This is a genomic window from Reichenbachiella sp. (genome assembly GCF_965233835.1).
Lineage (GTDB): Bacteria > Bacteroidota > Bacteroidia > Cytophagales > Cyclobacteriaceae > Reichenbachiella.
In genome coordinates, this window is the sequence record NZ_OZ247585.1 from 4,768,570 (window position 1) to 4,825,385 (window position 56,816).

Annotated in this window: 59 protein-coding genes (1 of these 59 running past the window's edge); 28 read left to right on the top strand and 31 right to left on the bottom strand. The window is 39.7% G+C overall.

Features of this window, described 5'->3' with window-relative positions:
• A protein-coding gene (locus tag ACO6S2_RS20220) for a DUF6962 family protein (RefSeq protein ID WP_422360374.1) crosses the window boundary here: on the bottom strand, positions 1 to 154 show its beginning. Its footprint begins 521 nt before the window's first position; 154 of the gene's 675 nt are visible here — the first part of the coding sequence; the start codon lies at positions 152 to 154; its stop codon lies beyond the left edge, outside the window.
• Positions 155 to 253: 99 nt separating this feature from the next.
• Between ACO6S2_RS20220 and ACO6S2_RS20225 the strand changes: the two genes are divergently transcribed.
• The 4 genes from ACO6S2_RS20225 to ACO6S2_RS20240 all read left to right on the top strand — a co-directional run bounded on the left by ACO6S2_RS20225 (position 254) and on the right by ACO6S2_RS20240 (position 3,316).
• Positions 254 to 487 carry a 4a-hydroxytetrahydrobiopterin dehydratase gene (locus tag ACO6S2_RS20225; protein ID WP_422360375.1) on the top strand — a complete coding sequence of 78 codons (234 nt, stop codon included), beginning with the start codon at positions 254 to 256 and terminating at the stop codon, positions 485 to 487.
• Complete coding sequence (rsmI, locus tag ACO6S2_RS20230; protein WP_422360376.1) at positions 487 to 1,164, top strand: 16S rRNA (cytidine(1402)-2'-O)-methyltransferase; 678 nt, start codon at positions 487 to 489, stop codon at positions 1,162 to 1,164. The genes ACO6S2_RS20225 and rsmI overlap by 1 nt, the downstream gene beginning before the upstream one ends.
• On the top strand, positions 1,161 to 1,946 hold the full coding sequence (locus ACO6S2_RS20235) for an inositol monophosphatase family protein (RefSeq protein ID WP_422360377.1): 786 nt from the start codon (positions 1,161 to 1,163) through the stop codon (positions 1,944 to 1,946). Before rsmI ends, ACO6S2_RS20235 begins: the two co-directional genes overlap by 4 nt.
• 272 nt (positions 1,947 to 2,218) lie before the next feature.
• A complete protein-coding gene (locus ACO6S2_RS20240) occupies positions 2,219 to 3,316 on the top strand; it encodes a 2Fe-2S iron-sulfur cluster-binding protein (protein WP_422360378.1) in 1,098 nt (365 codons plus the stop codon).
• On the opposite strand, the gene ACO6S2_RS20245 is transcribed toward ACO6S2_RS20240, so the two are convergent.
• Entirely contained in the window at positions 3,313 to 4,323 is a 1,011-nt protein-coding gene (locus tag ACO6S2_RS20245) for a tetratricopeptide repeat protein (RefSeq protein WP_422360379.1), read from the bottom strand. The genes ACO6S2_RS20240 and ACO6S2_RS20245 overlap by 4 nt on opposite strands.
• 391 nt (positions 4,324 to 4,714) lie before the next feature.
• On the opposite strand from ACO6S2_RS20245, the gene ACO6S2_RS20250 reads away from it, so the two are divergent.
• A complete protein-coding gene (locus ACO6S2_RS20250) occupies positions 4,715 to 5,641 on the top strand; it encodes a hypothetical protein (RefSeq protein WP_422360380.1) in 927 nt (308 codons plus the stop codon).
• A 14-nt stretch (positions 5,642 to 5,655) separates the two neighbouring features.
• Positions 5,656 to 6,501, top strand: coding sequence for a dienelactone hydrolase family protein (locus tag ACO6S2_RS20255; RefSeq protein ID WP_422360381.1), 846 nt, complete (start codon positions 5,656 to 5,658; stop codon positions 6,499 to 6,501).
• 92 nt (positions 6,502 to 6,593) lie between these two features.
• Here ACO6S2_RS20255 and rpmA read toward each other — a convergent pair whose 3' ends face one another.
• A complete protein-coding gene (gene rpmA / locus ACO6S2_RS20260) occupies positions 6,594 to 6,860 on the bottom strand; it encodes a 50S ribosomal protein L27 (RefSeq protein ID WP_422360382.1) in 267 nt (88 codons plus the stop codon).
• Between the two features lie 9 nt (positions 6,861 to 6,869).
• Positions 6,870 to 7,178, bottom strand: coding sequence for a 50S ribosomal protein L21 (gene rplU, locus ACO6S2_RS20265; protein ID WP_422360383.1), 309 nt, complete (start codon positions 7,176 to 7,178; stop codon positions 6,870 to 6,872).
• A gap of 466 nt (positions 7,179 to 7,644) precedes the next feature.
• On the opposite strand from rplU, the gene ACO6S2_RS20270 reads away from it, so the two are divergent.
• Positions 7,645 to 8,622 (top strand): ribonucleoside-diphosphate reductase small subunit, encoded by a 978-nt coding sequence (locus ACO6S2_RS20270; protein ID WP_422362459.1) that lies wholly within the window; start codon positions 7,645 to 7,647, stop codon positions 8,620 to 8,622.
• 47 nt (positions 8,623 to 8,669) lie between these two features.
• Positions 8,670 to 11,015, top strand: a complete 2,346-nt coding sequence (locus ACO6S2_RS20275) for a ribonucleoside-diphosphate reductase subunit alpha (protein ID WP_422360384.1) — start codon at positions 8,670 to 8,672, stop codon at positions 11,013 to 11,015.
• Positions 11,016 to 11,071: 56 nt separating this feature from the next.
• Here ACO6S2_RS20275 and ribD read toward each other — a convergent pair whose 3' ends face one another.
• Complete coding sequence (gene ribD, locus ACO6S2_RS20280; protein WP_422360385.1) at positions 11,072 to 12,103, bottom strand: bifunctional diaminohydroxyphosphoribosylaminopyrimidine deaminase/5-amino-6-(5-phosphoribosylamino)uracil reductase RibD; 1,032 nt, start codon at positions 12,101 to 12,103, stop codon at positions 11,072 to 11,074.
• A gap of 98 nt (positions 12,104 to 12,201) precedes the next feature.
• On the opposite strand from ribD, the gene prmC reads away from it, so the two are divergent.
• On the top strand, positions 12,202 to 13,056 hold the full coding sequence (gene prmC / locus ACO6S2_RS20285; protein WP_422360386.1) for a peptide chain release factor N(5)-glutamine methyltransferase: 855 nt from the start codon (positions 12,202 to 12,204) through the stop codon (positions 13,054 to 13,056).
• On the opposite strand, the gene ACO6S2_RS20290 is transcribed toward prmC, so the two are convergent.
• Both ACO6S2_RS20290 and ACO6S2_RS20295 read right to left on the bottom strand, forming a co-directional pair.
• Positions 13,039 to 14,280 carry a lysophospholipid acyltransferase family protein gene (locus tag ACO6S2_RS20290; protein WP_422360387.1) on the bottom strand — a complete coding sequence of 414 codons (1,242 nt, stop codon included), beginning with the start codon at positions 14,278 to 14,280 and terminating at the stop codon, positions 13,039 to 13,041. The two genes, prmC and ACO6S2_RS20290, sit on opposite strands and share 18 nt — an antisense overlap.
• Positions 14,281 to 15,300, bottom strand: a complete 1,020-nt coding sequence (locus tag ACO6S2_RS20295; protein WP_422360388.1) for an RluA family pseudouridine synthase — start codon at positions 15,298 to 15,300, stop codon at positions 14,281 to 14,283. It abuts the gene before it with no gap.
• Positions 15,301 to 15,381: 81 nt separating this feature from the next.
• Here ACO6S2_RS20295 and ACO6S2_RS20300 point away from each other — a divergent pair, with 81 nt between their 5' ends.
• The 3 genes from ACO6S2_RS20300 to ACO6S2_RS20310 are packed head-to-tail and all read left to right on the top strand — an operon-like array spanning position 15,382 to position 17,357.
• Positions 15,382 to 15,924, top strand: coding sequence for a TerB family tellurite resistance protein (locus ACO6S2_RS20300; RefSeq protein ID WP_422360389.1), 543 nt, complete (start codon positions 15,382 to 15,384; stop codon positions 15,922 to 15,924).
• A 35-nt stretch (positions 15,925 to 15,959) separates the two neighbouring features.
• Complete coding sequence (locus ACO6S2_RS20305) at positions 15,960 to 16,904, top strand: sensor histidine kinase (RefSeq protein WP_422360390.1); 945 nt, start codon at positions 15,960 to 15,962, stop codon at positions 16,902 to 16,904.
• 6 nt (positions 16,905 to 16,910) lie between these two features.
• A complete protein-coding gene (locus ACO6S2_RS20310; RefSeq protein ID WP_422360391.1) occupies positions 16,911 to 17,357 on the top strand; it encodes a response regulator in 447 nt (148 codons plus the stop codon).
• Here the strand turns inward: ACO6S2_RS20310 and ACO6S2_RS20315 are convergent, their stop codons facing one another.
• Positions 17,358 to 18,284 (bottom strand): TerB family tellurite resistance protein, encoded by a 927-nt coding sequence (locus ACO6S2_RS20315; RefSeq protein ID WP_422360392.1) that lies wholly within the window; start codon positions 18,282 to 18,284, stop codon positions 17,358 to 17,360.
• Between the two features lie 151 nt (positions 18,285 to 18,435).
• On the opposite strand from ACO6S2_RS20315, the gene ACO6S2_RS20320 reads away from it, so the two are divergent.
• Both ACO6S2_RS20320 and ACO6S2_RS20325 read left to right on the top strand, forming a co-directional pair.
• The gene (locus ACO6S2_RS20320) at positions 18,436 to 19,341 is read left to right on the top strand and encodes a 1-aminocyclopropane-1-carboxylate deaminase/D-cysteine desulfhydrase (protein WP_422360393.1); all 906 of its coding nucleotides are present in this window, start codon (positions 18,436 to 18,438) and stop codon (positions 19,339 to 19,341) included.
• Complete coding sequence (locus ACO6S2_RS20325) at positions 19,338 to 20,441, top strand: adenylate/guanylate cyclase domain-containing protein (protein WP_422360394.1); 1,104 nt, start codon at positions 19,338 to 19,340, stop codon at positions 20,439 to 20,441. The genes ACO6S2_RS20320 and ACO6S2_RS20325 overlap by 4 nt, the downstream gene beginning before the upstream one ends.
• A gap of 54 nt (positions 20,442 to 20,495) precedes the next feature.
• Here the strand turns inward: ACO6S2_RS20325 and ACO6S2_RS20330 are convergent, their stop codons facing one another.
• The 5 genes from ACO6S2_RS20330 to ACO6S2_RS20350 form a co-directional block, all read right to left on the bottom strand.
• On the bottom strand, positions 20,496 to 21,386 hold the full coding sequence (locus tag ACO6S2_RS20330; RefSeq protein ID WP_422360395.1) for an anti-sigma factor domain-containing protein: 891 nt from the start codon (positions 21,384 to 21,386) through the stop codon (positions 20,496 to 20,498).
• A gap of 99 nt (positions 21,387 to 21,485) precedes the next feature.
• The gene (locus tag ACO6S2_RS20335) at positions 21,486 to 22,964 is read right to left on the bottom strand and encodes an ATP-binding protein (protein ID WP_422360396.1); all 1,479 of its coding nucleotides are present in this window, start codon (positions 22,962 to 22,964) and stop codon (positions 21,486 to 21,488) included.
• Positions 22,965 to 22,967: 3 nt separating this feature from the next.
• Positions 22,968 to 23,672, bottom strand: a complete 705-nt coding sequence (locus ACO6S2_RS20340) for a response regulator transcription factor (protein ID WP_422360397.1) — start codon at positions 23,670 to 23,672, stop codon at positions 22,968 to 22,970.
• 120 nt (positions 23,673 to 23,792) lie between these two features.
• Positions 23,793 to 26,024 (bottom strand): M1 family metallopeptidase, encoded by a 2,232-nt coding sequence (locus ACO6S2_RS20345; protein WP_422360398.1) that lies wholly within the window; start codon positions 26,022 to 26,024, stop codon positions 23,793 to 23,795.
• A gap of 17 nt (positions 26,025 to 26,041) precedes the next feature.
• On the bottom strand, positions 26,042 to 26,626 hold the full coding sequence (locus ACO6S2_RS20350) for a HupE/UreJ family protein (protein WP_422360399.1): 585 nt from the start codon (positions 26,624 to 26,626) through the stop codon (positions 26,042 to 26,044).
• A 115-nt stretch (positions 26,627 to 26,741) separates the two neighbouring features.
• Here ACO6S2_RS20350 and ACO6S2_RS20355 point away from each other — a divergent pair, with 115 nt between their 5' ends.
• A complete protein-coding gene (locus ACO6S2_RS20355) occupies positions 26,742 to 27,233 on the top strand; it encodes a DUF6702 family protein (RefSeq protein WP_422360400.1) in 492 nt (163 codons plus the stop codon).
• On the opposite strand, the gene ACO6S2_RS20360 is transcribed toward ACO6S2_RS20355, so the two are convergent.
• Together ACO6S2_RS20360 and ACO6S2_RS20365 are read right to left on the bottom strand one after the other, a co-directional pair.
• A complete protein-coding gene (locus ACO6S2_RS20360; protein WP_422360401.1) occupies positions 27,230 to 27,775 on the bottom strand; it encodes a 2'-5' RNA ligase family protein in 546 nt (181 codons plus the stop codon). The genes ACO6S2_RS20355 and ACO6S2_RS20360 overlap by 4 nt on opposite strands.
• A complete protein-coding gene (locus ACO6S2_RS20365) occupies positions 27,768 to 28,793 on the bottom strand; it encodes an SPASM domain-containing protein (protein ID WP_422360402.1) in 1,026 nt (341 codons plus the stop codon). Before ACO6S2_RS20365 ends, ACO6S2_RS20360 begins: the two co-directional genes overlap by 8 nt.
• Before the next feature lie 99 nt (positions 28,794 to 28,892).
• Between ACO6S2_RS20365 and ACO6S2_RS20370 the strand changes: the two genes are divergently transcribed.
• Complete coding sequence (locus ACO6S2_RS20370; RefSeq protein WP_422360403.1) at positions 28,893 to 30,083, top strand: DUF4105 domain-containing protein; 1,191 nt, start codon at positions 28,893 to 28,895, stop codon at positions 30,081 to 30,083.
• A 48-nt stretch (positions 30,084 to 30,131) separates the two neighbouring features.
• Complete coding sequence (locus ACO6S2_RS20375) at positions 30,132 to 30,443, top strand: hypothetical protein (protein WP_422360404.1); 312 nt, start codon at positions 30,132 to 30,134, stop codon at positions 30,441 to 30,443.
• Here ACO6S2_RS20375 and ACO6S2_RS20380 read toward each other — a convergent pair.
• Genes ACO6S2_RS20380 through ACO6S2_RS20390 form a run of 3 tightly spaced genes read right to left on the bottom strand, consistent with a single transcriptional unit; the run spans position 30,440 to position 34,174 of the window.
• Positions 30,440 to 31,198, bottom strand: a complete 759-nt coding sequence (locus ACO6S2_RS20380; protein WP_422360405.1) for a DUF5995 family protein — start codon at positions 31,196 to 31,198, stop codon at positions 30,440 to 30,442. The two genes, ACO6S2_RS20375 and ACO6S2_RS20380, sit on opposite strands and share 4 nt — an antisense overlap.
• Positions 31,199 to 31,238: 40 nt before the next feature.
• Positions 31,239 to 33,878, bottom strand: coding sequence for an ABC transporter permease (locus ACO6S2_RS20385; RefSeq protein WP_422360406.1), 2,640 nt, complete (start codon positions 33,876 to 33,878; stop codon positions 31,239 to 31,241).
• Positions 33,875 to 34,174: a PadR family transcriptional regulator gene (locus ACO6S2_RS20390; protein WP_422360407.1), complete on the bottom strand. Its 300-nt coding sequence runs from the start codon at positions 34,172 to 34,174 to the stop codon at positions 33,875 to 33,877. Before ACO6S2_RS20390 ends, ACO6S2_RS20385 begins: the two co-directional genes overlap by 4 nt.
• A gap of 209 nt (positions 34,175 to 34,383) precedes the next feature.
• On the opposite strand from ACO6S2_RS20390, the gene ACO6S2_RS20395 reads away from it, so the two are divergent.
• Together ACO6S2_RS20395 and ACO6S2_RS20400 are read left to right on the top strand one after the other, a co-directional pair.
• On the top strand, positions 34,384 to 34,713 hold the full coding sequence (locus tag ACO6S2_RS20395; RefSeq protein WP_422360408.1) for a PadR family transcriptional regulator: 330 nt from the start codon (positions 34,384 to 34,386) through the stop codon (positions 34,711 to 34,713).
• Positions 34,710 to 35,327: a hypothetical protein gene (locus tag ACO6S2_RS20400; protein ID WP_422360409.1), complete on the top strand. Its 618-nt coding sequence runs from the start codon at positions 34,710 to 34,712 to the stop codon at positions 35,325 to 35,327. The genes ACO6S2_RS20395 and ACO6S2_RS20400 overlap by 4 nt, the downstream gene beginning before the upstream one ends.
• A gap of 65 nt (positions 35,328 to 35,392) precedes the next feature.
• On the opposite strand, the gene ACO6S2_RS20405 is transcribed toward ACO6S2_RS20400, so the two are convergent.
• The 6 genes from ACO6S2_RS20405 to nadC all read right to left on the bottom strand — a co-directional run bounded on the left by ACO6S2_RS20405 (position 35,393) and on the right by nadC (position 39,901).
• Positions 35,393 to 35,992, bottom strand: coding sequence for a LysE family transporter (locus tag ACO6S2_RS20405; RefSeq protein ID WP_422360410.1), 600 nt, complete (start codon positions 35,990 to 35,992; stop codon positions 35,393 to 35,395).
• Complete coding sequence (locus tag ACO6S2_RS20410) at positions 35,989 to 37,098, bottom strand: hypothetical protein (protein WP_422360411.1); 1,110 nt, start codon at positions 37,096 to 37,098, stop codon at positions 35,989 to 35,991. The genes ACO6S2_RS20405 and ACO6S2_RS20410 overlap by 4 nt, the downstream gene beginning before the upstream one ends.
• Position 37,099: 1 nt before the next feature.
• Positions 37,100 to 37,621 (bottom strand): hypothetical protein, encoded by a 522-nt coding sequence (locus ACO6S2_RS20415; protein ID WP_422360412.1) that lies wholly within the window; start codon positions 37,619 to 37,621, stop codon positions 37,100 to 37,102.
• A gap of 95 nt (positions 37,622 to 37,716) precedes the next feature.
• On the bottom strand, positions 37,717 to 38,337 hold the full coding sequence (locus ACO6S2_RS20420) for a regulatory protein RecX (RefSeq protein WP_422360413.1): 621 nt from the start codon (positions 38,335 to 38,337) through the stop codon (positions 37,717 to 37,719).
• Positions 38,338 to 38,561: 224 nt separating this feature from the next.
• Positions 38,562 to 39,038: a YcxB family protein gene (locus ACO6S2_RS20425; RefSeq protein WP_422360414.1), complete on the bottom strand. Its 477-nt coding sequence runs from the start codon at positions 39,036 to 39,038 to the stop codon at positions 38,562 to 38,564.
• A gap of 2 nt (positions 39,039 to 39,040) precedes the next feature.
• Positions 39,041 to 39,901, bottom strand: coding sequence for a carboxylating nicotinate-nucleotide diphosphorylase (gene nadC, locus ACO6S2_RS20430; protein WP_422360415.1), 861 nt, complete (start codon positions 39,899 to 39,901; stop codon positions 39,041 to 39,043).
• Between the two features lie 135 nt (positions 39,902 to 40,036).
• On the opposite strand from nadC, the gene ade reads away from it, so the two are divergent.
• The 3 genes from ade to ACO6S2_RS20445 are packed head-to-tail and all read left to right on the top strand — an operon-like array spanning position 40,037 to position 44,414.
• Positions 40,037 to 41,662 carry an adenine deaminase gene (ade, locus tag ACO6S2_RS20435; RefSeq protein ID WP_422360416.1) on the top strand — a complete coding sequence of 542 codons (1,626 nt, stop codon included), beginning with the start codon at positions 40,037 to 40,039 and terminating at the stop codon, positions 41,660 to 41,662.
• Between the two features lie 15 nt (positions 41,663 to 41,677).
• Positions 41,678 to 43,810, top strand: coding sequence for a cation:dicarboxylate symporter family transporter (locus ACO6S2_RS20440; RefSeq protein ID WP_422360417.1), 2,133 nt, complete (start codon positions 41,678 to 41,680; stop codon positions 43,808 to 43,810).
• A 1-nt stretch (position 43,811) separates the two neighbouring features.
• A complete protein-coding gene (locus tag ACO6S2_RS20445; RefSeq protein ID WP_422360418.1) occupies positions 43,812 to 44,414 on the top strand; it encodes a trimeric intracellular cation channel family protein in 603 nt (200 codons plus the stop codon).
• On the opposite strand, the gene ACO6S2_RS20450 is transcribed toward ACO6S2_RS20445, so the two are convergent.
• Positions 44,407 to 44,916 (bottom strand): hypothetical protein, encoded by a 510-nt coding sequence (locus ACO6S2_RS20450; RefSeq protein ID WP_422360419.1) that lies wholly within the window; start codon positions 44,914 to 44,916, stop codon positions 44,407 to 44,409. The two genes, ACO6S2_RS20445 and ACO6S2_RS20450, sit on opposite strands and share 8 nt — an antisense overlap.
• 66 nt (positions 44,917 to 44,982) lie before the next feature.
• Between ACO6S2_RS20450 and ACO6S2_RS20455 the strand changes: the two genes are divergently transcribed.
• From ACO6S2_RS20455 to ACO6S2_RS20465, 3 genes are all read left to right on the top strand, one after another.
• Entirely contained in the window at positions 44,983 to 45,906 is a 924-nt protein-coding gene (locus ACO6S2_RS20455) for a helix-turn-helix transcriptional regulator (RefSeq protein ID WP_422360420.1), read from the top strand.
• Between the two features lie 64 nt (positions 45,907 to 45,970).
• A complete protein-coding gene (locus ACO6S2_RS20460) occupies positions 45,971 to 46,684 on the top strand; it encodes a hypothetical protein (protein WP_422360421.1) in 714 nt (237 codons plus the stop codon).
• Between the two features lie 98 nt (positions 46,685 to 46,782).
• The gene (locus ACO6S2_RS20465) at positions 46,783 to 47,217 is read left to right on the top strand and encodes a DinB family protein (protein WP_422360422.1); all 435 of its coding nucleotides are present in this window, start codon (positions 46,783 to 46,785) and stop codon (positions 47,215 to 47,217) included.
• Here the strand turns inward: ACO6S2_RS20465 and ACO6S2_RS20470 are convergent.
• Positions 47,214 to 47,972 carry a LytR/AlgR family response regulator transcription factor gene (locus tag ACO6S2_RS20470; RefSeq protein WP_422360423.1) on the bottom strand — a complete coding sequence of 253 codons (759 nt, stop codon included), beginning with the start codon at positions 47,970 to 47,972 and terminating at the stop codon, positions 47,214 to 47,216. The two genes, ACO6S2_RS20465 and ACO6S2_RS20470, sit on opposite strands and share 4 nt — an antisense overlap.
• Before the next feature lie 148 nt (positions 47,973 to 48,120).
• On the opposite strand from ACO6S2_RS20470, the gene ACO6S2_RS20475 reads away from it, so the two are divergent.
• Together ACO6S2_RS20475 and ACO6S2_RS20480 are read left to right on the top strand one after the other, a co-directional pair.
• The gene (locus tag ACO6S2_RS20475; protein WP_422360424.1) at positions 48,121 to 48,471 is read left to right on the top strand and encodes a MotA/TolQ/ExbB proton channel family protein; all 351 of its coding nucleotides are present in this window, start codon (positions 48,121 to 48,123) and stop codon (positions 48,469 to 48,471) included.
• 62 nt (positions 48,472 to 48,533) lie between these two features.
• On the top strand, positions 48,534 to 48,914 hold the full coding sequence (locus tag ACO6S2_RS20480) for a group III truncated hemoglobin (protein WP_422360425.1): 381 nt from the start codon (positions 48,534 to 48,536) through the stop codon (positions 48,912 to 48,914).
• Here ACO6S2_RS20480 and ACO6S2_RS20485 read toward each other — a convergent pair.
• From ACO6S2_RS20485 to ACO6S2_RS20505, 5 genes are all read right to left on the bottom strand, one after another.
• The gene (locus ACO6S2_RS20485) at positions 48,892 to 50,160 is read right to left on the bottom strand and encodes a toxin-antitoxin system YwqK family antitoxin (protein ID WP_422360426.1); all 1,269 of its coding nucleotides are present in this window, start codon (positions 50,158 to 50,160) and stop codon (positions 48,892 to 48,894) included. The two genes, ACO6S2_RS20480 and ACO6S2_RS20485, sit on opposite strands and share 23 nt — an antisense overlap.
• 69 nt (positions 50,161 to 50,229) lie before the next feature.
• Positions 50,230 to 51,240 carry a 3-oxoacyl-ACP synthase III family protein gene (locus ACO6S2_RS20490; protein ID WP_422360427.1) on the bottom strand — a complete coding sequence of 337 codons (1,011 nt, stop codon included), beginning with the start codon at positions 51,238 to 51,240 and terminating at the stop codon, positions 50,230 to 50,232.
• Positions 51,241 to 51,271: 31 nt separating this feature from the next.
• Positions 51,272 to 53,212: an OmpA family protein gene (locus ACO6S2_RS20495; RefSeq protein WP_422360428.1), complete on the bottom strand. Its 1,941-nt coding sequence runs from the start codon at positions 53,210 to 53,212 to the stop codon at positions 51,272 to 51,274.
• A 79-nt stretch (positions 53,213 to 53,291) separates the two neighbouring features.
• Entirely contained in the window at positions 53,292 to 53,993 is a 702-nt protein-coding gene (locus ACO6S2_RS20500) for an SOS response-associated peptidase (protein ID WP_422360429.1), read from the bottom strand.
• An 11-nt stretch (positions 53,994 to 54,004) separates the two neighbouring features.
• The gene (locus tag ACO6S2_RS20505) at positions 54,005 to 54,964 is read right to left on the bottom strand and encodes a YheT family hydrolase (protein ID WP_422360430.1); all 960 of its coding nucleotides are present in this window, start codon (positions 54,962 to 54,964) and stop codon (positions 54,005 to 54,007) included.
• A gap of 184 nt (positions 54,965 to 55,148) precedes the next feature.
• On the opposite strand from ACO6S2_RS20505, the gene ACO6S2_RS20510 reads away from it, so the two are divergent.
• Complete coding sequence (locus ACO6S2_RS20510) at positions 55,149 to 56,762, top strand: 2-oxo acid dehydrogenase subunit E2 (RefSeq protein WP_422360431.1); 1,614 nt, start codon at positions 55,149 to 55,151, stop codon at positions 56,760 to 56,762.
• The last annotated feature ends 54 nt before the right edge of the window (positions 56,763 to 56,816 follow it).

The following is a 56,816-nucleotide window of genomic DNA, read 5'->3' on the forward strand; positions in this document are numbered from 1 at the left end:
GTGCCCAAAACTTCTGTGAGAGGTCTGCACGATCGTCATAAAACAGCCTATGGCCAAAAACAAAACAGGCAAAAGCTACCATCCAATTGGTAATCCATGTCATGGGCTCAGTTACCTGTAGACCGAGCAGTTCTATAGTAGGGACTTCTTGCATCTCGCAATGATAACAAAGCCGGAAAGACTTCAGGCTTCATTCCCATGAACTTTCTCAAAGTTTATAACTTTAGGCTAGTATCTACCTATTTTTACGACTATGTGGCAAGAAGAAAACGACACCCTAACAAGAACTTTTAAGTTCAAGAATTTTACTGAGGCCTTTGGCTTTATGACCAAAGTGGCAATTGAAGCAGAAAAAATGAATCATCATCCCAACTGGTCTAATGTTTACAATCAAGTAACTATCACACTATCGACCCATGATGCAGGAAATATTGTGACTGAAAAAGATCGAAAACTAGCGCAAACTATAGACTCCTTGCTCAACTAATGGAATTTAACGCTTCTCTATATCTTGTCCCCACACCCATCGGAAATTTGGCAGACATCACTTTACGCGCTTTAGAGGTATTAAAAACTGTGGACATCATTCTAGCCGAAGATACTCGAACCACAGGCACATTACTCAAGCACTACGACATTAAAAGCCAACTCAAAAGCTATCACATCCATAATGAACACAAACTGATCGACAAGCTAGTCGAGGAGCTGAAGACAGGAAAAACTATGGCTCTGGTCTCAGATGCGGGTACTCCTGCTATCAGTGACCCAGGCTTTCTATTAGTACGTGAGTGCCTAAAAGCTGATGTCAAATTGGAATGCCTACCTGGAGCTACCGCATTTGTTCCTGCATTGGTTGCCTCTGGCTTGCCAAGTGACCGATTCGTATTCGAAGGTTTTTTGCCACAAAAAAAGGGAAGACACACTCGCCTGCAAGCTTTGGTTGAAGAAACGAGGACGATGATCTTTTACGAGTCACCTCACCGTCTGGTAAAAGCACTCAAGCAATTTGGTGAGACCCTCGGTTTTGAACGACAGGCCTCAGTGTCTAGAGAATTGACTAAATTATATGAAGAAACCGTGAATGGTACTATTCAGGAAATCATCGACCACTTTGGAGAACAAAAAATAAAAGGAGAAATAGTAGTGATAATTGCAGGAAAATGAATCTGAAAAACATTACCAAACAAGTCGTAGACCTATCCCTAGAATGTGGAGCATTTATAAAAAAAGAAGCGGAAAGTTTTGACTACGAAGACGTAGAGCTCAAAGGCAAAAACGACTTGGTCTCTTATGTAGATAAGGAAGCCGAGAAAAAAATGGTAGCGCAGCTCAAACAGATTCTGCCTGAAGCCGGGTTCATCACAGAGGAGGGTACCGAAAAGGAATCAGAAACTGAATATAAGTGGATTATCGACCCATTGGACGGTACCACAAATTTTATCCATGGGCTACCAATTTATTCTACTAGTATCGCCTTATCCAAAGGAAAAGAAATTGTATCGGGCGTGGTATATGACATTGGCCGAGACGACTGCTTCCATGCTTACAAAAATGGAGGTGCCTCGTGTAATGATAAATCAATACAGGTCTCTAAACTACCGACGCTCGGAGACAGTTTGCTTGCCACAGGATTTCCCTACTACGACTTTGATAGAATGCCGGAATACCAATCTATCTTAAATGAACTAATGCAAAATGCACACGGATTGAGAAGGCTAGGCAGTGCGGCCATTGATTTGGTATACGTGGGACTTGGTCGATACGAAGGCTATTTTGAGTACAATCTAAACCCATGGGATATAGCAGCAGGGGCTTTGATTGTAGAAGAAGCAGGGGGTAAGGTAACTGATTTTTCTGGTGGTGACAATTACCTCTTCGGTCGAGAAATTCTGGCTGCTAATACGATACATGCAGAAATGCTAGCGATTATCAAAAAGCACTGGTAATTTTGCCATCAAATGGTACAGGAATTATTGATTTGGATGCTTTTCGGCCTGGCAACTTTTTTTGTTGTTAGAAAAATTTACCAGGAGTTTACCGCAAAAGTCGGTTGTGCAAAAGGCTGCGGAGCCTGTGAGATTTCCAAGTCAGAAACTATTCAAATGAACTCATCAATTAAGTCTATCAAATGATTTTGGCAACAGCCAAATAGCACTTAATTTTGCCCCACAAAATTACGATTACAAACACAGGGCGTTGACCCTTAAAAATATATAAAATGGCTTTTGGTTTTTTTAAGAAAAAAAAGAAGAAGGAAAATACTGATTCAAGATACATCAACTTGACAGTAAAGGAAGTGGTTAAGGAAACCAATGACGCGGTTACTTTGGTATTCGAACAGCCTGAAAATGGTGATCTTAGCTATCAACCTGGTCAATTCATCACTTTGATTCTGACCATTAACGGAAAAAAAGTGAGAAGAGCTTACTCATTGTGCAGCGCACCATCTCTTGGAGAACTGCCAGCGGTAACGGTAAAAGCTGTAGATGGTGGCATCATGTCCAATTATATCAATACCGAAGTAAAAACGGGGGATGTAATTCAAATCATGGAACCTATGGGTTCATTCGTTTTGGATATCGCTCCTTCTAACAAAAAACAAGTATTCCTTTTTGGGGGAGGTAGTGGAGTTACACCATTGATGTCTATTGCTAAGTCATTGCTGAAAAATGAAACAGAAAGTAGAGTTTCGCTTGTATATGCCAATCGGGATATTGATTCAATCATTTTCAAAAGTGTTATAGAATCTCTTCAGGAAGAATACAAGGAAAGATTGGATGTTGTTCATTTTTTAGAAACTCCTCCTGCTGAATGGTCGGGACATGTGGGGTACATGACTAAAGAAAAGATCTCTGAAATTATTACTGAATTGAAAGGTGAGGAGTATTCAGATTTCTCTTTCATGACCTGTGGACCAGAGCCTCTGATGAACATTGTATGGGAAACACTGGAAGAACTTAAAATACCAGAAGACAAAAAATTTAAGGAGAGCTTCGTTGCTGGCAATACTTCTCCTAGTGCCATCATCGCTGATGCCAACGGAGCCAAAGAAGTAACCATCTTATTAGAAGGTGAGGAATACACCTACGAAGTACCTGCGAATAAAACCATCCTCGAAGCTGGCTTGGATCGCAACATAGATATGCCTTACTCCTGTCAAAGTGGGCTCTGCACAGCCTGTAGAGGTAAGTGCCTGCAAGGAACCATCAAAATGGACGAAGACGACGGACTGTCTGATGAGGAAAAATCAGAAGGATACGTGCTTCTTTGTGTTGGTCACCCAGAAAGTGATGATGTAAAAGTGGAAATCGGTTAAGAACCAGTATTTAAGTTAGAGAGCTCTACTTCTGCTGCGATGTAACCAAAGGCCATCCAATAAGGACTGTCCATAATTTGGTTAAAAATGCCCACAGCACGTTCAGCATCACCATTATAATAGTACCAGTTGCCAACTCCATAGCCTAGAGTAATATCATCGATGGATACATCTTTGTCAGCTTTCACATCAAACAACTGCTCTGGCTCTTTTAAGCCCTTATACAATAGGAGTCTATTGTGATATGCGTAATTTTCAATCACATTCATTTTGGCTTTTATGGGTTCTAACAAAGCTTGAGCAGCCTCAGTATTGCCCAACTTTCTATAAGTCATAAATAACCAGTCCGTTGCTGACACAAGCATATCATCATTATCTGCGATTGAAATGCACTTTTTATAAGCAGATACAGATTTGTCATAGTTTCCTTTCATGTAATAAGCCAACCCCAAATGATACCAAATATTGAATTGAACAGAATTTCTTGGAATGTTTCTTCTATTAGGCAACCCATCAGCTTCCATTTCAATTGGGACATTCCTTGAATAAAAAACGGCCCGTTCTAAATCTTGAATTGCCTTATCAAACTGTCTAATGGACAGATACCGATGTCCTCTGTGTCTATATAGCTTGTAGGACTCGGGAAACTTATTCAAGCCTAAAGTGTAAATCTGAATGGCATATTTATACTGATAGAGGTAAGACAGCCTTCTTCCGTACCAAATGATATCATCAAGACTATCAGGGTTGTTACTAAAATTCTCTTCCGCTGTAACTAATAGCGCTTGCCGCTTCTTCTCAACGCTTTCTGGAAGATCCGGTGGATACAGCTTTTGACCAAGGAGTGAAACCGTCTCATGCTCTGTTTCTTCTACTACCTCGGCTCCCAAATTCGACACATCAGATACAATAGATTTTTTGACCTGTGTATCTTTTGTGTTTTCTATTTGAATACAACTACCCAAACAGCATAGTAATAGAACAATACCTATGATTTTTTGCTTCACCGTTTTAATCACTTAACATTCTTGAAATAATACAAACAAAACCAACAAGAATTCTATACTTGTCCAGTTCGATTATTTCACAATCAAATCTAACCTAACAATCTTATAATGCTAAAAATAACATTATGGATTTGACTAATTGAAAAAAATTAATTTCTTATTTCTTCAATTAATCCTCTTCTTTTAAAACAACTCAAAACAATTATTCCATCATTAAACCAAATAATTTATTGAACTTATAAAGGTTCACACCTTCTATGATGTTAAAATCAAGCAAACAGAATATTAACGGCATATAATTTTTTCTATCTTTAGATGTATAGCCTGTGCAACATTAATTCTACAGAGAACAAAGACTTAACTATTTAAATCAACTAACACTAAATCAATAATGAGTGAATCAATTGTAAATTTTTTATCTACATGGGGAACGGCCATGTATATTCTTTCACCAGTCTTTCTTGGTATTGGAATTATCATATTTACCTATTACAAAATAAAGCTTGCAAGTACCAAAACATTCAAGGACAAGTACGACTTGGTGAGTAAAAAAGAATATGGTTTTTTGCTAAGCGCACACTTTTCTATAGCTGCTGCTATATTTTTCATCTGCAATACCTATGAAGCCGAAGGCCTGAATCATTCTTTCTTATGGTTTTGGATTCGATTATTCATCTCTTTATGTATCGGTGTACTTTATGGATATGTGGCTTTACTTATGCTAAAATTTTATTACCCGACTCAACAAGCCAAGAGGCTAAAAGTTTATAGGTACGAACCCAGAGTGAATCCCAAAACAGGTAACACCATGAAGCTGTTGAGCGAAGAGGAAGAAGATGCTTATTTGGATGAAGGCATGCAAGCTGAAGAAGATGTATTTTCTGTAGACTATGATGTTTGGATTGATGTGGAAACCGGCGATACCCATATTGAAAAATACGAAGGCCGACTGCATGCTATGGAGTGTGATCGCTGTGGGTTCCAAACTTTGAGGCTCGAAAAAGAAGAGATCACTCAAGAAGTTACTGAAAACCAAGAAGGTGAATTAATTAAGCATTACAAATGCTCCTACTGCAAGCGCATTAAAAGAAGAACCGTAAAACTTTCAAAACAAAAATCAGCCAGCGACTTCAAACTGACGGAAACAACTCAGTTTGTAGAAGATCCGCTGAACGACGGTCCCAGAGTAGTACTTGTAAAAGTAGATATACACACATCCGGCGGTGAGATCAAAAATTTTGAATTTCAAAATGTGAATGAAGCGCAAAAGTTCCTGAAGGAATTTGACTTGAGTAAATTAGAGGAAGATGTCGTTTAGTTTGTTTTAAAATCATGATACTCCAATACGGACTTATTTTCTTGCTAATGCTCTTATGGGCGTGCGACGACGAAGATTCTTTACTTCCTCAAAAGCATGAATCGCAACAAGCCACTACTCTAACTCCATTTGTAGCAGAACCAGGAAAACAGGTAGCATTTCTAAATCAATCTACTGCTGCCCCATTTGGGTTTTATTTATATACACCTGATGTATATGATAGTACGGCGTCTGAAATATACCCATTACTTATTCATTTGCATGGAGGAGGTGCGCGAGGCAATAGTGCAACTAACCCTGAAGTACTAAAACAATTATTATATGATGGACCTCCGCATTTGATTGATAAAGGGCTGTGGGCACCCTCTCAACCGATATTAGTTGCGTCACCCCAATCTTCCACGCCCTGGGATACCGATCTCCTTCACGAGTTTATTGGTTATCTCATCGACAAACTGCAAATTGATACCAAGCGTATTTATATGACAGGCTTTAGCATGGGAGCTAATGGTTGCTTCAATTACATTGGAGACAAAGCAGAAGCTAGTTATGCGGTTGCAATAGTTCCAATTGCAGGATGGGGAAATCAGTCGGATGCCGATAAGTTCAAAAATATCGGTGTATGGGCATTTCACGGCAAAGCGGATGCCATAATTTCTCACACCTCGTCAATTCAAATGATTAATGCAATCAATTCAGCCAATCCTTCTACTGAAGCTAAACTTTCAATATACCCACATGTTGGACACAATTCTTGGGCTAGGACATATAATGGAAGTGGGCAAGGCACAACCGACCCAGCATACGATCCATTTGATGAAAGTATCTATGATTGGCTCTATTCATTTGAAAAGCCATAAACCAAAGGTGCACTATTTGAAAACAAGAAAAGCCATCCCGTCCTCGATAACTATCGGGACAGGATGGCTTTTTTATATTCTAAACAGACTAATTAAGCCTTCGCGTCAGGAGTAACTACTGATACGAAAGATCTGTTTTGTCTTCCTTTTTTGAACTCAACTACACCGTCGGTCAATGCGAACAAAGTGTGGTCTTTTCCCATTCCAACATTTTCTCCTGGATGGTGTTGCGTTCCTCTTTGTCTTACGATGATATTTCCAGCAACAATGTCTTGTCCACCAAATATCTTCACACCCAATCGTTTACTATGGGATTCTCTTCCGTTTTTCGAACTACCTGCTCCTTTCTTATGTGCCATGGTATTATATTATTTAATATTTTCGATTAAAACTTTAGTTAATGACTGTCTGTGGCCATTTTTCACCTTGTATCCTTTTCTTCTCTTTTTCTTGAAGACAAGTACTTTGTCATCTTTCTCCTGAGCAAGGATTTTTCCTGAAACCTTAGCGCCCTTCACTGTTGGGGCACCTACTTTGACCTTACCATTGTTGTCAATCAACAATACACGGTCAAACTCTACGGAAGCGCCAGCTTCACCCTCCAAACGAGGAGTGTAAACATACTGATCTTGCGTTACTTTGAACTGCTTACCGGCTATATCAACTATTGCGTACATAATTTGTAATAAATCCAGTTTTAAAAATTGGTTTGCAAAAGTAAAATTTATCTAAGAGAAATCAAACCCTTTCAATAGCATTTTAGTCGATATAAAAAAATAAAAAAAAATTCATCTTTTTTGCATCCCCGATTCAAGCGCAAATGAATAGAAGTTATGGTTTAAAATCAAGGCTTTCAACACGCTATATTTCAATCATTTAAATGTTTTTTTTATCGCGTCAAGAATCATGTTTTGAGGGCCATTTCGGCCTTGTCTTTTTACCTTCTTTTTTTCATATTTGTACTGCTTGTTCAAAGGACTCGACACACTAACGAACAAGTAATCCAATAGAGAAATGAACACCACCGTCCTACCTCGTGTAGGACACGAAAAAGGCGAATAATGACTGGCTTCAGTATCATTAGTCACGACTATTATTTGTCCTTTTCAAAAAGAAATGAAGTAAAGAAAAATGGCAAAAGACATCTCACAGGACGAACCTATACTTAGAGAGAATAAGGACAGGTTTGTACTATTTCCCATCGAAAAAGATGACATCTGGCAATTCTATAAAAAGGCGGAAGCAAGCTTTTGGACTGCTGAAGAAATTGATCTCAGTCAAGACCTAAAAGATTGGGAGAACTTAAATGACGGCGAGCGTCATTTTATTACTCATGTATTAGCCTTCTTTGCTGCGAGTGATGGCATAGTAAATGAAAACCTAGCAGAGAACTTCGTTGCAGAGGTTCAATACACAGAAGCTAAATTCTTCTACGGCTTCCAAATTGCCATCGAAAACATTCACTCAGAAACCTATTCCTTATTGATTGATACTTATGTAAAGGACAATAAAGAGAAAGATAAATTATTCCACGCGGTAGAAACAATTCCATGCGTTAAAAAGAAAGCAGACTGGGCTTTGAGATGGATCGACAATGGATCTTTTGCCGAAAGACTGATTGCATTCGCTGCAGTAGAGGGAATCTTCTTCTCAGGCAGCTTCTGCTCTATCTTCTGGTTGAAGAAGCGAGGCTTGATGCCAGGACTTACCTTCTCTAACGAATTAATTTCAAGAGACGAAGGCCTGCACTGTGATTTTGCATGTTTATTATATAACGATCACTTAGTGAATAAGCTCTCTACAGAGACAGTGGAGAAGATCATTATAGACGCAGTAGAAATAGAAAAAGAATTTGTAACAGACGCTATTCCAGTGAAGCTGATTGGAATGAATGCAGAGTTGATGTGTCAGTATATTGAGTTTGTAGCTGATAGACTATTGCTTGAGCTTGGCTGCTCTAAGCAATATAATGCGACAAACCCATTTGACTTTATGGAAATGATTTCCCTGCAAGGGAAAACCAACTTCTTTGAAAAGAGAGTAGCTGAGTATCAAAAGGCGGGAGTCATGAAAGATGCAAATGACGACTCAGTTAAATTTAGTTTAGACGAAGATTTTTAAAATATTATATACGTATATATCCCTAATACTTATAACCTGTTTGCCTTATGTTAGTACTTAAAAGAGACGGAAGGAGAGAATCCGTCAAATTCGACAAAGTCACCGCCAGAATAGAAAAACTCTGCTACGGACTAAATACCAACTTCATTGAGCCAGTCGATATCGCCAAAAAGGTGATTTCTGGAATTTATGATGGAGTAACTACTGTAGAGTTGGACAACCTTGCTGCTGAAACTGCTGCTTCGTTGACCACTGTTCACCCTGACTTTGCTAAACTCGCAGCTAGAATTGCTATTTCTAACCTGCACAAGACAACGAGTAAGTCTTTCTCTAACACGATGAAAAGGCTTTACACATACATCGATCCAAAGACAGGAGAGAATGCTTCGCTCCTAGCCACTGATGTATATGGTATTATCAAGAAAAATGCGGCGCTACTAGATTCTTCTATCATTTATGACAGAGACTTTAGCTACGATTACTTCGGGTTCAAAACCTTGGAGCGTTCGTATTTGATGAAATTGGATGGGCAAATTGTGGAAAGACCACAACACATGTTGATGCGTGTGGCTATTGGTATTCACAAAGAAGACATTGAGGCAGCAATCGAAACGTACAACCTACTCTCAGAAAAATGGTTTACGCATGCAACTCCAACACTATTTAACGCAGGGACTCCAAAACCACAGTTATCTTCATGTTTCCTTCTGACTATGAAGGATGATAGTATCGATGGGATATACGATACATTGAAGCAAACAGCTAAAATCTCTCAATCAGCTGGCGGTATTGGACTAAGCATCCACAATGTAAGAGCTACAGGATCTTACATCAAAGGAACTAACGGCGTATCAAATGGTATCGTACCGATGTTGAGAAACTTCGATATGACTGCTCGATATGTAGATCAGGGCGGTGGAAAAAGAAAAGGTAGCTTTGCTATCTATCTTGAGCCTTGGCATGCGGATATCTTCGAATTCCTTGATTTGAAAAAGAATCATGGTAAGGAAGAAATGAGAGCAAGAGACTTGTTCTATGCACTATGGGTGCCTGACTTATTCATGAAACGAGTAAAAGAAAACGGCGACTGGACATTAATGTGTCCAAACGAATGTCCGGGATTGGCTGATGCCTACGGAGACGAATTCGAGAAGCTGTACGAAAGATACGAATCTGAAGGAAAAGGCAGAAAAACTATCAAGGCACAAGACTTGTGGTTTGAAGTGCTCGAATCTCAGATAGAAACTGGCACACCTTACATGCTTTTCAAGGATTCGGCCAACAAGAAATCGAATCAGAAAAACTTAGGTACGATTAAGTCATCCAACTTATGTACGGAAATCATGGAGTACACTTCTCCTGATGAAGTAGCAGTTTGTAACTTGGCTTCTATTGCCTTGCCAATGTACATTACAGAAGATGGCATGTTCGATCACCAAAAGCTTTACGATATCACTTATGTGATCACAAAGAACTTGAATAAAGTAATTGATGTCAATTACTACCCAGTTCCGGAGGCTAAAAACTCGAACATGAGACACCGTCCTATCGGTATCGGAGTTCAGGGATTGGCAGATACTTTCATTCAAATGAAAATGCCCTTTGACTCACCGGAAGCCAGACAGTTGAACAGTGAAATTTTTGAGACTATCTATTTCGCTTCGATGACTGCTTCAAAAGATATAGCTAAAGTTGATGGTGCTTATGAGACGTTCAAAGGATCTCCGGTATCAAAAGGTATCTTCCAATATGACATGTGGAATGTTACTCCTTCCGAAAGATGGGATTGGACAAGCCTGAAGAAAGAAGTGAAAAAACATGGCGTAAGAAATTCATTGCTTTTGGCTCCAATGCCAACTGCTTCTACTTCTCAGATCTTGGGCAACAACGAATGCTTCGAACCATACACTTCTAACATCTATACCAGAAGAGTACTTTCAGGTGAGTTCATCGTGGTAAACAAGCACTTGATGAACGATTTGATTGCTTTGAACCTTTGGGATGACAGCATGAAAAATAGAATCATGACTGCAAATGGATCTATCCAAAACATTCCTGAGATTCCGCAAAACATTAAAGATCTCTACAAAACAGTTTGGGAAATTTCTCAAAAGTCGATCATCGACATGTCAGCGGACAGAGGCGCTTACATCTGCCAAAGCCAGAGCTTAAACATCCACTTGCAAGAGCCTAACTTCGGTAAGATGACCTCGATGCACTTCTACGCATGGGAGAAAGGATTGAAAACTGGCATGTACTACTTGAGAACTAAAGCCGCTGCTGATGCGATCAAGTTTACCGTATCGAAAGAGGAAAACACAAACTTCATTCCTGCTAACGACAAAGAAGGTGAAGCTAACTCACAATTCGAGTGCGTAGGATGCGGTAGTTGATCGAATAAAAAACAACTAATCAAAAGCCTTTCTGAAATTGATCAGAAAGGCTTTTTTTATTTGTTATAAAAAGTCTCTAATCGATCATTTTCAATTTGAAGCGTTTCTTGGGCAACATGCCTCAAATCAGGAGCTGGAATGCCATTTTCAAACCGTGTCTTACTCGAGAAGATCCTAGCCTCATCCCACAATCCCTGATCTATGATTGATTGAAGCAAATGTGCTCCCCCTTCCACAAATACAGATTGGATGCCACGCTGTCTCATATCAAAGAAGATGTCGTCGAGCAGCTTCTCATTTCTAACTTTCACCCACTCCAAATTCTCGTCTTTTCCTTCTTTTTTAAGATTGTAACAAATGGTGGGAATCTCCTGATCAAATAAATGCAAATTCTGGCTCAGGACTAAGTTTTTATCAATAACCAACCTGATAGGGTCATCTCCTTCCCAATCTCTTACATTTAATTTAGGATTATCATGTTTGGCCGTATTGGTGCCAACCCATATGGCATCCTCCTCAGCACGCCATTTGTGCACCAGTTTTCTTGATTGCTCCCCGCTAATCCATTTAGAATCGTAGTTTTCTCTGGCGACAAAGCCATCAGCTGTTTGGGCCCATTTCAGTATTACATAAGGCCTTTGTTTTTCCACTTTTGTGAAAAACCGTTTGTTGAGTTTTCTTCCCTCTTCGGAAAGCACACCTACTTCTACTTGAATCCCTGCCTCCATCAACTTAGCAATTCCTCCACCATTCACCAATGGAAAACTATCCTGATTACAAATGACAACTCGCTTAATTTGATGCTTGATAAGCAAATCTGCACATGGTGGCGTTTTTCCAAAATGGGCACAAGGCTCCAACGTAACGTATGCAGTTGATTCCTTCAGCAGCCTTTTATTTTTAACCTTGTTGATCGCATTGACCTCTGCATGAGCCTCTCCATATCTTTCATGCCAACCTTCTCCTATTATGGCATCATCATGTACAATTACACAGCCTACCATGGGGTTTGGGCTCACTGCGCCCAGCCCCTGTTCGGCTAATTCCAATGCTCGCTGCATGTATATCTCGTCTTGCGATTTACTCATTCTTATCTGGTATTAAAATTTCAAAATTAGTCATGAAGCAGGCTTCCTTTCTCTAATTAAGCACGACCAAATTTACACCGTTTAATTATTTTTGTTTGATGGAGGAATACTTTCCTAAACACACTTTTCAAAACACTATTACTCTTCTCAATCCGATATTTGGACTTCAGGAAAGTCAGGCTTTGTCATATATCATTTTAGAAAAAATATTCAATATTTCGAAGACCAGTATCATCGTGAATGATCCGTATTATCCTGATGCTCTTCAACTAAAAAACTTTGAGTTAATCGTTCAAAGATTACTCAAAAATGAACCTATCCAACATATTTTTAAGGAAGCAGAATTTTACGGCAATACTTTTTACGTCGACAAAAATGTTTTAATTCCTCGTCAGGAAACAGAGTTACTTATCCAAATCATCGGTAATTACAAGAACTGGGAAAAACCTAAAATGGCTGATATAGGAACTGGCTCAGGCTGTATTGCCTGCTCACTAGCGTTATCCATAGAAGGTTCTCAAATTGTAGGGTATGATATCAGTCCGGAAGCCCTCCAAATAGCTCAGCACAATGCTTCGAAGCTAAATGCGAATGCCGTTTTCTCTCCACTTGATATTCTCGAAGATGAAATTCCACATAAAGAATTGGATTTGATAGTAAGCAACCCGCCGTATGTGATGGACCAGGAAAAGCAGCAAATGAAAAAGAATGTATTGGACTTTGAGCCTGCTCTGGCACTATTTGTTCCAGACGAAAACCCTTTGATTTTTTATAAGACCATTATAGAGAAAGCCAAAAAAGCACTAAAAAGAGGTGGCGTTCTGTTTTTCGAAATCAATGAGCAATTTGGTAAGGAAACGCTATTGCTCTTTCAACACCACAGCTATAATGAACCAAAGATTTACAAAGACTTGCATGGCAAGCAAAGATTTGCCTCAGCGATTTGGGAATAATCCATTTCTTATTTCATCCACCTTTTCAACAAAAGACAAATACATACTTTTTACTTCTTCATCGGATGAAAGCAAACGAGTTAATTGGAACCTTTTCCATTTTCTAATGAACCCATTGAGAGAAACTAAACTGATGAAAGAGACTCCTATACTCAACACAGCAACTGGCCATTGAGAAGTATAATCATAAGCCCAGCCCGATAAGTGCCACCACCAAATGCAGAACCCTAGTAGGGAAAATCCAAATTTTAGAGAAGCCACAAATTCAGCTTCTTTTACCCTAGTTTTCACAAAAAGATACACAGGTAATAGCACCGGAAGATTGACTAACAATCCAATCAACGCCAAAGGAGCCAAAAGCAACATCGCTAATTTTTCACCCGGGGTTACTGGCCTAAATGGAAAGGACATTCCCTTCTCTTCCAGATCATTTTTTTGCTCAGCAATTTCATGAATATCATCAGTTTTGCCAGATAGTTTTCGAGCAGCTTCATTGATTCTCTCCGGATTGATCAATTCATGGGCTTTTTGATCATGGAAGAAAATCGCATCCAGTCCAACATATTCCTTTCTATCCAATGAGACGTGCACCTGACTCAAAGCTTCGGCAAATTGGGCTGTTAGCTTATTATAATTTTCTGCATTTTCCTCTTGCTTCTTTACTATAATGGGTTTTCCAAAAACGATATGGACAGTAGACCTAAACCCTAAGTGGTCCGAATAATTAACACCCACAGGCACAACTGATACCTCCTGAGCTCCTCCTTCAAAATTTACAGCACCCAGAGCAATTCGACTAATTCCTTTTTTTAGCACTCTTCTATGCCTTCTCAAATTATGCTCCCCTTCCGGAAAAAGCATAACCGCATACTTCTTGGCTAATGCTTCAAAACAAGCTTTAAAAATCTGCTTGTTGGCTTCCAATGGATTAACGCCATCTTGTGCTCTATACACTGGCATCAGGTTCAAAGAATTGAAAAACGCTTTGGCTATGGGGTTATTGAACACTCCAGCTCGTACTAAGTAGTGATCAAACCTTGTGTTACTTGTAGTGATCAGTAGGGCATCAATGAAAGCATTTTCATGATTAGAGCCAAAGATGATTGGCGTGTTTTTAGGAATGTTTTCTAAACCAGTTACTTTCACCTTGCTGTAATACAGACGTAAACCGATTCTTACAATAAACCAAAAAGAATAATACCAGAGATACTTAATTACAATCATTTAATCTATGTGATTGACATAGTGCTCCCACTTCGCGATCACCTCCTGGAGATCTTGGGGCAACTCAGAGTCGAATTGAACAAATTTATTGGTGGTCGGGTGGACGAATCCTAATGACTTCGCATGCAGGGCTTGTCTTGGAATAATTTTAAAACAGTTTTCAACAAACTGCTTGTATTTACTAAATGTAGTGCCCTTTAATATTTTATCTCCTCCATAAGTAACATCATTAAAAAGTGGATGACCTATGTGCTTCATGTGGGCACGAATCTGATGCGTTCGGCCTGTTTCCAAATTACATTTAATCAAAGATACATATCGTAGTCTTTTGATGACTTCATAGTGTGTAATGGCCTTTCGCCCATGGTCATTTTCAGGAAAAGCGGCCGTTACTCTTCGGTCTTTTAAACTTCTACCCAAGTTAACATCAATGGTACCCTTGTCTTCTACAGGTTCTCCCCAAACCAAGGAGTAATAGGTTCTTTCAATACTATGGTCAAAAAACTGTTTAGCCAGACTGGTCATGGCTTTTTCACTTTTTGCGATAACCAAAAGACCTGAAGTATCCTTGTCTATGCGATGAACAAGGCCTGGTCTACCATCATTGTTCGGCATGGTGGGCAAATTCTTAAAGTGATAAGCTAAAGCATTCACTAAAGTTCCAGACCAATTTTGATAAGCTGGGTGTACCACCATCCCTGGCTCTTTGTTTACCACAAGCAAATCATCATCTTCAAATATGATATTGATATCAATATCTTCTGGAACGATATCCGTATCCTTAGGAGGTTCCGGTAAGGCTACAACTATCACGTCTCCTGGGTGCACTTTGTAGTTTGGTTTGATTTCTTTGTCATTGACTTTGATAAAACCATCCTTTATACCGGCTTGTAGTTTATTTCGGGTCACATTCGGCAAACGATCCATTAGAAATTTATCCAATCGCAAAATTTCTTGCCCTGGATCGGCTACTATTCTATGATGTTCGTATAAATCTTCTTCTAATGATTCCTCTTGCATAGTCGGCAAAGGTAAGTATTAGTTTTAGATATTTTGATTATCTTAAAGCAGCAAAGGCAGCAACATTAAAATGTAATTCAAATGACAAATCAATCAGATTTCGCCAAACTTCTCCTTAAGACAGTTTTCTCATTTATGACCTGTGATGGTCATATTTCTCCAAAAGAGGTTGAATTTCTTAAGCAATTAGCCAAAGAGAAGGTTGATCTTACCGGTATCGATATTGACCAGGAACTCAATCAGATGATAGAGCTTATCAACCTAAAAGGTTTGGACTTTTTTGATGACTACTTCAAAAAATTGAACAATTCCACTTTGACTGAAGAACAAGAATTGCTGCTTCTTGAATCTGCTATCCAGACAATCACCGCAGATGACAAAGTGAAAAGAGAGGAAATCAATTTTCTTAAAATTCTTAGAACAGCCCTAAAATCCCCAGATCAAAAAATTCTGGACAAATTTCCAAAAATAGGAAAGAACTTTATCCATAAAGATGCTTTCACTGATATCTACATCAAGGAACTCTATAGCAACTACTTCAAAGAAAGCACACTTCCAATGTTTGACTTGTCGCAGGTCAATGATATTTCTGATTCAGTAGATTTTGGAGATAAGGACGCATAGTAAGCTTCCTATCCAGCATACTTATCAATGGAGCGATGGAAAAGAAAGCCCTCTCTGTGCATGCAAAATACACGATCGGTGGAGTCTTATTTGGACTTTCCTTTCCTGTATTTTCTCAGTTTATAGATGCGTGGTTAAATAATATAGACTTTTCATTATCTAATATTTTGCTACTCCATCAGCAGAATGTTATTCACTATGTAGTCGATACGGCTCCATTGGTATTAGGAGTTGCTGGATACCTGTTGGGTGCTACACACCAAAAAAAGAACAATATCAATAGTCGCCTTAGAAAGATAAATGAATCTCTGGATACACTTACCTATAAAATAACCCATGACCTAAGAGGCCCAGCACTCAATATTAAAAATCTTTCTGAAATCTTGAGAACAAGCCAACTGCCTGAAGATAAGAAGACTGAAATCATGAGCAGAATTCACGGATCCATAGATACGTGGCTTCTTACTTTCGAAGACTTTATGACTCTTTTGAAACATGAAAAGTCTGGTGAGCTGGAGAAAAAGGAATGTGATCTCGAGCAAATAGTAAACAATGTGAGACAAGAACTGGCCAATGAAATTGAAAAATCTGAGGCCAAAATAAACGCAATATTTCTCGAGGCACCTCAGGTCTACGGCTCTGAAGCATATATCAACAGTATTTTGAAAAACCTGATGTCCAACGCCATAAAATATGCGCACCCTGATCGAGCCCCTGAGGTAAACATTACTTCAAAACAGAATCTCGATCAAGTCGAAATAACTTTCGAGGATAATGGTTCTGGTATTGATTTAGAGATTCATGGGGACAAAATGTTCACTCTATTTGAGCGATTTAGTGATAATTCTAAAGTTCAAGGGTCAGGAATTGGGCTTTACCTAGTAAAAGAACAAATTGAAAAAAATAATGGTAACATAGAAGTTAAAAGTATTCCTAACGAAGGCACTATATTTACTATCCACTTACCGATTACCACTTAATAAATAATGATTGACATCAACGTAATATCGAATATTCTATTAGTAGACGACGATCCTACTTCCCTTTTTCTTCAGCAGCACCTGCTCACCGATGTATGTAATTTCAAGGGGCAAATTCATGAGTGCCATAATGGGAAAATGGCCTTGGATTACATAGAAAATAAAGGAGAGTTTGCTTCCAATGGCACCACCTACCCCAAACCTGAATTGATTCTTTTGGATATCAATATGCCTGTAATGAATGGATTTGAGTTCTTGGATGCCTACAAAGTACTGCCAAAAGATTTGAGAGGTGGAATCGTCATCTCCATGCTAACCAGCTCGCTCAACAAATTGGATAAAGATAAGGCTGAGAAATATCATGATGTATCGGACTTTATCACCAAACCTATCACGAAAGAACACCTTTTGGATATCGTAGAAAAGCACTTTGGTGAACAGATGAAGTCTTAATTAATCCTTATATTTTTCTGGATCGACATAGGCAGTCCTCTTTTGCTCCGATAACTTCTCAAAAGTAGGAATCTCTGCCTTTTCAAAGTAATCATCAAACAGTTGACCAAGATAAGAGTGGCTAAATATGTCACTCTCTATAAACTCGTCTGGTAAATTTGGGTTTAATTCAGTGATTTGCTTGTCTGTTACACTTAGTAATGACCTGAAGATTCTAAAAAATTTAACTTCATTGTAATCCACCTTACCGTCCGCATAGAGTGTATTAACAGCCATATCGACAAGCTTGAGTTCCTGTTCTTGTTTCAGCTGAGCATTTTTTAACACCTTGAAATAATCTTTTAGGAAGCCCATACCCATAGTGTTGATTACCTCGATCAGGAAGTCCAACTCAGTATCAATATCAATATCGCCAAAAGCATGATCCTCTTCAGCCATTTTTCTGATCAATGCTACTTCGTTAGGTGCAATATGACCATCACAGGTCATAAAAGAGAAGGCTGTTTTCAATAAAATTTTATTGAAGTCATATATGTTATTCTGGCTATCTCTTAGTGCCTGATTGCTTACCCAATCACCTATTCCTTCAATGTTATCTTGAATTCGTTTCTGGATCTGGGTATCCGTAGAAATTTCCTTGGCACTATTTAGAATTTCTAATGAGCTGGCTTCAGAAAAATCTGAGTTATCCTTCATCGCCTTGAAATAATCAATGCCACATTGCAACACCTCGGCGGCCAACAAATTAGCAATAGACTGGTATCGGACATCCTCCGCTCCAATCATATCCTTTAGTTCATCCAGGTCTTTTTTAGATTTGAACAGAAGTTCGGTACCTAACTCATAGGCATTTAATCTGTTTTTTCTTCGCTCACTTTTGGTGTGCTCTATTTGAGATTCAATCGATCTGGTCAGTGTCTCAGCCATATAAGAATTACAATGCGTTTAAAACTCGGTTAGTTTGCTGGTTTTCCAATCTCCAAAAGACTCATTTGAATTGGTTCTACAAATTAATAAAAAATATCATCCGTTGTTCATTCAAATACTGCCTTTCCTTAATGCATATTACATTTGAGTCATGTTTGAATTAGATAGCCCTACACCTCTAGAGCAAATCCACCTGCCTATTTTTTCTGAGAAAAAAGTGGATGTCTTCATAAAGCGAGAGGACCTAATTGATACCCAAATTTCGGGTAACAAATGGCGCAAACTCAAATACAATCTTTTAGAAGCTAATTCTCAAGGATATGGTACGATACTTACATTCGGCGGGGCCTATTCTAATCACATTGCTGCCACTGCCGCTGCCTGTAGAAGATTCGGCTTTAAGTCTATTGGGATCATTAGGGGGGACGAATTAAATGCCAATTCAAATACCACCCTACAGCAAGCAGCCACCAACGGGATGGATCTTCAATTTATATCTAGAAAGACCTATCAGAATCGAAATGATGAAACCTGGGTGCGGGCATTAGGGGAAAAGTATCAAGCCTTTGTTATTCCAGAAGGAGGAACTAATCCCTTAGCTCTAAAAGGTGTACAAGAACTGATCGATGAAATTACTGATGACTTTGATGCAATCCTGTGTCCAGTAGGTACAGGAGGCACTTTGTCCGGAATTATTAATGGTCTCCAAGGCCATCAACGAGCCATAGGAATTAGTAGTCTAAAAGGTGAATCATACCTAAACGATATGATTTCTGAATTGTCTACAATTGATTCATCTTGGGAGCTCATTCATGACTACCACTTTGGGGGTTATGCTAAGTTCGATAGTCATCTTATTAAATTTATAAATCAGTTCTACCTTGAGACTCAAATTCCTTTGGATCCTATCTATACCGGAAAAATGATGTATGGGCTAATAGATTTGTTGAAAAAAGATAAATTCCCCAGTGGCAGCAAGCTTATTTGCGTACACACAGGAGGATTACAAGGTATTGAAGGGTTCAACAACCAACACAACGATTTGCTCAAAACATGAAATGGAAAAAAAACTCAAGGGATTGGTTATTTGTGGTCATTGCATGGATCATTGCTTCGCTATGTATTACTGCGATAGGTATGTTTTTTCAAGACCTCCAGTTTCGGTTTTTAGAAATATTCCCAACCACCGAAAATCAAAAATTCATTGAATATTTCTCTTCTGGGTTTCAGTATGTGGAAGGTGTGCTATTTGGTTTTCTTTTTGGTTCTGTATTTTATTTTGTCTATTGGCTGACTGAGAATACTAGTATCAGAAACAAGTCGTTTGGTCGCATAATGTTTATAAAAACCACGCTTTACCTCATAGGCTTTATCCTTACATTTTTCATTGTATTTGCCGTACTACTTACCTTGGATGTTACGCCGGTCCGTGGAGTAAAAGACATCATTCTGACCTTTTCTAGTTGGACCTTTTACGCTGCTTTTGGTACTTTCCTTACCTTATTCACTATCATCATCAACTTTATTCTAGAGGTCAGTAAAAAGTACGGCCCTGGAAATCTCTGGCATATGTTTATGGGCAAATATCACAAGCCTGTTATTGAACATAGGATTTTCATGTTTCTTGACTTAAAAGACTCTACTGCCTACGCCGAAAAGTTAGGACATATCAGATATTCTAATCTGATACAAAAATGTTTTCTCTATCTGAATGAAATTGTTTTTGATCACAACGCACAGATTTACCAATATGTGGGAGATGAAGCGGTACTGACTTGGGATTCTTCAGATCTTGAAGCCCGTAAGCTAAGCATCGAACTGTTCTTTGCTTTTCAAAAAACACTAGCCTCTAAAGCCGACAAGTTCGAAAAAGAGTTTGGTTTCGTTCCTGAGTTTAAGGCTGGTATCAACGAAGGTGCCGTGACTGCCGCAGAGGTAGGATACATCAAACGAGACATTGCCTATCATGGAGATGTACTCAATACTGGATCCAGGATTCAAGATAAATGTAATGAGCTCGGAAAAAATTTATTGGTCTCTGAGGTTTTCGCTGAACAAATCAAAAATTTAAATCTCTTTAAACAAGAATTGTTGGGTGAGGTAGCCCTAAAAGGAAAAGAAAGGGCAATTAATATCTACGCGGTAGACCAAGCATAAAAAAAGACTCGCCGGCTGCGAGTCTTTTTTACGTAGATTGTGTGCTTTATCCTATTATCTTGAAATCGTACCCGATGGATAGGTGCTGCTGGCAATATTATCCATCGTTTGGAAGGTATGATCTGCAAGTGTAGCTGGCACCTCCCCTGCCAATGGTTTCAATGTGAAAGGAGCTGTGCTATTGTCTGGTACTGGCTCAATGCTAATTACTATAGTGGCTCCTTTTAAATCAGTAGGAAAAGTCATTCCACTTGGCGCATTCTGAATAAAATCTTCCCCTGGAAAAGCAGGACCATCACCGTCATCACCCTTAAATGATGTTGTAGTGGCATTGTCATCAAATCCAGCAGCCATATCAAATGTACCTGTAGAAACAGGTGCCCCATCCATCACTGCCCAACCCTCATAAGTCCATCCAGTTTGAGCACTAAGGTCTGGAAGGTTATTCAATCCTATAGCTGGCGACCCTGAAGAGTTATCCAAGAACCAGACTCCACTTGATTCGTCTGTGTCTATAGTCGTTGTAGGTGTGGCAAGAATGTACCCACCTGTTACGCTTCCGAAACCAGTCCCAAAAGCAGCAGCATGCATGATATTTATTGAGGCCGTATTTCCAGAGAAGTCCCCACCCAATATTTTGGTGGCGCTTGGGGCCGGGTCTGAATCAGGGCTCGGTTCAATACTTAATACAAACGTAGTTGCAGCATCAAGTATAGCTCCATCTATCGCGAAACTAGAAGCGGATAACTCTCCTTCGTCATCCACTGAAAAAGTACCTGTTGATACTGGAGAACCGTCTACAATCACCCAACCTTCGTACAAATAACCCTCTCCAAGATTATTCAATCCTGAAATATCTAATGCTAAATTTCCTGTGTCATCGTCATCATCACAAGCATAAAATGTGATAGAGATGGCTAATAATGTGAATAGTACTTTGTTCATGTCTCTAAACCTTTAGTTTTAATTTATAACTCAAAGGTTGGCAGAGAGTATCACGAGAATGTCACAACCAGATAATAGAAGTGTATCCGTTTTTAATTATCACACAGAATGTTGAGGCAAACTGAAGGAAAAAGTAGTTCCTTGACCAATTTTACTTTGAAGATTGATCGAAGTATTGTGGATTTCTAATATTCTTTTAACGATAGCTAACCCAAGTCCTGTACTATTGATGTCTAGAGAAATTCGTTTGTCACCAATGTGATATCGATCAAAGACAAAAGGTACCTGGTCTTGTGGGATTCCATTCCCGGTATCAGTCACCTGAATTTCAACTTCTTGTGCTTTCTCATTGATTTTAAGCTTAATTTGTCCATTTTCAGGTGTGAACTTAATAGCGTTGTCTATTAGGTTTTGAAGTACTCTTTCGATCAAGCTGATATCAGCATAGACCATAAAAGGTTTATCATGCCCTTCCGCTGATATTTTAATCTTCTTTTCCTCAACAAGAAGGGTATATTTCTGAGCAATATCATCCATGAGTTCATTAATAAAAAAGGCTTCCTTACTGGGCTTGATTTGTTTGGCTTCCAGCTTGGATAACTCAAAGAGTTCTTCCACCAATTTTTTTAATCGTTCGGTACCCGTTAGTGCGCGTGATAAATATTTCGTTTTCTCCTCCTCGGTCAGTTGATCTTGTTTGATTATAAGCGTCTCAATAAACCCATGAATCACGGCCAGCGGAGTACGTAGGTCATGGGAAACATTACCTACCAATTCTCGACGAAGGTTTTCCATCGATTTAAGGTTTTCTATATTGCCCACTATGGTATCCGCCATTTCATTAAAAGCTTCAGCCAACCTACTAATTTCTCCTCCACTATTGATTTTTATTCGAGCACTCATCTCACCTTGCTGAAATCTCTTTACCGTTTGGATGGTAGAGCTCAAGTTTTTTGTAATAAGCCAAATGGCCAATACGCCAATGAGCATAGCAGCCAAAATAGTGATTAGCCCATATACTGAACCCAGTTTCAAGATATAACTACCAAACAACTGCTCATTAGCCGAATCATACTCTTCGCTCGCCAAAATCACATAAATGTATCCCAAGGTCTTGCCCTCTTCTTCTATCTTCTTTGCGGAAAATACCTTTTGTCTTCCTTTCTGTCTTGGGTCATCACCTAAGATGGCCTCATCCTTATAGTTGGCTATAAAGTTTTCAATCGGATCAAGACTTACGCTATCCAACACTACTTTTTTATATGGTGCCACATAATTCAATATTTTACCATTTGCATCCAGCAAGTAAACTTCTATAGAAGGATTAACTGCCATCATACTATGCATAATTTCATCAGCTGCCTGTTCTTTCAAGGTACCATTCAAAAATGGTTTGAGTTCAGACGCAATGTGACCAGCAATATCCGCATTCAACTTTTGATTTTTTTCTTCAAAATGCTTTTCAGCAATTTGAAAAGAAGCATAGAAATAAATTCCTGAAACGGACAGCAAAAGCAGCAAGAAAATCAGAGAGAGTTTTAAAAATAGATTGCTGGAATTTAAAATCGAGTCTTTCATGTCTTAGTTTATTTCGTCATTGAATCGGTAGCCTACACCCCAAGTGGTCAGGATGTATAATGGTTGGTTGAGATCGTCTTCTATTTTGGCTCTAAGCCGATTGATGTGTGAATTCACAGTATGTTCGTACCCACTAAATTCATACCCCCAAATCAAAGAAAGCAGTCTTTCTCTTGTATAACTCCGTCCTGGATTTTTGGCCAACAGATTAAGAAGGTCATACTCTTTTGGAGTAAGGTCAATTCTTTGGCCCGCCTTGAGTACTTTTCTTTTTTTCTGATCTATTTCAATATTTCCTGTCGTAATAAATTCCTCTAGATTTTCATTTGGAGACTTTAGCATTTCTACTCTCCGGAAAATGGCCTTTACCCTTGCGGTAAATTCTCTTACACTAAATGGCTTAGTCAGGTAATCATCCGCACCAGTCTCTAACCCCAGAATTTTGTCTATTTCTTCGGATCTCGCGGTGAGCATCAGAATTGGTGTATTGATTTTGTGAGCTCTCAGGTCTCTACAAATATCTAACCCATCCTTGTTAGGCAAATTGATATCCAATATGATAAGGTCAAATACTCCATTGGACGCAATTTCATACCCTGTCAAACCATCTGTACTGCTTTCAACCAAGCAATCCATATCCTTCAAATGGATAGTCAAAAGCTCGGAAATGCTTTCGTCGTCTTCTATGATCAGTACGTTTTTACTCATATGGTTAGTTTATCATTTCCTCCTCAACACAAATGAAACCGAAAAAGATCACAAAAAGATCACAAAAAAGGGTCGCACTCCTCAGTGCGACCCAAACCAACCTAACCTAATCTTAAAGTCTTACTCCCCTCCGTTTTGGAAGTTGTCAAAGCGCGAGTTGTTTTCGATTCGCGGGAATACATTGTTATCGGTGGCTACATCTGCAGTCTCTTTATTCGGATCTACAATGATGTTCGTTACCTTTTTATCCTTTGCAAACACTTTGGTAACCACATTTTCATTTTTCTTCCAGATTTCAGCTGGTAGATATTCTCTTTCCACCGATCCATCTTCATAGGTCCATTCCAAGATAATTGGCATTACCAAACCTCCTTTGTTTTCAAATGTCAGCTCATAAAAGTTCCTATCTGCATTAGCGCTCTTTATAGAACCATCATCGGTACTGTTCATGAACTCATGAAAGCTCTTACTCACATCTGCTGGATCTGTTTCAGCAAATGAGAAGGTTTCCGCTTCATTGGCGAAGTCCATTAGATTTTGATTATTCTCACCGCTTGAAATTTTAGCCTTCTTGGACTTTTTCCCTTTGTTTTCGATTTCATTTTCAGGGATATCCATTTTGTACCATTTCACCTTAGCTAGTGATAGGTCTACATGGTCTGTTGTATAAAACCAACCTTTCCAAAACCAATCCAAATCCACCGCTGAAGCATCTTCCATGGTACGGAAAAAGTCAGCCGGACTTGGTCTTTTGAACGCCCATCGTTCTGAATAGGTCTTGAATGCATAATCGAAAAGTTCTGGCCCCATGACCGTTTCTCTCAAAATACTTAGAGCTGCTGCTGGCTTCCCGTAGGCATTATCGCCGAATTGTAAAATTTGCTCTGAGTTAGTCATGATTGGCCTGATACCTTCCTTATCCCCTTTCATATAGTCTACAATCAATTTCGCCTCTCCTCTCTTCAGCGGCTTGTCTGGGTAGTGCTCTTTTTCAGTCAATGACTGAACAAAAGTATCCAAACCTTCATCCATCCAACTCCATTGTCTTTCATCTGAATTTATAATCATTGGGAAGAAATTGTGACCTACCTCATGGATAATCACACCAATCATTCCCCACTTTTTGGTATCTGTATAGGATCCGTCAGCTTCTGGTCTGCCATAGTTGAAACAGATCATTGGATACTCCATACCAATAGATGCCGAATGCACTGAAATAGCCACCGGATAAGGGTACTCTATAGTATGCTTAGAGTAAGTAATCAAGGTATTAGCAACTGCTTTTGTTGACTCCTTTTCCCAAAGCGGATTTCCTTCTTTCGGATAATAAGACATCGCCAATGGAGTTTTGGTATCCAACTTTACGGCCTGTACATCCCAAATAAATTTTCTTGATGCCGCAAATGCGAAATCTCTTACATCATCAGCGTGATATTCCCAGGTTTTCTTACCAGAGGCTTTGGACGACTCGGCTTTTCTAGCCTCCTCTTCAGTAACAATTATGACAGGCTTGTCAAACGATTGTTTAGCCTGCGCGAATCTTTCCCTTTGCGCTTTGGTCAATACCTCGTTGGCGTTTTGTAACTCACCAGTAGACCCTACAATAAAATCAGAAGGCACTGTCAATTTTACTTTGTAATTACCAAACTCCAGAGCAAATTCACCACGACCTAAAAATTGCTTGTGCTGCCACCCTTCGACATCATCATAAACAGCCATCCTGGGAAACCATTGAGCAATAGTGTATAAGTAGTTTCCATCCTTGGGAAAATACTCGTAGCCGGAACGGCCACCTAGCTCCATTCTATCTTGCACATTATAGGACCAGGCCACGTTGAAAGAAATTTGCTCACCAGATGCCAGTGGTTTTGGTAAATCCACTCTCATCATTGTTTTGTTGATCATATATTCCAGTGGTTGACCGGTTGCATCCGAAACTTCAGATATTCTAAACCCACCATCGAAATTATAACCCTGAGCAATTTTCTGAACCTCTCTACCAGTCATGGTGCTGGTCATTTCATTGGGTGTAATTAAAGGAGTGTCTGATGATTTACTTCGCATATTCTGATCCAACTGTAACCATAGGTAGCTCAATTGGTCTGGTGAATTATTGAAATACGTGATGGTTTCACGACCAGTCAACGATTGGTTTTCATCATTCAACTCTGCAGCGATGGTGTAGTCAGCTCTTTGCTGCCAGTAGTCTTTGCCTGGTGCACCAGAAGCCGTTCGGTAACTGTTCGCAGTAGGCAGTGCTGTACCTAGCTGTTCAAATTTTTGATTCCATTCGCCTTGGGCAAATGCAAAGATTGGGCTCAAAAGAAGCACCCATAAAATATTATTCTTCATTTCCAATGGTTTTATTGTTACCAAAATTTTGTATCAATCATTAGTGTTATGGCCACACCAGCAACTGCTGATGAAATAGCCAAAATCCAGTCTTTTCTAGCTACACTTATATATTTATTCATCAAATAGCCTATACCCATAAAGACAACCACAATAATGACCTGTCCTACTTCTAAGCCTAAATTGAAAGCGAAAAGTTGTGTGATAATAGAAGTCTCCCCGCCTAATAAACCCTTTAGATAGTTGGAGAAACCCATGCCATGAATCAATCCAAAAAAGAGGGCAAAGTAGTAATTGAGACGACTCATACCAGCTTGAATGTATTGCTCTCTTCGCCAAATATTGGAGGCTGCCGTTATAAAAATTGTAACTGGGATCAGAAATTCCACCACACTAGAATTGATACTAAAAACATCAAGTGCCACAAGCGCTAAAGTGATGGAATGACCAATAGTAAAAGCTGTCACTAAAATCAACACTCGTTTCCAGTCAGTAGATAAATAAACGGCTGCTAGCGCAATCACAAACAAGATGTGATCGTAGCCATTTACATCTAATATATGTTCTCTTCCTAAAGAGAAAAATAATTGAAACTCTGACATGCTAGTTGAAAATTACCACTCAAATAAAAGTACCAACGCCTCTGAGAAGATTACTTACTTTTGTTTTCTTCTACTGTCTAACGACTGTAAACATATAATGGAAAACATGTAATACATGACCTATTTATTTCTTTTGCTGATAAATTATATGAGCGGTATGCCGCTACATGCATTTCATGTATCTGTCTGTGAGATAGCGTTTGATGAAAAGCAAAAACAACTAGAAATCACACATCGTATCTTTCTTGATGATCTCGAAATAGCCTTGACTGATTGGTCAAAAGAAAAAGTAGATGTTTTAAATCCTCACGATCCTAAAAAACTAGACCGAATGATAGGAAAGTATCTGGTAGAAAGGACTTCTTACCAGCTCAATGGCAAACCTGTTAGTGCTACTTATCTGGGATCGGAAAAAGAAGAAAGCGTGATGTATTGCTATCAGGTAATCACAAATGTGAAAAAGGTAAAGTCACTAAAGGTGACCAACAAGACGCTCATGGAAACCTACGAAGATCAATCCAACATTGTTCATGTTATAAATGGTGACCGAATGAAAAGCTTGAAACTTTCTAAGTCAGAGACTTGGGGGGAAGTGGATTTTGATTAAAACCATCTAAACTCCTCCCATTGTTCGCCATCATGCTTGAGAAGGCAAAAGCCTGAGGCCTCAAATTGTCTTTGATAGGATCGGTCTTGATAATTGGCTTTTACTTCTGGGAATACTGACTTTTTCAAATCTCGGAATCCAATGGTCATGTGAGGGTGAAAGCCACGATCCTTATAGTCTGCATTAAAAAATTTCAATTCTCTCCGGACAAAATCAGATAGTTCCTTTTGTAATTGAGTTAATACTTCTGTTTTGTCAACATCTACGAAAACGACCCTGGGTTCAAAAAAATCAAACCCATCTAGATCCACTTGAAAAGGATACAGATCAAACTTGAATCTTGATAGTAATTCAATGAGCTGGTCTTCGCGATCTGACCGCCACTTGAATGGCATATGCAAGGTAATGTGAGGAGGGGAGCGTAATGCACCTTTCGAGTTGAATTTTTCTTTCACCTCCTCCTTGAAGGCCATCACTTCTGACCGAACAGGTTCATCAGGGATGAGGGCCAGAAAATACAAATTTTGTTCGGGCTTAGCCATCGGGCAAAGATACGTTGAGCCCTTCTGAACAGTTTTTGCAAATATCGATGGAGGCACGAGAAGTGAGGATGCTTTTTCTGAATCTCTCGTAGGGTTTGCTATACCAGATATCTTCAAACGCTTGCTCCTTCCAATCGCCCATGACATGTGAAGCGTCCTTATCGAAGCAGCAAGGCACTACTTTGCCATCCCAAGTCACGACACAGCTTTGCCACATTTTCCAGCACTGATTGTGTAGCGGGTTCTTGAGTTTGTATTTTCCATTCTCGCCCTTTGTGTATCGAGAATATTGTTGATTTTCAGGAATCAGATCGGAGCCATTTTCGAAGTCATAAACCTGTGCAGTTTTAAATTGAATTTCATCCACCCCAATCTCCTTGGCCAATTGCTTGGCTTCTTCTATTTGATGCTCATTAGGCCCTACCACCAGAAACTGAAATATCAAATGTGGTGTTTTAGCTTTGAGTTTTTTCTTCCACTTGACCATGTTTCGAGTACCATCGAGCACTTTTTCTAGCTGACCGCCGATGCGGTATTGTTCGTAAGTGTCCTGGCTCGTGCCATCTATGGAAATGATCAATCGATCCAACCCAGACTTGACTGTTGCTTCCGCTTTTTCATCATCCAGGTAGTGCGCATTGGTGCTAGTGGCTGTATAGATTTTGTTTTTGGCCGCATGATCCACCATATTTAAAAATCCGGGATGCAAGTATGGCTCACCCTGAAAATAAAAAGTTAGATAAGTCAAATGTGATTTGACTTCCATGATTTTCTCCTTGAAAAAATCAACATCCAGCATCCCGGTAGGTCGGGTAAATGAACGCAATCCACTCGGACACTCTGGACAACGAAGGTTGCATGAAGTCGTGGGCTCAAATGCCATACTCAAGGGCAAAGAGGGATTTACAAAACGGCCCAAGTGCTTCGACTGATAATAGCTCGAAAATACTTTCGCTGCATTCACCGCCTTAGCAGGCGAGAGCTTGGTCAGTATGTTGAGACTATCATGAAAATGCAACGGAAGATAAAATTTTGATGGATACGTATTTTAGTAGATACAAATTTTGAAACCAAACCTGCTCGGCTTTTCTTTACTCAAAATTAAACATACCTATTGATGTCATTCACTTATCGGCTCCTGTTTGTTTTATCTCTTTTGACTGCTCAATTTTCAGCTCAGGCCTCAAATGTTGAACTGTCAGAGAAGGCAGAGGTCATTGTGCTTATTTTAGACCCTACGCAGGTCGAGCTTTATTCTGCTTTTGGACATAGTGCCTTTCGAATCAGCGATCCGATCAACCGAATAGACATGGTTTTCAACTACGGAATTTTTGATTTTGATCAGCCCAATTTCTACTTGAATTTTACAAAAGGGAAACTGTATTATAAACTTGGGACAGGCAATTATGAGGCCTACAAAAGATACTACTTCAGAGAAGACCGTACCTGGCGCGAGCATGTGCTAAATATCAATCAAGAAGACAAACAAGCGATTTTTGATTTTCTCATCGACAATGCAAAACCAGAAAACGCCAACTACTACTACAACTATTGCTACGACAACTGTGCCACTCGCATGCGTGATGTGATCGACTTGGCACTTGGAGACCGAATCAAATACGACTATAATTTTGCCAGTGACTCCTTAAGCTTTCGAGATCTCATGGATAAGTATCTGACCTATCAGCCATGGGGCGATTTAGGTATTGATATCTGCCTGGGTGCTCAGATCGATCAAACGGCCAATGGCTTTGATTACCAATACATGCCTTTGTATCTGGAAGAAGCTTTGAGCACGGCGGTTTTGAAAACTGATAGCGCTGATGTACCGGTGATCGCCTCATCTGCTTTGATGAATGTTTCCTCTGAACAGCCTGCTAATCACGGATTCAAACCTATTCACTTGTTTGTGGTGATATTTTTCTTGGTTGGACTGATTACCCATCGTGGGCTGAAGTACAATGCCAATTATCGATTCATCGATGTGATTCTATTTGGAGTCACAGGATTATTAGGTTGTTTCTTATTGTTCCTTTGGTTTGGCACAGATCATTTGTCCAAATACAATTTCAACCTGCTTTGGGCTATGCCCTTAAATTTGGTCGGACTGGTTTACTTACTGAAAAAGTCAAGGCCAAATTGGCTGAGATACTACTTTCTAGCCTTTGGAGGACTACAAGTATTACTCATTATTTTCAGAGAGCTCTTACCTCAGGCCATTCATTTTGCTTTGATTCCATTCTTACTCGCTTTAGCGTTGCGTTCATACTATTTAGCTTATAGTTTAAAACAAAATGCAGAGGATTGAGTAGCTTCGGTCTTATCAATAAATCTCAAATAATTAAGCACTATAAATATGATCATTTGGTCCGGACGCGGTATTTTGACTCCACTTATATTAATAGCTTCCATTGTATTATTCATCTCCATTTCTTCTGAATCAGTAGGTGTCTATACTTTCCCCTTGAGTATTCTATTGGCAGGAGCAGCTAACTGGTATTTAGGGAAAAAATGGAATAATACTCCTGATAGAATCGTGGTTGACGAAACTACTGGCGAACGAATTGAGCTTAAGTCGAATCACACTTTATTTTGGATCAAGATGGAATATTGGGGAGTGCTTTTTTCTGTGATAGGAGGAATCCAACTTGTGACAGCACTTGTTTAGTTTTTTAAATCTTCAATTTTCTTTGCAACTGACCCTCGCTCGCCCAATCTGATCCATTTGAAAATTGTACTGATCAAAAATCCCGGGCGCGTGATCAAACCAGCCTTTCTGGATACTTTCTGGTCTCTGGTACTGATCATTTCATTTTTCAGTTGATCAGGAGTTTCTGATAATTCCTTGGCAAACTTCCATGCGCCATCTCTAGCTAGTTTCATGCTAAAATCGACTAAATAATCATCCACCTTTCCCAGAGCTTTCACTATTATTCTGAAAGTTGGCCATACTTCAGCTAGATCATCATCAACTTCATGAACCAATGAAGAAAGGATCACATTGATTTTGTCAAAATCCTCCTGGAGGTTATCTATATTCTTGTTTTCAGAAATTTCTGCGGCAGCTATTCCCAAATCCAGATTGATATGAGCATTCATCCCAATCAACAAATGTTGCAATACAATAGGCCAATATTGTAAAGAGAGATCAAAAGCCACTTGCCATGAATGTGTGAGTGGTTGATCATTTTTATAAGCCTCATAAGCCCGAATGTATCTCGTGGCAAATACCACATCGAGATGTTCCATTCGCGGACCATTTTGAAAAGTGTTTTGCTCAATACCTTCCTTTACCTTGATGGTCACCTTTCGGTATAGTGCAGCAAAATAACCAGCACAGTCCTCATTCTCGATACAATCCAAAATGATCTGATCCAGTGCAGCAATGACCTGATCAATGGTCTTAATTTGTAGGTTACTCATTAGGTTGGCTCTTAATTTTTCAATTAAGATACACTAAAAATCACTCGTACTTCAAAGTCTCACTTGGATTCTTTATAGCCACACGAACTGTCTGATATCCTACGGTAAGTAAGGCCGATGTCGTAACGAGTAGAATGGCCGCACCAACAAACATCCATGGGAAATCAACTCGATAGGCGTAGTTATTGAGCCACCCGTCCATAGTATAATAAACCAATGGAATACCAACGATTGCCGACAGGCTTATCAATACCACAAACTCCCGATAAAAAATCATCAAAATTTGAGGAATAGTGGCTCCCAATACTTTTCTAATTCCCACTTCTTTGGCACGATTGATGGCCATGAAAGCAGATAACCCAAAGAGCCCAAGAGAAGCCACAATTATGGCTAGAATGGAGAATGTGGCAATCACGTTGCCAAACTGCTGATCTTCTTGGAAAAGAACCTTAAATCGTTCATCCAAGAAAGAATAGGATAAAGGAGTGTTTGGAAAAAAGCTCTGGTAAGTACTTTCTAAATACTTCAAGCCATCTTGGTAGTTGTTTGGAGAAAGCCTAACAACTAATCTATTCGAGTACTCATTGAAAAATATTGATGTTGGTTCTACCTTATTCTTTAATGACGTACGATTGTAATCTTGCACAATACCGATCAAACGATAATTATGACCGTCATCGCTCTCTCCAAATTGGATTTTTTCATTGAGCATTGATTCATAATCATGGATACCCAATCTTTTGAGAAAAGCTTGATTAACAATAATAGCAGAAGTATCGGTTGCCATATCTGCATTGAAACTCCTACCGGCAATCAATCTAAGCCCTACAGCATCTAGATATCTTTCATCGCACCATTGCATATAGGTGGTGCCTTCTAAGATATTGGTCTTCCCAACCACCTGCACTTCTCCGGTGGTAGAACTAATATCAGACAAACTACCACCTGGCATTGAGTTGGTAAAACCTACATTTTCGATGGCATGATGAGCCAACAATCTTTCTTTGAACTGCTTATACTTCTCCATCATCTGATCACGGTTGTCATCCGTATATCTCGGTCTACTGAGCCCAACCACGTAATCCATATCAATGCCTTTATCTACCGATTGCATATAGGTCACTTGCTGATTAATGATAAACGTACCAGCCAGTAGAATCAATGAGACAGTGAACTGAACAATTACCAACCCTTTTCTTAAAAGTGTACCCTTGGCCGAATCCCTAAATTTCCCTTTGAGTACGGTTACCGCTTTAAAATTGGACAACACAAATGCGGGATATAATCCTGAAACTATCGATCCTATGAGTGCGAAGGAAAATACCTTGATGAGAAAAAACTGATCAAGCCAAACACCTTCGATGATATCCTTTCCTACCAATTGATTGAATGCCGGATAAATCATCTCCGCCAGAGTAATAGCCAAAAAAGCAGCCAGCATATTGAGCAAAAACGATTCGAACAAGAATTGTATTACTAGCTGTGACCTAAAAGCTCCAATGGCCTTTCTCACCCCCACTTCTCTGGCACGGTCGATGGCCTTTGCTGTAGACAGATTGATATAATTGACCCAGGCAATAATTATAATCAAGATAGAAATGACGTTTAAAAAAATAACTGTATTGGCACTTCCATGTACTTCTGGCTCGTAGGTATAATCTGAATACAAGTGGATGTCTTCAACTGCTTGTAAATTAAATTCTAAATTGGTGTCAGATTCCTCTTCTCCTGAAATTTCATACATTCTTGGGAACTTTACTCTCAACTCATCAATATCCGTACGCGGCGCTAGTTTCAAATAAGTGTAATAGTTGAATGATCCCCAACCATCTCTTTCCAACCGATGAGATAGGCTGTAAATAGACAATAGTACATCAAATTTGTAATGCGTATTTTCATGCATATCTTCAATAACTCCAGTCACTTTAAAACCCTCTTCAAAACCACTTAATATTTTTAAAGTCTTTCCAATGGGATTCTCCTCTCCAAAATAGGCTTTGGCTCTAGACTCAGTCAAGACAATAGATTTGGGATCCTTGAGCATAAGACTTGGATCTCCTCCGGCCAGGACTTTGTAGTCAAACATTTCTAAGTAATTGGAATCTGCCGCAATGACTCGCTTTTCAGTAAGCGATTGATCGTTCTGACGAATGATGAGTTCGTTGAATTGATAGGTCACCGTGGAATTTACAACCTCAGGAACAGCATCTACCAACGCCTGGCCAGAAGGCGCAAATGACATGGCATCGCGCGTCCCTATCACTCCATCGAGTACTTGATCTGTAGTGAGTCGATAAAGCTGATCTGAATCTGAAAAAAACTTATCATAGCTTTTTTCAAATGCCACATACTGATTGATGAGTAAAAAGGCAGAAAGGCCTATGGCTAACCCGATAATGTTGATGGCTGAAAACACCCGTTGCTTTACGAGATTTCGGTAGCTGATTTTGAAATAGTTTTTGAACATCCCTGTTGAGTTAAATAATGAGTTTTTGAAAAGAGGTCTGATCAGCGCCGGACGGAATAGCCGAATCACTTCGATCAGATAGAGATACTGAGCAGATCGTGGAGACTCTTCCTTTATGTCTTGAAAGAGTTCTTCCAGGTCTCCCTGAATATCGGGGTAATAATCCGGACGGCAGTACCACCGAAAAAATCGATCTGCAATTTTCTTGATCATGCGAATTTGGCTTCGAGTACCATGTCTGGCAGTGCCTTCCAAAGCTCAGCACGGACATCACGATTATACTCTAGCGCTCTACGCCCAAAGCTGGTCATCTTGAAGAATCGTTTCGGTTTACCTCCTCGCTTGGCGGTGGTCTCTCCGGTTTCCGATTCCAGAAATCCTTTTTCTTCCATACGACGAAGGGCCGACTGCAAAGCACCAAGGCTGACCCTTCGCTCCAGTCGCTTTTCGATTTCATCTTTGATCGCAATACCGTACGCATTGTCATAGAGCACACCTACGGTGAGCAATACGATCTCTTCAAATTCGCCTAATTGATATTTTTTCATAAGCAATACCTAAATGTAGTATTGCAATTATAGCAAAATATTATGAATACCTAAATGTAGTATTGATAAATCTGAGAAAAACAGAAACCCGATTTCAGTTGTACTTTCAATAAAAATTTGCAATACTATGTTTATCTATGTATTATTGTCCTATGTATTCAAAAGAACTAATGAAAGGAACATTGGAAGTGATCATTTTGAGATTGCTTTCTGATAACAAAAGGATGTATGGGTATGAGATCACCCAGCAAGTAAAACTTGAATCGGACGGAAAACTTCTTATCAAAGAAGGGTCGCTTTATCCTGCGCTACACAAGCTGCTCGACGATGGCGTGTTGACTTTCGAGGAAGAAAAGATTGGAAAGCGAGTGCGAAAGTACTATAGCCTTACCTCCAAGGGAGAAGAAAGAAAAGTAGTTCTCCTTGAAGAAATGGATAGCTTTTTACGAACCATGAGACAAGTAATTTTTAATCCTCCTTCACTAAGCCCTAATGTATGATGACGGAAGAATACGTAGACAAAATCATTAATAAAGTATCAGAAGACCAACTCTCAAATATTTCCTTGAGAGATGATTTGATCGATCATTTATGCTGTGTGGTAGAGACCAAACTGGAGGCCGGAAAAGATTTTGAAAATGCTTTTGAAGAGGCGTTCGCTCAAACTACACCCAACGGATGTCAAGAAATAGAACAAGAAACATATTTATTAATCAATTTTAAAAAATTTACAATGATGAAAAAAATCACTTACACACTCGGCTTTTTGTTTAGCCTAATCTTTGTGGTAGGAGCCACCTTCAAGGTACTCAGCTGGGAAGGTCTCTATTGGGAGGGGGCAGATGTCTGCTTGCTCATAGGAGGCACAGGAAATGCAGTTTTGTTTGTTCCACTACTCCTTCTAAGTGAAAGCACCGGAAAAATTGTGAACTCTCTGACAGAAAAAATACTGTGGATAGTTACGGCATTGGGACTTACACTAGTACTTTGGTTCAAATTTATGAACTGGCAAGGATCTGGTGAGATGGTTGCTTTGGCTGCCCTGATCGTTGGGTTGGGCGTGTTACCAGCTTTCTTTTTTAAGCTGTACAAAAGATCACTCCAAAGCATCTAATTGAAGGATTCAATTTAAAAGCTGTAAGGCAAGCCTTACAGCTTTTTTTGTTTCTATTGATGCGACTAAACAAAACTCCAAATTCCCATCCCAATAAAGATTAACCCAGGCACTTTATAAATCAAGAAAGAATTATTCTGAATGGCTGTGAATCTTACTCCTAAACTGATCACTGTAGCCAGCAAACAAAATGTCCCAACAGATACGCCTGCCACATAGATCCAGAAATTTTGATTTGATAAAACAATCCAGCCCATACTCTGTAAGTAAGCAGTAACCATTAGCCAAAATGGAATGGCGAGTGGATTGGCTAAGCTTAACAAGATTCCTTTCTTGAAAGCATTTCGTTTTTCGCCTATGGTTTTGACGTCCGACGCGCTCGGTTTTTTAAAAAGATTCAGCATACCCAATAGAATCAGTACCGACCCCGTAACGATTTGAAAATATTGTGAGAGGTTAGCGTTTTCGGTTAGATAAATCTGAAACCGAACGGCAACGGCTGCATATAGATATTCTGTGACGGCAGCAGCCACTGCAAAGGAATAGGCCGCCTTGATACGATTTTCGAGTGCATATTGAAGTGCGCTAATATTGATACTGCCCGGCGGAATGGAACCGATGAAACTAAAGAAAAAACCTGCGACAAAGAGCATCAAACCACTCATGAAACTTTCTGCTGATTGTACTTTCTTATTTTCATGATTTCTTTCAAGCCTCTACCAAACCTGTAGTAAGGAATTCCATTTTTCTTGTTGAGCATAGAAATGTCGGCCAGCACCTTTAAGTGGTGGATGATGTCCTTGTAGGCTTGAATTAAAGAAAATCCAGGTTGGTAGATATGGGCAGGTTCGGCTCCGGCACCGTTGAGTTCCAAGATTTTGAAATGCTCACCATTGTATAAATCCCCGACTGATCGGCACCTCAAATCATAGCGACCAAAATAAAAACCATCGATTTGTGCACTGACCTTGTCAAAGACTTTGATCAGTCTCGGGTCGATCAGATGATTTCCGTTTAGGAAAGTGGTGCCGCGGCTATGATTACCGATAGGATTGAGCTCAACTCTTTCTCCACGTTTCGGTATTTGCATGAGCAGATCCTGCTCTTTCGATTTCAAATGAGGAAGGTGCATTTTGGCTCGTGCGTCATCAGTCATAAGATCGACAACAGAACGTATCCCATCGCCCGTCACGCTCAACATCTCTTTCATCACAATCGAACTCACGGTACCACGATCACAATTGGGGTAGCGATAATAAAACACACCCAACTCCACATCATACGTCACATATTCTTGCACAAGAAAATCCACTTGTATACGACCTAAATAATCGGTCAAATCCTTTTCATTTTTGATCAACTCAACCATCCAGCCTCGCTCACCAATGTCTGGTTTGAGAATGAAAGGGTAATCCAAACTTTCCATCCTCAGCCTTTCTAAAAAACTTTCCAGATCCACATCTGCATTTAGCTTGTAAGTTTTAGGAATATATTGATCAGGAATTAGGTTAAATATTTTTTCTTTGGATTCGCCAAGCATGCCTCCAAATTCTATGGTCGGGTTGGAAGCGGTAAAAAAGAAAAATGATCGCGTTTTTAGCGAAAGCCAGGCCCAATAAAACATAACTGGAAAGTAGAATACAGAAAATGGCCAAAATTCCCATCGAGAGATTTTAGCCCATACTACACTCGACTTTAGTCTCTCATAGGATGTTTTTCTCTGAGCGGATTGTTCTTCAACTTGGCTCTCGGTTTCAAACGCAATATTCATATTACTGAGCAGTGGCTTGCTGAGATTGGCGATATTTTAAGGTGGAGCTGGCCACACCAAAGTCATTAGGTAGTTCCAATTCAGGTTTGATTTCCTTTAGACCAATCTTCATTAAGGCCATGTGATGTACGGCATGTTCGATGTTGTATATGAGCTCACGGTAGAGGTTCGTTTCTACCTCATGTTTTTCGTCAGACTCAAGAGCATAACCCTGGCTCACCAATTTGAGGCTTTGATTATCCTTAATTTGATCAACCGCCTCGTTTAACTTTTTAATCTCACTGAGCGCTTCTAGTGTATTACTTTCTAAAAACACATCTCTTTCTCTTTCGTCATAATTGACCCTACTTAACTGAATGCCCTTCATCAAGCAGCTAAAGACCTCCACAGTATGGCGCATGTGCTGTCCGATAGAATTGTCGTGAAGTACAGACAGGGACTTGCTATATTCATCGTTGGTGAGTTTTTCCAGCAGGTGAGTCAGCTGGCCTAAAATCCTTTGGGATGCTGGTATGATATCCATTAGGTAAGACTTGAGTTTTTGGTTTGTCAATATAATAAATAGTCCACATTTGTGGTATTCGGTTCTTGACTTAACTCCTTTTCGAATTCAAAAGTTCAAACCACCAACCGCTTGACTACTTCCCAAACCAAATCAGACTCAAATCCCTTATAGATCGCGTGAGTGGCCACCTTACTTCGTCGTTTGAAAAGGTCGGTTTCTTTCACGGTATTGGCTTTTTTCTGTACTAGCTCTTCAAGTGTCTGTATGTAATCTTCATCGTCTATTTCTTCCAGCCCCTTTTTGATGCAGTAAGGAGACAGTTTGTGAGGCGCTATCCCAATTAGTATTTTTTTACGTCCCCACTTCTTCACTCTAAACTTGCCTCCTATATAGGCTTTCGCAAAGCGCTCTTCATTGATGAAGTTGTCCATGATGAGATCCGTTAGGACATCTTCTACTTCGTCTGGATAAAGCCCCAAATCATACAATTTATTGCGCACCTCTTTCTGTGACCGTTCCTGGTAGGCGCAGAAGTTCGCGGCCTTGAGTTTGGCTTCTTTTGGGGTGTGGCGTTTTGGTTTTTTGGGTTCTTGCACAATGGTCTTTAAGCCAGACAGGCTCCTACTTTCTTTCTTAATAAAGAAAGTAGGCAAAGAAATCAAGGCTGAGAATAAATTCCTAAAATTCAGATTATTCTTATACTTAAATCCAAACTCACCCGAGTGGCTATGCATTCGGGATCAAACAGTGGATTTAATCCCAATTTTCTAAATCTGAATTTAATGACGGAATTAATTCAAGGCCAAATGCAAAGTAGCTTGCTAAATCTTATATAAACCAGCTTCAAAGTAGCGATCGGGTTCTCTTCAAAGGAATAATAAAGGTGCTAGACAAAAAAACACCTCTCCTAAATGGAAAGGTGTCTTCATAAAAACAGTTACTAGTCTTCTCTTTATACCTACTCCTTGATATACCCTTTTCTTTTGAGTATGGTCTCTACGAATTTGATCTCGTTGTTGGAGTTAAAAATTCTGTGAGGCAAGTGCACATGCTGAGCTTTGTTGATAGTCAAAAGGAAGTGATCCTTTCCAGCCACGGCTCTTTTTATATTTTCCCATTTCATAGGCATGCCTTGCTTGCTGTTTAGCTTGATCAAAATCTGCTGGCTATTGATTTCATAGCTTAGTTTTTCAAACATGAACTTGCCTTGCTCCAATTGTGAAATTCCAGCAAACTGAATCAACCAAAACAAGAGGTATAACGTCAATGCGATACTTGCGCCTGTGATCCACCAGTGATTAGGAATCCAAAAATACCCAGCACAAATAGCTAAGTAAATCAAAATCACCCACCATTGATCTTTTATCAAATTGCCAAATGCCAACTTCACATACGTCCCTGTGGTCATTTGATATTTTTTAGTTTTTACGTTCATTATTATTTAATTGCTTTCAAACTAATATCTAAACTGGCATAAGAGTGTGTCAGCGCTCCTATCGAAATATAGTCAACACCAGTCTCTGCCATTTCTTTTATATTCTTTTCTGTAATTCCTCCAGAGGCTTCCGTTTTGCATTTGCCTCCAATGAGCTGGATCGCTTCACGCATCGCAGAGGGCAGCATATTGTCCAACATGATCACATCAATTCCTCCAACCTCTATTGCGTCACGTACTTCATCGAGATTTCTGGTCTCCACCTCTATTTTTAGATCCTTGTCATTATCAACGAGGTATTTTTTAGTTCGCTCAACGGCAGCTTTGATTCCTCCTGCATAATCCACGTGATTGTCTTTGAGCATGATCATGTCATAAAGGCCAAAGCGATGATTTTCTCCGCCACCTATTTTCACTGCCCACTTTTCACAAATTCTGAAATTGGGGCCAGTTTTTCTGGTATCCAACAGCTGTGCATGAGTATGCTTGATCATATCGGCGAGCTCTCTCGTATACGTAGCTATACCGCTCATGCGCTGCATACAGTTGAGTACCAATCTTTCGGTAGAAAGAATCGATCTGGCTTTTCCTTTCACTATCAACCCCACTTCACCTTCAGATACCACATCGCCATCCTTCTTGAGCAAAGTCACCTCCAGCTCGGTGTCAAATCTTTTGAAGATCCACTCTGCCAGTTGCAATCCCGCAATCACTCCATCACTTTTGATTAGTAATCTTGCCTCTTGCTGCAAGTCTTCAGGTATCGCCGCAAGCGTACTATGATCCCCATCCCCGATATCCTCTTTGAGGGCGGAGTCAACAAATTTGAATATGGCCTTTTTGGTCAGATACTTAATTTTCATTATTGAAATTAGAGTTTTCGGCTGCTGCGAGGCGCAAAAATATACAACTGAGGTTTATTGATTCAATGGTTTAATGATTTATTATAGCAATGAATCAATTCTGATTAACTTCATTCTTAAATAACAGAAAGTAATATGAACCAAGTATCAGGTCAACTGATTGATATTCCTAACCGCAAAATATATCCGGCCGCTGTACACTTTGACAGGGGCATTATTCATAAAATTGAAAAAATAGATGACGCTCCAGACCAATACATACTACCGGGGTTTGTAGATGCCCATGTCCATGTGGAAAGCTCCATGTTGGTTCCCTCAGAGTTTGGAAGATTGGCGGTGGTCCATGGAACTGTTGGCACCATCTCCGACCCTCATGAAATAGGCAATGTGCTTGGTGTGGAAGGTGTAGAGTATATGATAGAAAATGGGAAGCAGGTCAATTTCAAATTCCATTTTGGTGCACCATCTTGCGTACCCGCCACCACTTTTGAAACCGCAGGTGCGGAAATCGATGTGGATGATGTAGAATATCTACTCAAAAAACCAGAAATCAACTACCTCGCAGAAATGATGAACTGGCCAGGTGTGCTATTCAACGACGAGACCGTATTCGCCAAAATCGCCAAGGCCAAAGCACTGGGCAAGCCAGTAGATGGCCATGCCCCCGGCGTGAAAGGTGAACAAGCCAAGACTTATGTTGCAGCTGGTATCAGCACAGACCATGAATGTTTTACGTTAGAAGAGGCGCAAGACAAACTCAACTGCGGAATGAAAATACTCATTCGAGAAGGTAGCGCCGCCAAAAACTTTGAGGCTTTGATTTCACTGCTGGATAAAAATTATGAGAGAATCATGTTTTGTTCTGATGACAAGCACCCGGATAATTTAGTTGAAGGGCATATCAACTTGTTGGTGAAAAGAGCTTTAGCCAAAGGCAATGATTTGTATAAAGTCCTGCATGCGGCTTGTATCAATCCAGTGGATCATTACAACATGAATATTGGTTTGCTAAAGGAAAACGATCCGGCTGATTTTATTGTCATCGACAATACTGAAGACTTCAATGTTCAACAAACCTGGATCAGTGGAGAATTGGTGGCACAAAATGGGACATCGAACATTGAAAAAGTCGAAAACAAAATCGTTAACAATTTTGATTGTAAACCGAAAACTGCGGATCAATTCAAAATAGAAATTAAAGGAAGCAAAGTACAAGTGATGGAAGCGCTAGATGGTCAATTGATCACTAATTTACTTTCTTATGACAGCACACTGATCGACAGTCCTAACCAGACTAATATTGATGAAGATATTTTAAAAGTGACAGTTGTCAATCGCTACAAAGAAGCGCCACCTGCAATCGGATACATCAAAAATATTGGGTTAAAACAAGGGGCCATTGCCTCATCTGTCGGACACGATTCTCACAATATCATTGCGGTAGGTGTAGACGATAAGTCGATAGCTAAAGCAGTGAACTTGATCATCGAAGCCAAAGGTGGAGTATCTGCTGTGGGTAAAAAAAATGAGCAATTGCTTGAACTTCCTGTAGCCGGTATTATGTCTGAAAAAGATGGCTATAAGGTGGCCGAGGCATATAGCAAAATAGATGCTTTCGCGAAATCGCTAGGCTCACCACTCAACTCACCCTTCATGACGCTTTCATTTATGGCCTTGCTTGTGATCCCAAAAGCCAAGATGAGCGATCTCGGATTTTTTGACGGGGAGACTTTTAAGTTTATCGATGTTTTTACTGACTAGAAGTATATTGCTGTCATGAATAAATCACTCTCGCGAAACATATTTATTGGTCTTTTTGCTGGCATTTTCATTGGACTATTTCTGGGCGAGTATGCAGAGCCCTTGGGGTTCATAGGAGATGCATTTATTGGTCTGATGCAAATGACTGTGATGCCCTATATCATGGTTTCTATCTTAAGCAATCTGGGCAAAATCAATTTGTCAAAACAAAAAAAACTAATCTATTCTGCGACCATTATTTTGGTGTGCTTCATGGGTGTGGGATTAGTTTTTTTGGTTGTTCTTCCTATGTTTTTTCCAACCTGGCAGTCCTCTTCGTTCTTTAGCTCTAGTTTGGTAATTCCTCCACAAGCCATAGATTTTATTGATATATATATTCCTTCCAACCTTTTTGGTGCTATGTCAAATAATGTGGTACCAGCAGTGGTTCTTTTTTCCATCATCGTTGGGATTGCACTCAATTCTATTCCAGACAACAAAAGGTTGATTCATGCCTTTGATGTAATCGCCGATGCGCTCAACAAAGCAAATAAATACATTGTAAAGTTAACCCCATACGGACTATTTGGCATCGCGGCACATACCACCGCCACCTTATCCTTGGATGAGCTTGGTCTAATCCAGGTGTACATGGTCATATATACCATGGCGGTGATACTTATTGGTCTGCTATTTCTGCCTATGATTGTTTCAGCAATCACGCCTTTCAAGTACAAGGACATTTTGGGTATTCCTAAAAGCTCATTGATTACTATTTTTGCCACTGGGAAGATTGTCATCCTACTACCACAACTCATTGAAAACATTAAGTCTCTTTTCGAGAAATACGGCCATAAAGATGAGGAAGTAGACTCTAGCGCAGAATTGGTCATGCCATTGGCTTATCCATTTCCTAACTTGGGCACTTTAGTTATTATGGTTTTCATTCCATTTGCTGCTTGGTTTGCCGGGCAGGAATTTAGCATGAATGACCAAGCTGTTTTTCTGGCCTCTGTGTTCATGAGCAGTTTTGTGGCGCCCATCGCAGGCATTCCATTTCTGTTAGATGTCTTGCATTTGCCTCATGATGTGTTTCAGTTATTCATAGTAAGTACCGCATATACTGATCGAATTAGAGTGGTTCTTGGGGCGATTCATTTGTTTACACTATCGGTCATTGCTATTGCTTACGCTAAAGGGTTAATAATTATAAGTTGGTCAAAAATTCTAAGAGCAATAGCACTTACTGGTATCGCTACAGTAGTAGCACTACTCCCATTTAAGTTGCTAATCGGAGACAGTTTTCAGGCATCATTCGACAAATACAATTCCTTCGTTCAGATGGAGCTTAAATCCAATAGAGCACCTGAAAGGCACAGTAAAAAATTGACACCTCGTATTCCTGAATCCATCTTAGAAATAGAAAAAAGTGGTATCATGAATATCGGTTATATGTCAGATGCCCTTCCTTATGTATTTAGAAATAATGATGGTGAATTCGTTGGGTATGATGTAGAGCTTATGCACATTCTGGCCAAAGAACTTAATGTGACCATTAATTGGATATATGTACCAAGAGACAGTATCGTGAGCTATGTAAACAGTGGTTACGTAGATTTATTCCTTTCAGGCATTCCTGTGCTAGGTGATGTGATGGAGCATGTAGAGTACACCCAGCCCTATGCAGAAATTAATCTTGCCTTGCTGGTCAAAGATCATGATAGGAACAGATTCAAAACCAAAGCGGATATTTTAGCCGAACCTGATGCAGTCTTTGCTACCAATCAATCTTCGTACCTAAGGGTGAGAATACAAGAAGAACTGCCTACTGTAAAGTTTAACAACATCTCGAGTGCCAGACAATTCCTAACTGATCAGACGAAAGCAGATGCGATGTTTTTTAGTGCAGAAGCAGGGTCGGCATGGACACTCGTTTACCCAGAGTACAGCGTCGTCCGCCCCAAAGATTTGCACATTAGATTGCCTGTAGCCATGATGTTGGCTCGTAACAACACCAATCTTGAACGTTATTTGAATAATTGGATTGAGTTGAAATCGTATGATGGTACACTTCAAAGACTTTATTCTAATTGGATATTGGGAGAAGGAACAAAAGTAAAAGAGAAAAAATGGTCGATTATTCGAAATGTTTTACACTGGGTAGATTAATATGGATCTGATATACACACTCAACATCATCGGTACTTTTGTGTTCGCCATATCGGGAGCCATCACTGCCTCTGAGAAAAAAATGGATGCTTTCGGATCTGCCGTAATCGCCCTGATTACCGCGCTTGGTGGTGGTACGCTACGTGATATTCTGATTGGCAGCCAACCCGTTGGTTGGATGATGGATACGAACTATTTGTACACCGTTTTAGCTGCCTTAGCTTTTAGCTACTTTTTCAAAAAGTGGATTGTAAAATTGACAAGAACTATGTTTTTGTTTGATACCATTGGAATCGGTCTTTTTGCTGTTTTAGGTATGCAAAAAACACTTACTTATGGCCTGTCTCCTGCCATAGCCATTATGATGGGCGCCGTATCTGCAGTTTTTGGTGGTGTACTCAGAGATGTGCTTTCCAACAGGGTACCTCTTATATTCAGAAAGGAAATTTATGCGACAGCATGTTTAGCCGGAGCAACCCTTTACTATGCGCTCACCTTTACCTCACTTCCAGACAGCTGGTCTATATGGATTGCGGTGGTTGTCGTTATGGGTATTAGGATTCTCGCGGTAAAAAGAGGTTGGGGGTTACCAGGAATCAAGTAACTATATACCAGGTATAGCCCAATCTCAAGGCCAAAATAAAGTACACCAGCCCAATCCATCGAGTATAAGCGGCCACTAGTAAGATCGCTATAAATAAACCACGAACTGCCGTTTTTATATCTGGCCCTAGCTCTATAACAAAATGTGAGGCTATAAATACGGAAAGTAGGATCATAAGCAACTTAAACCGTTTCTGAAAATAAACACGAACATCCAGATTCTCTTTGCTTTCAGGTGTATAAACATGTGCCGCCATTAAAAAAACCATAGGAGAGAGCAGGTAAGAAAGAAAAATATAATAGGACTGAAAGGTATTTTCAAGATGTGTGAAAAATTGGTAGAAGTTATAAAATGCAACCTCCAGCATCAAAATGCCCGTCAATATAAAAGGTAAATACGGTTTTTTATCTTCAAAAAAAATCCTCCATGGTGATACCAATTCAGCTATGGCTATACCATAGATCAATAAGGGAAGAATAGCAAAATACTCTTGTGGTTGCATAACTTTTAATTCAATTCACGATCTTTTTGGAAATTTAACGTAAAACATGAAAATATCTTAGCACAAATGCTACTCACCGAATTCCCAGATATTCATTGGCTCAAAAAAGCTATTCAGCAAAATTTCTCCGAGAAGCGGTCCTGGGACAATAAACCTTTACCTAACCTAGGCTGGCCAACAGCCATACTCAATGTGAAAACTAGCCAGGCTGAACGAACTGATATCAAGGGGCCATTTTCGTTATTTCTAAATCTTTCGGGTACCAGCGAAGTAACCTGCGATCATAAATCCATCCGGCTCAATACGGACACCTATTTACTCAGCAATCATGGGCAGCACTATGATCTGCTTATTAATGAACAACAAACAACCGAGACCTTCAATATTCATTTTGGTGAAAAACTCTATCAAGATACTATTCACGCGCTCACAAACTCAAACGAACAGCTACTAGATGAACCCTCCCCTTATGTCATCGAATTCAATCAAAGCATCAGAACTCATTTCAGAGGAACTCAATTCAATACCCTGATAGAGAAAGTGCAAGCCTCCTATCAAAATGAAGAAAAGGAAAGTAGCCTTTTTGATCTACTGAGTTACATTTTAAAAGAAAACAATAAACACCTTCGTGAGGCGGACAACCTTTCAAGTGTAAGGTTATCAACCAAGGCTGAATTGCTCAAACGGATCTACTTGTCCGTAGATTTTATTCATGCCTACTACTGCAAACCAATCACACTTGAGCAATTGGCAGAAGTAGCCATGCTTTCCAAATTTCACTTTTTGCGTGTCTTCAAATCTATTTTTAGAATTTCTCCTCATCAATACATCAAACAAATTCGACTACAAAAAGCGATTGCCTTAATCAAAAAAGACCAATTGCCACTCTATCTTGTGGCACAGCAGGTCGGTATCGAAAATGGCAGTTCTTTGAGTAGAATGATGTATCAGCTTACAGGTCAGCGACCTTCTACATTTACAGAGAATTAGCAATTTTGGTCATCACGAATTGAGCGCAGAGCTTTTAGTTTTGACTATCAAAAAACAAAAAATTATGAATTATTATCTCATCGCTCAAATATCATTTGTCGTTCTCACAGCATTCTGCCTCCTCATTATTTATCAAGGTTTGAAACTTGGACTCAAAAATTTTGAAGATGCCCAACGCAAGCGAATACTCAACCTGTACTGGCTAATTCTTACCCTTTGGGTCGGGCTGGCTTCAGTTGCCTCTCTGTCAGGCTTTACCTCAGATTTTGACAGTCTACCTCCCAGGCCAGCTTTGTTCATAGTAATTCCAGCCATTGCCCTTGTTTTCATTTTGAGGTCGAAGCAGACATCACGCATATTGAAATCTATTCCTCCACAATATTTGATCAACATACAAATGTTTAGAGTACCTGTAGAGATACTTTTATGGCTGTTGCTACTTGCTGGTGTCACTCCTATTCAGATGACTTTTGAAGGGCGAAACTTTGATATCCTCGTTGGACTTACTGCACCCCTAGCTGCCTATCTAGCATTCGGTAAAGGAAAAATGAATAAAAAAATCGCTATTATCTGGAATGTATTTGGCCTCGTGCTACTTGCAAATATTTTGATTATTGCCATACTCTCTATGCCCACGCCCTTACGTGTGTTTATGAACGAGCCGGCTAATACTGAAGTCGGAAAATTTCCGGTCATCCTTTTGCCAGCCATACTGGTTCCAATTGCTTACTACTTTCATGCATTTTCTCTCAAGCAGCTACTGATGAAGACAAAATAGACTTGAGGTAAATTGTTAGGTAGTATTCAATCCTTTCATGTATCAAATGTTTGTTTTCTGATGTATTAGATCATCTTTGGAAAACAAACCATTCTACTATGACCGAAGTATTAGCCAAACAACTCTCTCAAATTATCGAGCATACGCTACAACAATTTGAATCTATATCAGAGGAAGCTTGGAATACCAAACCTGCTCCAGAAAAATGGAGCAAGAAAGAAGTACTTGGACATCTGGCTGATTCTGCCATGAATAATATTCATCGTTTCATTCGAATCAAACAAGGTGATGAAACCAACATTTGGTACGATCAAAATTTCTGGGTGAAGGCCAGTGATTATGAAAGCCAAAATTTAGCTACTGTCAAAACCTTATGGGAATCATTGAACCTTCAAATTGCTCGTGTTTGGGCAAATATCGATGAGGCGGATTTGCAGAAAACCATTCCTGTAAAGGATGAGACACCTACATTGAAGTTTCTAATGGAAGACTATATTGACCATCTCAATCATCACCTGAAACAGATTCTTTAAGGTTTTTTCAATAGCTCTTTTACTTTCTGCTTATAAGTTCTACTGATCGGCAATTTCTCCTTGGCTATTTGGATATGCTCAGCACCAAAGGTTGTAATCTTATTTCTATTAACCAGAAATGACCGGTGAATTCTAATAAACTCTTCAGGCAATGCTGCTTCAACCTTACTGATTTTTGCCTTAGTGATGATCGTTGTGTCCTCACTATTGACATGAATCTTAACATAATCGGAAAGACTCTCTACGTACAATATTTGGTCATAAGGGACTTTTCGATTTTTTCTGTCCGCACGAACTAGTAAATAACCCTGTTCAGCTTTCTTCTGTTCATTTTCCAACCTCTCAATTTTAGAACTTGAGGTTTGATATTTTTTAAATAATAAAAAGAACCCTTGAGCGAAAACAATGGCATATAAAGTCACACTCAGGTTGGACACGTCCAGGATAGATGGATGCATGGCCGCTACCTGATAGTTGGCTAAATAGATAAAGGCCAGAAAAATCATAATGATCTCTAGGTGAGCAGAGACGATTAGAAGGTAAATGAAATAAAGTGTGAATTTCCCTTTCCTACCATTCATTAGATAATTAGGAACTAAATAGAAATTGAAAAAATAGGCAGTCCCAATTACCACGGGAAAGAGAATAGTTACAAAATATATGGAGTACAAATAGCTCTCGAACGAATTTCCATAGAGGAGAATAAGAGCTAAATATACCACCAACCAAAACACGCTATGACTCTTTATTGTCATTGATTTTTTCTTTCAATATTCGCTAAATATCTTCACAGTTGCAGCATTTGTCGACGACTGACAGGTCTAGCGATGTATTCTACCTAGGTGCGAATGAAGCCTCCCCCTAGCTTTGGAACAAATATTTTTAAACTTAAAAAGAAATATCATGATTGATTTATTATTTGAAGGAGGCATTCTATTTATGAGTATTCTTACCATCACGCTGTCAGTGAGTTTAGGCCTATCCATTTTCCATTTGATCAAAAAAACTCAAGAAGAAAGTCAATTGGCTTTGATTAAGTCTATCGGACTCTTTGCGCTGGTTTTTGGCATCCTGGGACAATTCATTGGATTGTATGGTGCGCTGCAGCATATCAGTCAGGTAGAATCAGTTTCATCTGCAATGTTAGCAGGAGGTATTCGGGTTTCTTCTATCACAAGCATATATGGTATGATCATTTTTGTGGTGAGTTATCTGATGTGGTTTATTTTAAAGTTGATCTCTTCCAATAATTAGGTGATATAGATCAGCATTCTTTAGTCAGATTGTCCAAAGTTCATCAGTACCTTTGGACAATCATGACAGACATCCAAAGCAGGGCAGACATTGACCAACTCATCCATACTTTTTATGAGAAAATTATGGTGGATAAGGAGATAGGCTATTTTTTCACCGAAGTTGTAAAGTTGGACTTGAATCATCACCTTCCAAAAATTGCAGACTTCTGGGAAACCACTTTGTTTCACCAAGCCAAGTATAAGGGCAACCCTATCACTCCGCATGTTGCTATGCACGAAAAGTCACCGATGACTCAAGCACATTTTGATCGCTGGGTCAAAGTATTTTGTGATACGATTGATGATTTGTTTTCCGGAGCCAAAGCAGAGATGGCTAAGCAGCGCGCGCATTCTATTGCCACAGTGATGCTGATAAAAATTAAAACCGTCTCGAACTCTTGAGTTTACCCTTTCGGTTAAAATATTTCCAAGTTCCAGTTGGCTCCCCTTGTTGGTATTTTTCTTCAGAAGATATTTTTCCATTATCATGATAGGAAATCCATGTGCCATGCGGCAGTCCATTGAGATAATTTTCCTTCACTTGCAACTCTCCATCTAAATAGTAGACATTGCGCGTGCCGTTTCCATTGGACAGTGTTCCTTTAGGTAAGACCTCTCCCTGCTCGGAAAAATACTCACTCACATCGAACAACAACCCGTGCTTCCAGTTTTCGTCCTGGATCAATTGCTCGTTTTCATAAAAATGTCCCCAAAGCCCATTCTTTAAGTCAGCTTGATAGGCCCCAATAGACTTTAACTTTCCAGACTCATAGTAATCTATCCATTGGGCATCCTTCAAGTTATTTTTGTATTTGCCCTCTGACAATAGGGCTCCAGATTCATGAAAGTATTTCCAAAGACCTTGTTTGTGGCCAGCCTGATATTCACCAATCGAAAACATGACACCTTGAGGAGTCATACTCACCCAAGTTCCAGACTTCAAACCTGACTTATATTGCCCTTCAGCACTCAGCGAACCATCCTTAAAATATTCTCTATACTTCCCGTCTAGGACTCCATTAGCATAATTGGCTTCTCGCGTTTTGTTTCGGTTGTAGTGATACTCCTCCACCTTGCCGTTGAGCAGTCCAGATTGATAGCCCTCCGTTCGTTTGATTCTTCCATTGGGATAATAGTAAGTCCAGGTTCCGACGGGTATTCCATTTTTGTAGAATTTCTCAAAATTCTTTTTGCCTAATGGAGAACGCTCTATCCAAATACTGTCCTTTTTGCCTTCCTTATAATAACCTGAAAGTGCCACCAGCGCATTATCATAGTATTCAAAATACGCTCCATGCAACACATCGTTTGCAAAAATTGCTGATGAAATCAGGTTCCCATAGTTGTCGAAGGTATTGTAAGGACCTTCCTTTTTTCCGTCCCTGAGCAGAATAGCTTCTGATACCGTTTGATTGAAGTACTTCAACCAAACACTATCGGGTACCCCTTGCGAATAGTATCCCGTCACGATCATTCCATCCCATCTTCGGTCAAACTTCCATTGCCCCTCACGCTTACCGGATACCCGCTCTCCGCTTGCGCGAAATGTGGTATCAGCAGGCACTTCTTTATAAAAATTCTGTGCCTTGGAAAAAAAAGGAATAAGTGCAAATACCAAAAAAAGAAATGTACATTTTTTCAAATGCATAGAAAGATCAGTCGTTTGGCACAAAGCAAACAATTAACGTGCTAGGTTCTTCAAAATTCGAAATAATTTTTACCAACGGATCAAGGCCGATGCCCAGGTAAACCCACTACCAAAGGCTGCTAAACATACCAAGTTTCCATCTTTCACTTTTCCTTCTTCCAGCGCTTCGCTCAATGCTAGCGGAATCGAGGCTGCCGTAGTGTTGCCATACTTTTGGATATTGTTGAAAACACGATCATCCGTCAGCTTCATTTGTTTCTGAATAAATTGGCTGATACGCAAATTGGCCTGATGGGGAATCAGCATATCAATGTCGTCCGCTTGGTATCCATTTTGGGCCAATGCCTCGTGAATGACTTGCTGAAAGCGGACTACCGCATGCTTGAAAACAAAATTGCCATTCATGTACGGATAGTATCTGATGTCTTCGGGATCATTTCTTTCGATATAGTTGGGCACCCAATCAGTAGTAGCCGGCCCTATAAGTGCCAACTCTTCAGCATGCTGACCTTCTGAGTGAAGATGTGTCGATAGGACTCCTTTGCCCTCTTCGTCAGTGGCCTGTAAAATGGCTGCTCCGGCCCCATCACCAAAAATCACAGAAACACCTCTCCCTCGAGTGGTGAAATCAAGGCCTCCACTATGTACTTCACTCCCTACGACTAGCACTGTTTTGTACATACCCGTCTTGATGAACTGATCTGCCACAGAAATACCATAGACAAACCCAGAGCACTGATTTCGAATATCCAACGCCCCAATTTCTTTTTTGAACCCAAGCTGCTGCTGGAGCATCACGCCTGGACCAGGAAAGTAGTAGTCAGGACTCAGTGTAGCGAAAACAATAAAATCAATATCATCGACTGCAATACCGGCTTTCTCTATGGCCATTCTTGAAGCTTTGGTTGCCATAGTAGAAGTCGTATCCTCGCCTCCAGGTTTTACATGTCTTCTTTCTTTGATACCTGTTCGCTCTTGTATCCAGGCATCATTGGTGTCCATGAGTGGTTCTAACTGTTGGTTGGTGACTACATTGTCAGGAACATAGTGTCCCATTCCGATAATCTTCGCACTTTTCATATTTATCATTTTTGGCTGTTCGAATATAAGGCTACTCTAATACTAACACCTCAATTCTTCTATTTAATTCACGTCCCTCCTTTTCCTGATCATTAGATGCCAGAGGAATGGCATATCCGTAGCCTTTGGCAACCGCACGATCCTCCGCTACGCCATGATCTATAAGATATTGGGCCACAGCCCTTGCTCTCAGGACTGAAATCTTAAGGTTGGTTCTTCCATCTCCAATATTATCAGTATGCCCGGCAATTTCTACATTTAATTCAGGATTTTCTTTCATTACGTTCAGAAGAGGTTCAAGCTTTTGTGTTTCTGATGTCGCCAGTTCTACTTCACCAAATCCAAAATATATATTGGAAAGAAGGGCCTTATTAGTAGGTCTAAACTTGCTGCCGATATTTTCCACATCGGTATAAGCAGGATCATGATAATCGCTGGTCACAGCAATTTGCTTTTTTTCTTGATCAATAGAGAAGTTTTTCTTCAAAGTACCCACTGCAGCGGAAGGAGTTTGTATCGACTCCTGATACACCAACTCATCATGAAAAAAAATCTCAATTTTTAATTGATCCTCACTACCCACATTAACCTCATACTTACCATCCTGATCTGTCATCGTCTTCAATTCCAATCCGGTATTTCTTTTAGGGTAAAAATGAATTTCGGCTCCTTCTGCAGGCATTCCTTTGCTATCTATAATAGTACCTGTGAGTAAAATTTTATTGGACTCATGGAAAAAGAAGATATCATACCCTCCCATGGCACTCAGTCTGTCAGAAACAAAATAACCTGAATTGGTTGTGGCATTGATCTTAAACTGAATGTCGTGACCAATAGAATTGGTTGGATAACCTAAAGAGACCGGTCTCGACCAGCTATTTTCTGTGGCATCGAATTCCGACTTGAATACATCATAGCCTCCAATAGAGCCAAAACCTTTGGAACTGAAATAAAGTGTATTCCCATCAGCAGATAGGTAGGGATAATCTTCGTCCAGATCTGAAGTAAGAATCTCGGACAGCAATTCAGGTTTTGTCCAATGATTATTTTCAGGATCCAATCTGGATATAAATATGTCCAAATCAGCTGTCTTTCCTTTTTTCCTATGAGCAAATAAAATAGTGTTTTCATCCTCATTGATAAAAAAATGTGACTCCAATTTTGAATCTGACACATGACGACTCAGCGTTTCCGGCTTCGTCCAATTCCCTTCATCATTGAAACTTGAATAAAGGCTCCCTTTCTTGTCTCCTCTATACAAGTAGATTTTACTCGATTCATTCACCACTTCTATATTGGCATTTTTTTCTTCAAATGATCCAAATTGTTTCAATAGGGTGGGTTCGCTCCAGACACCATCTGACCGTATACTATGATAGGTTTGAAACGGCTCTTGTTTTCCATCCCCTCGTCTATCTGAAAGGAAGAGCAATTCGTTTGAATGACTAAAATAAACAGGGCTAAACTCGATTGATTCCGAGTTAATAGGTTCGGGCAGTTGATCTATTTCATAATTTTCTGATAGGCTGTGATGGATTTCAGCCCGCTCAGCCCAATCTATGAAAAACTTAGTTTCCTCTATTATGGTTGAGCTTTTGTATTTGTCCAACGACAAAAATTTATTCCAACTATCTGCTGCTTTCTTAAATTGGTTTTGATGAAAGTAGGCACGGCCCAGCCAGTAATAATAAAATTTATCACGCTTACCTTGAGTGCTTTTATACTTTAACAACTCACTCATAGATGAGTTTCTTGGGTCAAGCAGGGCATTGCAGATCACCAATCTATAGGCGGCGGTTCTATTGTCAGAGTCTATTTTTAGCACTTGTTCATATTCCTGTGCAGCAGCAAGGAGTTCTTCTGCATAAAAGTGCTTTTGTGCCTTTTTTTCAAGCTTTTCTACATCTTGACTATAGCACCAGTAAGAAAGTGACAACAGAATAACAAGTATTGTACATTTTCTGAAATACATACATCATATCGTCTAAATCTCAATATGCTTGTAATTAAGATACGAATTTTTGAAAAGAATAGAAACTACTGGCTAGCAGTTAATCAAACAACGTATAGTTTCCCAACTGGTCCACAGACGATTCTGGCTTGATCAGATGATCTCCATTGTTCGATACATTCGTGATCAAAGGAGATACAGAATGGTAACTGATTTGACCTAGGCTTTCGGTATTGTTGAGTATTTCCATCACCTCTTCCAACGTAGAATAACTATCTAGCCATTTTTTCTCCAGGTCTTTAGGAATAACTCCGGGCATGGTCATTCCAAACTCTGGAATATTGATATAATTTGGGATCTCAATGATCTTGAACGTGTAATGCACATTTCCATCCATATCCTCATTTTCCTCCCAAATTGCCGGAAGGCTAAACATTGTTTCCGATGGGTTATAAAAGTAATGCGGGGTTTTTCTCTTCTTACTGTATTGTTTCCAAAGGTAGAATCCATTAGCCGGCACCAGACATCGATGTTTTTCTAAAGCATTCCTCAAGGTAGTTTTTGACATCAGCTGATCTCGCTCACAGGTCAAAAGTTTAGGTGAAATACTCTTGTTGTTAGACCATTCTTTATTGGTGCCCCAATAAACAAAAGAAATTTGTCCTTTGGCTGCATCTGTCACTACGGGGAGTTGCTGCGCAGGAGCCGCATTGTAGTTGGGCACGGTAAACTCTTCGCCCTTTAATCCAAATCTGGCATTAATGGCTTTAAAATCTGAGTAAATCGCGTACCTGTCTAACATAAATTAATTTTCTAAAGCTGATCAATGAATCTAAATGCCCGGTCCTCAGACCAAAAAGTGCCATTATTTTTGTTGGATGAAAAACCCACATGACCTCCAAATTTAGGCATCTCAAAATAAACATTTTTCGAAGATTCGAATTTTGTTTGGTCAAAACAAGATTCTGAGAGAAAAGGATCATTTAATGCATTCACCAGAAGTGTGGGGACCTCTATCCCTTCTATAAAATTTCTGGCACTACACTTAGCATAATAATCATCAGCAGAGTCAAAACCGTGCAATGGAGCTGTAACAACATTATCAAACTGATACATGTTTTCCACCTTCATTAATTCATCCACATCTACAGACCCCGGGATTTTTTCATTTTTAGCTTTCCCTTTCACTTTGAGTGATTTCAAAAATCGCTTACAGTATAGAAAATTATGCGGTTTATCTATTTCATGGCAACACCCTTTCAGATCGATAGGCACAGAGAAGGCAAAGGCCGATTTAATCTTTGGGTCACGTTTTTCCTCACCCAAATACTTCAAGGTTAGATTCCCGCCCAGACTAAAGCCTCCTAATGTTAGGTTAGGAATATCTAAAGTCAGCGCATAATCGACCATAGTTTTGAGATCCTGTGTGGCACCGCTATGATAAAACCTTGAGGTATTATTCATCTCTCCACTACAGCCGCGGTAGTTCCAGGCAATAACGTTCCATCCCTCGCCATGAAATTTCTTTACCATCCCTTCTATATAAGGTCTATGGCTGTCACCTTCCAATCCGTGTGACAAAATCAGCAACTTGTCAGAATCAGATTGATACCAATCCAAATCTAAAAAGTCCTGATCCGGAGTATCAATTCTAATTCGCTCATAGGAAGGTAAATTTTTGACTTTACGAGTAATTCCCGGGATTATCGTTTCGAGGTGCCTGTTAAAAAGAAGTTTGGGACGCTGATAGTCAGAAGAATGGATTATTGGCATTGAAAATAACTACGTGTTTTTTTTGCTCAAATTTAAAATTTTAAAATATTCTAAGCGATTCTTTTCGAAAACTATATTTTTTTCACCGTTAACGTAAACGAATCAAAATTTTCGATTTAGATAAATTTGATTAAACCCTAATTCGAGCTAATTTAGCCGTTCGATTTTTAATTAATCATAAATAATGGCGGAAGTAATTAAGATGCCGAAGATGAGCGACACCATGGAAGAGGGTGTAATCGCGTCTTGGCTAAAAAAAGTAGGGGATGAAGTGAAATCTGGAGACATACTGGCTGAGGTTGAAACCGACAAAGCCACTATGGAATTAGAATCATATGACGATGGTGTATTACTTCACATCGGAGTTGAAGAAAAATCCGCCGTTCCTGTAGATGGTGTAATTGCTATCATTGGTGAAAAAGGCGAGAAAATTGATGATCTCTTAGCAGATTTATCTAACCCTTCAGCCCCAGCGGCGAAGGAAGAAGCTCCTGCCGCTACTCCGGCACCGACAGCCGGCGCGGAAAAAATTGACACTTCAGGGATCAATGCTCAGGTTATCAAAATGCCAAAAATGAGTGATACCATGACCGAAGGGGTCATTGCCTCATGGATTAAAAATGTTGGCGATGATGTAAAATCTGGCGACATCCTGGCTGAAGTAGAAACCGACAAAGCCACCATGGAACTAGAGTCTTACGACGATGGTGTACTGCTATATAGAGCGGTTGAAGCTGGAAATGGCGTGCCTGTTGATGGTGTAATTGCCATTATTGGTGAAAAAGGTGCGGACTACGAAACGCTCCTAAAAGCAGAAGCAGCTAATGCTCAAGCACCTGCGCAAGAAGAAAAGAAAGAGGTCACTCCTGCACCTGCAGCAGCGCCTAAAGCTGCTACTCCAGCACCTCAATCGACTCCAGCAGCCAATTCAAATGGACGAGTAATAGCCAGTCCATTGGCGAAAAGTCTGGCAAAAGAAAAAGGATATGACATTGCACTAATCCCAGGTACTGGTGATGGTGGAAGAATCATCAAAAGAGACGTAGAAGCCTTTGTACCTTCAGCAGCCCCAGCTGCAGGTGGAGTGGCTGCCACTGGTGCATTTGGCGTAGAGAGCTACGAAGATGTTCCAGCTTCTCAAATGAGAAAAGCAATTGCCAAAGGCGTTACCGCGAGTCAGTTTGGTGCACCTCACTTCTACCTGACTATGGAAATAGATATGGACAAAACCATCGAAGCTCGTAAAAGCATCAATGAGTTGGCGCCAGTCAAAATTTCTTTTAATGACATTATAGTGAAAGCTGTGGCAGCTGCCTTGAGAAAGCATCCTGATGTAAATACCTATTGGATCAGCGAAACCAATAGCATCAGAAAAAATAACCACATCAGTGTTGGAGTGGCTATGGCAACTGAAGAGGGTCTTGTTGTTCCTGTTGTAAAATTTGCCGACACTAAAACTTTGGCTCAGATTTCAGCTGAAGTAAAAGACTTTGGTGCGAAGGCAAAAGCCAAGAAAATCCAATTGGAAGAAATGCAGGGGAATACATTCACCGTGTCTAATTTGGGTATGTTTGGCATAGAGCAGTTTACCTCCATTATCAATGCGCCTGAGTCTTGTATTCTAGCCGTAGGAGGAATCAAACAAACTCCTGTGGTGAAGAATGGAGAAATCGTTCCTGGCAATGTGATGAAAATCACTTTGACATGTGATCACAGAACTGTAGATGGTGCTGTAGGTTCAGCTTTCCTTCAAACTCTGAAAGGGTTTATTGAAGATCCTGTAAGAATCTTGATATAAAACAATTTAAAAGGAGAGGTTAACCTCTCCTTTTTTTATTCGTTTGATTTTCCT

Bases quoted from the DNA above. Each gene is read 5' to 3' on its own strand.
- ACO6S2_RS20465 (WP_422360422.1), top strand. From the start codon at position 46,783: ATGACCGAAGTATTAGCCAAACAACTCTCTCAAATTATCGAGCATACG.
- ACO6S2_RS20255 (WP_422360381.1), top strand. From the start codon at position 5,656: ATGATACTCCAATACGGACTTATTTTCTTGCTAATGCTCTTATGGGCG.
- ACO6S2_RS20485 (WP_422360426.1), bottom strand. From the start codon at position 50,160: ATGCATTTGAAAAAATGTACATTTCTTTTTTTGGTATTTGCACTTATT.
- ACO6S2_RS20470 (WP_422360423.1), bottom strand. From the start codon at position 47,972: ATGACAATAAAGAGTCATAGCGTGTTTTGGTTGGTGGTATATTTAGCT.
- ACO6S2_RS20415 (WP_422360412.1), bottom strand. From the start codon at position 37,621: ATGGATATCATACCAGCATCCCAAAGGATTTTAGGCCAGCTGACTCAC.
- ACO6S2_RS20410 (WP_422360411.1), bottom strand. From the start codon at position 37,098: ATGAATATTGCGTTTGAAACCGAGAGCCAAGTTGAAGAACAATCCGCT.
- ACO6S2_RS20350 (WP_422360399.1), bottom strand. From the start codon at position 26,626: ATGTCAGAGTTTCAATTATTTTTCTCTTTAGGAAGAGAACATATATTA.
- ACO6S2_RS20500 (WP_422360429.1), bottom strand. From the start codon at position 53,993: ATGTTAGACAGGTACGCGATTTACTCAGATTTTAAAGCCATTAATGCC.
- ACO6S2_RS20450 (WP_422360419.1), bottom strand. From the start codon at position 44,916: ATGCAACCACAAGAGTATTTTGCTATTCTTCCCTTATTGATCTATGGT.
- ACO6S2_RS20225 (WP_422360375.1), top strand. From the start codon at position 254: ATGTGGCAAGAAGAAAACGACACCCTAACAAGAACTTTTAAGTTCAAG.
- ACO6S2_RS20300 (WP_422360389.1), top strand. From the start codon at position 15,382: ATGACAAATCAATCAGATTTCGCCAAACTTCTCCTTAAGACAGTTTTC.
- ACO6S2_RS20490 (WP_422360427.1), bottom strand. From the start codon at position 51,240: ATGAAAAGTGCGAAGATTATCGGAATGGGACACTATGTTCCTGACAAT.
- ACO6S2_RS20360 (WP_422360401.1), bottom strand. From the start codon at position 27,775: ATGGCTAAGCCCGAACAAAATTTGTATTTTCTGGCCCTCATCCCTGAT.
- ACO6S2_RS20440 (WP_422360417.1), top strand. From the start codon at position 41,678: ATGAATAAATCACTCTCGCGAAACATATTTATTGGTCTTTTTGCTGGC.
- ACO6S2_RS20460 (WP_422360421.1), top strand. From the start codon at position 45,971: ATGAATTATTATCTCATCGCTCAAATATCATTTGTCGTTCTCACAGCA.
- ACO6S2_RS20320 (WP_422360393.1), top strand. From the start codon at position 18,436: ATGTTTGAATTAGATAGCCCTACACCTCTAGAGCAAATCCACCTGCCT.
- ACO6S2_RS20295 (WP_422360388.1), bottom strand. From the start codon at position 15,300: ATGCAAGAGGAATCATTAGAAGAAGATTTATACGAACATCATAGAATA.
- rpmA (WP_422360382.1), bottom strand. From the start codon at position 6,860: ATGGCACATAAGAAAGGAGCAGGTAGTTCGAAAAACGGAAGAGAATCC.
- ACO6S2_RS20495 (WP_422360428.1), bottom strand. From the start codon at position 53,212: ATGTATTTCAGAAAATGTACAATACTTGTTATTCTGTTGTCACTTTCT.
- ACO6S2_RS20305 (WP_422360390.1), top strand. From the start codon at position 15,960: ATGGAAAAGAAAGCCCTCTCTGTGCATGCAAAATACACGATCGGTGGA.
- ACO6S2_RS20345 (WP_422360398.1), bottom strand. From the start codon at position 26,024: ATGAAGAATAATATTTTATGGGTGCTTCTTTTGAGCCCAATCTTTGCA.
- ACO6S2_RS20290 (WP_422360387.1), bottom strand. From the start codon at position 14,280: ATGATTGTAATTAAGTATCTCTGGTATTATTCTTTTTGGTTTATTGTA.
- ACO6S2_RS20405 (WP_422360410.1), bottom strand. From the start codon at position 35,992: ATGAGTGGTTTGATGCTCTTTGTCGCAGGTTTTTTCTTTAGTTTCATC.
- ACO6S2_RS20380 (WP_422360405.1), bottom strand. From the start codon at position 31,198: ATGAGTAACCTACAAATTAAGACCATTGATCAGGTCATTGCTGCACTG.
- rplU (WP_422360383.1), bottom strand. From the start codon at position 7,178: ATGTACGCAATAGTTGATATAGCCGGTAAGCAGTTCAAAGTAACGCAA.
- ACO6S2_RS20475 (WP_422360424.1), top strand. From the start codon at position 48,121: ATGATTGATTTATTATTTGAAGGAGGCATTCTATTTATGAGTATTCTT.
- rsmI (WP_422360376.1), top strand. From the start codon at position 487: ATGGAATTTAACGCTTCTCTATATCTTGTCCCCACACCCATCGGAAAT.
- prmC (WP_422360386.1), top strand. From the start codon at position 12,202: ATGGAGGAATACTTTCCTAAACACACTTTTCAAAACACTATTACTCTT.
- nadC (WP_422360415.1), bottom strand. From the start codon at position 39,901: ATGAAAATTAAGTATCTGACCAAAAAGGCCATATTCAAATTTGTTGAC.
- ACO6S2_RS20330 (WP_422360395.1), bottom strand. From the start codon at position 21,386: ATGAACAAAGTACTATTCACATTATTAGCCATCTCTATCACATTTTAT.
- ACO6S2_RS20310 (WP_422360391.1), top strand. From the start codon at position 16,911: ATGATTGACATCAACGTAATATCGAATATTCTATTAGTAGACGACGAT.
- ACO6S2_RS20240 (WP_422360378.1), top strand. From the start codon at position 2,219: ATGGCTTTTGGTTTTTTTAAGAAAAAAAAGAAGAAGGAAAATACTGAT.
- ACO6S2_RS20480 (WP_422360425.1), top strand. From the start codon at position 48,534: ATGACAGACATCCAAAGCAGGGCAGACATTGACCAACTCATCCATACT.
- ACO6S2_RS20250 (WP_422360380.1), top strand. From the start codon at position 4,715: ATGAGTGAATCAATTGTAAATTTTTTATCTACATGGGGAACGGCCATG.
- ACO6S2_RS20375 (WP_422360404.1), top strand. From the start codon at position 30,132: ATGATCATTTGGTCCGGACGCGGTATTTTGACTCCACTTATATTAATA.
- ACO6S2_RS20425 (WP_422360414.1), bottom strand. From the start codon at position 39,038: ATGAACGTAAAAACTAAAAAATATCAAATGACCACAGGGACGTATGTG.
- ACO6S2_RS20385 (WP_422360406.1), bottom strand. From the start codon at position 33,878: ATGATCAAGAAAATTGCAGATCGATTTTTTCGGTGGTACTGCCGTCCG.
- ACO6S2_RS20335 (WP_422360396.1), bottom strand. From the start codon at position 22,964: ATGAAAGACTCGATTTTAAATTCCAGCAATCTATTTTTAAAACTCTCT.
- ACO6S2_RS20510 (WP_422360431.1), top strand. From the start codon at position 55,149: ATGGCGGAAGTAATTAAGATGCCGAAGATGAGCGACACCATGGAAGAG.
- ACO6S2_RS20275 (WP_422360384.1), top strand. From the start codon at position 8,670: ATGTTAGTACTTAAAAGAGACGGAAGGAGAGAATCCGTCAAATTCGAC.
- ACO6S2_RS20315 (WP_422360392.1), bottom strand. From the start codon at position 18,284: ATGGCTGAGACACTGACCAGATCGATTGAATCTCAAATAGAGCACACC.
- ACO6S2_RS20445 (WP_422360418.1), top strand. From the start codon at position 43,812: ATGGATCTGATATACACACTCAACATCATCGGTACTTTTGTGTTCGCC.
- ACO6S2_RS20400 (WP_422360409.1), top strand. From the start codon at position 34,710: ATGATGACGGAAGAATACGTAGACAAAATCATTAATAAAGTATCAGAA.
- ACO6S2_RS20340 (WP_422360397.1), bottom strand. From the start codon at position 23,672: ATGAGTAAAAACGTACTGATCATAGAAGACGACGAAAGCATTTCCGAG.
- ACO6S2_RS20325 (WP_422360394.1), top strand. From the start codon at position 19,338: ATGAAATGGAAAAAAAACTCAAGGGATTGGTTATTTGTGGTCATTGCA.
- ACO6S2_RS20420 (WP_422360413.1), bottom strand. From the start codon at position 38,337: ATGCATAGCCACTCGGGTGAGTTTGGATTTAAGTATAAGAATAATCTG.
- ACO6S2_RS20370 (WP_422360403.1), top strand. From the start codon at position 28,893: ATGTCATTCACTTATCGGCTCCTGTTTGTTTTATCTCTTTTGACTGCT.
- ade (WP_422360416.1), top strand. From the start codon at position 40,037: ATGAACCAAGTATCAGGTCAACTGATTGATATTCCTAACCGCAAAATA.
- ribD (WP_422360385.1), bottom strand. From the start codon at position 12,103: ATGAGTAAATCGCAAGACGAGATATACATGCAGCGAGCATTGGAATTA.
- ACO6S2_RS20455 (WP_422360420.1), top strand. From the start codon at position 44,983: ATGCTACTCACCGAATTCCCAGATATTCATTGGCTCAAAAAAGCTATT.
- ACO6S2_RS20355 (WP_422360400.1), top strand. From the start codon at position 26,742: ATGACCTATTTATTTCTTTTGCTGATAAATTATATGAGCGGTATGCCG.
- ACO6S2_RS20235 (WP_422360377.1), top strand. From the start codon at position 1,161: ATGAATCTGAAAAACATTACCAAACAAGTCGTAGACCTATCCCTAGAA.
- ACO6S2_RS20505 (WP_422360430.1), bottom strand. From the start codon at position 54,964: ATGCCAATAATCCATTCTTCTGACTATCAGCGTCCCAAACTTCTTTTT.
- ACO6S2_RS20395 (WP_422360408.1), top strand. From the start codon at position 34,384: ATGAAAGGAACATTGGAAGTGATCATTTTGAGATTGCTTTCTGATAAC.